This is a genomic window from Ligilactobacillus ruminis ATCC 27782, assembly GCF_000224985.1.
GTDB lineage: Bacteria > Bacillota > Bacilli > Lactobacillales > Lactobacillaceae > Ligilactobacillus > Ligilactobacillus ruminis.
In genome coordinates this window covers 1,035,098-1,092,768 of the sequence record NC_015975.1, presented here as the reverse complement: position 1 = coordinate 1,092,768, position 57,671 = coordinate 1,035,098, and the positions used below count along the sequence as shown (strand labels likewise).

At 41.6% G+C, this 57,671-nt stretch carries 56 protein-coding genes, 1 tRNA gene, 2 pseudogenes and 2 CRISPR repeat arrays (2 of these 61 running past the window's edge); of the genes and pseudogenes, 53 read left to right on the top strand and 6 right to left on the bottom strand.

Annotated features, from left to right (window positions below):
- From LRC_RS05495 to LRC_RS05480, 4 genes are all read left to right on the top strand, one after another.
- Positions 1–884 carry the 3' portion of a peptide ABC transporter substrate-binding protein gene (locus LRC_RS05495; protein WP_014073512.1) on the top strand. It extends 757 nt beyond the left edge of the window, so only the last 884 of its 1,641 coding nucleotides appear in the window; the start codon falls outside the window, past its left edge; it ends in the stop codon at positions 882–884.
- A 441-nt stretch (positions 885–1,325) separates the two neighbouring features.
- Positions 1,326–3,932 (top strand): ATP-dependent chaperone ClpB, encoded by a 2,607-nt coding sequence (gene clpB / locus LRC_RS05490; protein WP_014073510.1) that lies wholly within the window; start codon positions 1,326–1,328, stop codon positions 3,930–3,932.
- 115 nt (positions 3,933–4,047) lie between these two features.
- Positions 4,048–4,581: a helix-turn-helix domain-containing protein gene (locus LRC_RS05485; protein ID WP_014073509.1), complete on the top strand. Its 534-nt coding sequence runs from the start codon at positions 4,048–4,050 to the stop codon at positions 4,579–4,581.
- Positions 4,578–5,480: an IS3 family transposase gene (locus tag LRC_RS05480; protein WP_014073339.1), complete on the top strand. Its 903-nt coding sequence runs from the start codon at positions 4,578–4,580 to the stop codon at positions 5,478–5,480. The genes LRC_RS05485 and LRC_RS05480 overlap by 4 nt, the downstream gene beginning before the upstream one ends.
- Positions 5,481–5,536: 56 nt before the next feature.
- On the opposite strand, the gene LRC_RS05475 is transcribed toward LRC_RS05480, so the two are convergent.
- Complete coding sequence (locus LRC_RS05475) at positions 5,537–5,719, bottom strand: YjzD family protein (protein WP_014073507.1); 183 nt, start codon at positions 5,717–5,719, stop codon at positions 5,537–5,539.
- A gap of 163 nt (positions 5,720–5,882) precedes the next feature.
- Here LRC_RS05475 and LRC_RS05470 point away from each other — a divergent pair, with 163 nt between their 5' ends.
- Positions 5,883–9,245 carry a DNA polymerase III subunit alpha gene (locus LRC_RS05470; protein WP_014073506.1) on the top strand — a complete coding sequence of 1,121 codons (3,363 nt, stop codon included), beginning with the start codon at positions 5,883–5,885 and terminating at the stop codon, positions 9,243–9,245.
- Between the two features lie 66 nt (positions 9,246–9,311).
- On the opposite strand, the gene LRC_RS05465 is transcribed toward LRC_RS05470, so the two are convergent.
- A tRNA-Arg gene (locus LRC_RS05465) sits at positions 9,312–9,385 on the bottom strand.
- A 129-nt stretch (positions 9,386–9,514) separates the two neighbouring features.
- On the opposite strand from LRC_RS05465, the gene LRC_RS10590 reads away from it, so the two are divergent.
- The 18 genes and pseudogenes from LRC_RS10590 to cas2 (LRC_RS05390) all read left to right on the top strand — a co-directional run bounded on the left by LRC_RS10590 (position 9,515) and on the right by cas2 (LRC_RS05390) (position 23,954).
- Positions 9,515–9,664, top strand: coding sequence for a methyl-accepting chemotaxis protein (locus LRC_RS10590; protein WP_080876831.1), 150 nt, complete (start codon positions 9,515–9,517; stop codon positions 9,662–9,664).
- A gap of 472 nt (positions 9,665–10,136) precedes the next feature.
- A complete protein-coding gene (locus tag LRC_RS05460) occupies positions 10,137–10,961 on the top strand; it encodes a DNA/RNA non-specific endonuclease (RefSeq protein WP_014073505.1) in 825 nt (274 codons plus the stop codon).
- Positions 10,962–11,038: 77 nt separating this feature from the next.
- Complete coding sequence (locus LRC_RS12275; protein WP_225354871.1) at positions 11,039–11,272, top strand: hypothetical protein; 234 nt, start codon at positions 11,039–11,041, stop codon at positions 11,270–11,272.
- Positions 11,163–11,686: pseudogene (locus LRC_RS11955) on the top strand (nitroreductase family protein). The gene LRC_RS12275 and the pseudogene LRC_RS11955 overlap by 110 nt, the downstream one beginning before the upstream one ends.
- 80 nt (positions 11,687–11,766) lie before the next feature.
- Positions 11,767–11,964 carry a hypothetical protein gene (locus LRC_RS05450; RefSeq protein WP_258414218.1) on the top strand — a complete coding sequence of 66 codons (198 nt, stop codon included), beginning with the start codon at positions 11,767–11,769 and terminating at the stop codon, positions 11,962–11,964.
- A 134-nt stretch (positions 11,965–12,098) separates the two neighbouring features.
- The gene (locus LRC_RS05445) at positions 12,099–13,343 is read left to right on the top strand and encodes an RNA-guided endonuclease TnpB family protein (RefSeq protein ID WP_014073504.1); all 1,245 of its coding nucleotides are present in this window, start codon (positions 12,099–12,101) and stop codon (positions 13,341–13,343) included.
- Positions 13,344–13,465: 122 nt separating this feature from the next.
- Positions 13,466–13,846 carry an endo alpha-1,4 polygalactosaminidase gene (locus LRC_RS11950; protein WP_241531264.1) on the top strand — a complete coding sequence of 127 codons (381 nt, stop codon included), beginning with the start codon at positions 13,466–13,468 and terminating at the stop codon, positions 13,844–13,846.
- Positions 13,830–14,048 (top strand): hypothetical protein, encoded by a 219-nt coding sequence (locus LRC_RS11945; protein WP_014073503.1) that lies wholly within the window; start codon positions 13,830–13,832, stop codon positions 14,046–14,048. Before LRC_RS11950 ends, LRC_RS11945 begins: the two co-directional genes overlap by 17 nt.
- A gap of 149 nt (positions 14,049–14,197) precedes the next feature.
- Positions 14,198–14,749, top strand: coding sequence for an NUMOD4 domain-containing protein (locus tag LRC_RS05435; protein WP_014073502.1), 552 nt, complete (start codon positions 14,198–14,200; stop codon positions 14,747–14,749).
- A 51-nt stretch (positions 14,750–14,800) separates the two neighbouring features.
- The gene (locus LRC_RS05430; RefSeq protein ID WP_014073501.1) at positions 14,801–15,478 is read left to right on the top strand and encodes a DUF3862 domain-containing protein; all 678 of its coding nucleotides are present in this window, start codon (positions 14,801–14,803) and stop codon (positions 15,476–15,478) included.
- Between the two features lie 128 nt (positions 15,479–15,606).
- Positions 15,607–16,353, top strand: coding sequence for a CRISPR-associated endoribonuclease Cas6 (cas6, locus tag LRC_RS05425; protein ID WP_003693851.1), 747 nt, complete (start codon positions 15,607–15,609; stop codon positions 16,351–16,353).
- Positions 16,354–16,356: 3 nt separating this feature from the next.
- Entirely contained in the window at positions 16,357–18,108 is a 1,752-nt protein-coding gene (gene cas8a1, locus LRC_RS05420) for a type I-B CRISPR-associated protein Cas8b1/Cst1 (RefSeq protein WP_014073500.1), read from the top strand.
- Positions 18,109–18,126: 18 nt separating this feature from the next.
- Positions 18,127–19,017: a type I-B CRISPR-associated protein Cas7/Cst2/DevR gene (gene cas7i / locus LRC_RS05415; RefSeq protein WP_014073499.1), complete on the top strand. Its 891-nt coding sequence runs from the start codon at positions 18,127–18,129 to the stop codon at positions 19,015–19,017.
- Positions 19,004–19,774, top strand: a complete 771-nt coding sequence (gene cas5, locus LRC_RS05410) for a CRISPR-associated protein Cas5 (protein WP_003693854.1) — start codon at positions 19,004–19,006, stop codon at positions 19,772–19,774. Before cas7i ends, cas5 begins: the two co-directional genes overlap by 14 nt.
- 62 nt (positions 19,775–19,836) lie before the next feature.
- Complete coding sequence (locus tag LRC_RS05405; protein ID WP_014073498.1) at positions 19,837–22,149, top strand: CRISPR-associated helicase/endonuclease Cas3; 2,313 nt, start codon at positions 19,837–19,839, stop codon at positions 22,147–22,149.
- Between the two features lie 23 nt (positions 22,150–22,172).
- Positions 22,173–22,661, top strand: coding sequence for a CRISPR-associated protein Cas4 (gene cas4, locus LRC_RS05400; protein ID WP_014073497.1), 489 nt, complete (start codon positions 22,173–22,175; stop codon positions 22,659–22,661).
- 17 nt (positions 22,662–22,678) lie between these two features.
- Positions 22,679–23,668 (top strand): type I-B CRISPR-associated endonuclease Cas1b, encoded by a 990-nt coding sequence (gene cas1b, locus LRC_RS05395; protein ID WP_014073496.1) that lies wholly within the window; start codon positions 22,679–22,681, stop codon positions 23,666–23,668.
- The gene (gene cas2 / locus LRC_RS05390) at positions 23,634–23,954 is read left to right on the top strand and encodes a CRISPR-associated endonuclease Cas2 (RefSeq protein WP_258414215.1); all 321 of its coding nucleotides are present in this window, start codon (positions 23,634–23,636) and stop codon (positions 23,952–23,954) included. The genes cas1b and cas2 (LRC_RS05390) overlap by 35 nt, the downstream gene beginning before the upstream one ends.
- Before the next feature lie 181 nt (positions 23,955–24,135).
- A CRISPR array of direct repeats spans positions 24,136–26,544; the repeat unit is 30 nt; unit sequence GTTTTTATCTAACTGATGAGGAATGTAAAT.
- 60 nt (positions 26,545–26,604) lie between these two features.
- Here cas2 (LRC_RS05390) and LRC_RS05385 read toward each other — a convergent pair.
- Positions 26,605–27,201 carry an Abi family protein gene (locus tag LRC_RS05385; protein WP_241531266.1) on the bottom strand — a complete coding sequence of 199 codons (597 nt, stop codon included), beginning with the start codon at positions 27,199–27,201 and terminating at the stop codon, positions 26,605–26,607.
- A complete protein-coding gene (locus tag LRC_RS11940) occupies positions 27,147–27,467 on the bottom strand; it encodes an Abi family protein (RefSeq protein ID WP_014073495.1) in 321 nt (106 codons plus the stop codon). Before LRC_RS11940 ends, LRC_RS05385 begins: the two co-directional genes overlap by 55 nt.
- 593 nt (positions 27,468–28,060) lie before the next feature.
- Between LRC_RS11940 and LRC_RS05380 the strand changes: the two genes are divergently transcribed.
- The 4 genes from LRC_RS05380 to LRC_RS05360 all read left to right on the top strand — a co-directional run bounded on the left by LRC_RS05380 (position 28,061) and on the right by LRC_RS05360 (position 30,569).
- Positions 28,061–28,261, top strand: a complete 201-nt coding sequence (locus tag LRC_RS05380; RefSeq protein WP_014073494.1) for a hypothetical protein — start codon at positions 28,061–28,063, stop codon at positions 28,259–28,261.
- Between the two features lies 1 nt (position 28,262).
- On the top strand, positions 28,263–28,505 hold the full coding sequence (gene tnpB, locus LRC_RS05375; protein ID WP_014073493.1) for an IS66 family insertion sequence element accessory protein TnpB: 243 nt from the start codon (positions 28,263–28,265) through the stop codon (positions 28,503–28,505).
- 118 nt (positions 28,506–28,623) lie between these two features.
- Positions 28,624–30,183 (top strand): IS66 family transposase, encoded by a 1,560-nt coding sequence (gene tnpC, locus LRC_RS10580; protein ID WP_014073492.1) that lies wholly within the window; start codon positions 28,624–28,626, stop codon positions 30,181–30,183.
- Between the two features lie 107 nt (positions 30,184–30,290).
- The gene (locus LRC_RS05360) at positions 30,291–30,569 is read left to right on the top strand and encodes a serine/threonine protein kinase (RefSeq protein ID WP_014073491.1); all 279 of its coding nucleotides are present in this window, start codon (positions 30,291–30,293) and stop codon (positions 30,567–30,569) included.
- Between the two features lie 72 nt (positions 30,570–30,641).
- On the opposite strand, the gene LRC_RS05355 is transcribed toward LRC_RS05360, so the two are convergent.
- Positions 30,642–31,520 carry a patatin-like phospholipase family protein gene (locus LRC_RS05355; protein ID WP_014073490.1) on the bottom strand — a complete coding sequence of 293 codons (879 nt, stop codon included), beginning with the start codon at positions 31,518–31,520 and terminating at the stop codon, positions 30,642–30,644.
- 168 nt (positions 31,521–31,688) lie between these two features.
- On the opposite strand from LRC_RS05355, the gene LRC_RS05350 reads away from it, so the two are divergent.
- From LRC_RS05350 to LRC_RS12360, 23 genes and pseudogenes are all read left to right on the top strand, one after another.
- Positions 31,689–36,038 (top strand): PolC-type DNA polymerase III, encoded by a 4,350-nt coding sequence (locus LRC_RS05350; RefSeq protein ID WP_014073489.1) that lies wholly within the window; start codon positions 31,689–31,691, stop codon positions 36,036–36,038.
- 160 nt (positions 36,039–36,198) lie between these two features.
- On the top strand, positions 36,199–36,672 hold the full coding sequence (gene rimP / locus LRC_RS05345; protein WP_014073488.1) for a ribosome maturation factor RimP: 474 nt from the start codon (positions 36,199–36,201) through the stop codon (positions 36,670–36,672).
- A gap of 20 nt (positions 36,673–36,692) precedes the next feature.
- Positions 36,693–37,898, top strand: a complete 1,206-nt coding sequence (gene nusA / locus LRC_RS05340) for a transcription termination factor NusA (protein ID WP_014073487.1) — start codon at positions 36,693–36,695, stop codon at positions 37,896–37,898.
- A gap of 14 nt (positions 37,899–37,912) precedes the next feature.
- Positions 37,913–38,212, top strand: a complete 300-nt coding sequence (rnpM, locus tag LRC_RS05335; RefSeq protein WP_003698237.1) for an RNase P modulator RnpM — start codon at positions 37,913–37,915, stop codon at positions 38,210–38,212.
- The gene (locus LRC_RS05330; RefSeq protein ID WP_003693871.1) at positions 38,202–38,507 is read left to right on the top strand and encodes a L7Ae/L30e/S12e/Gadd45 family ribosomal protein; all 306 of its coding nucleotides are present in this window, start codon (positions 38,202–38,204) and stop codon (positions 38,505–38,507) included. Before rnpM ends, LRC_RS05330 begins: the two co-directional genes overlap by 11 nt.
- Before the next feature lie 63 nt (positions 38,508–38,570).
- Complete coding sequence (gene infB, locus LRC_RS05325) at positions 38,571–40,892, top strand: translation initiation factor IF-2 (protein ID WP_014073486.1); 2,322 nt, start codon at positions 38,571–38,573, stop codon at positions 40,890–40,892.
- 18 nt (positions 40,893–40,910) lie between these two features.
- Positions 40,911–41,267: a 30S ribosome-binding factor RbfA gene (gene rbfA / locus LRC_RS05320; RefSeq protein ID WP_014073485.1), complete on the top strand. Its 357-nt coding sequence runs from the start codon at positions 40,911–40,913 to the stop codon at positions 41,265–41,267.
- A gap of 58 nt (positions 41,268–41,325) precedes the next feature.
- Positions 41,326–42,243, top strand: coding sequence for a tRNA pseudouridine(55) synthase TruB (gene truB, locus LRC_RS05315; protein WP_014073484.1), 918 nt, complete (start codon positions 41,326–41,328; stop codon positions 42,241–42,243).
- Positions 42,244–42,255: 12 nt separating this feature from the next.
- The gene (gene ribF / locus LRC_RS05310; RefSeq protein WP_014073483.1) at positions 42,256–43,215 is read left to right on the top strand and encodes a riboflavin biosynthesis protein RibF; all 960 of its coding nucleotides are present in this window, start codon (positions 42,256–42,258) and stop codon (positions 43,213–43,215) included.
- Between the two features lies 1 nt (position 43,216).
- A complete protein-coding gene (locus LRC_RS05305; RefSeq protein ID WP_014073482.1) occupies positions 43,217–43,984 on the top strand; it encodes a TrmH family RNA methyltransferase in 768 nt (255 codons plus the stop codon).
- 570 nt (positions 43,985–44,554) lie between these two features.
- Positions 44,555–45,614: direct repeats of the CRISPR family, unit length 36 nt; unit sequence GATAATTACCTATCTCCGAGTGAAGGAGACGAAAAC.
- 342 nt (positions 45,615–45,956) lie between these two features.
- Positions 45,957–46,082 (top strand): hypothetical protein, encoded by a 126-nt coding sequence (locus LRC_RS11935; RefSeq protein WP_014073481.1) that lies wholly within the window; start codon positions 45,957–45,959, stop codon positions 46,080–46,082.
- Position 46,083: 1 nt separating this feature from the next.
- Positions 46,084–46,248: an IS66 family insertion sequence element accessory protein TnpB gene (gene tnpB / locus LRC_RS10570; protein ID WP_167317014.1), complete on the top strand. Its 165-nt coding sequence runs from the start codon at positions 46,084–46,086 to the stop codon at positions 46,246–46,248.
- Between the two features lie 126 nt (positions 46,249–46,374).
- The gene (cas6, locus tag LRC_RS05300; protein WP_014073480.1) at positions 46,375–47,142 is read left to right on the top strand and encodes a CRISPR system precrRNA processing endoribonuclease RAMP protein Cas6; all 768 of its coding nucleotides are present in this window, start codon (positions 46,375–46,377) and stop codon (positions 47,140–47,142) included.
- Complete coding sequence (cas10, locus tag LRC_RS05295) at positions 47,120–49,396, top strand: type III-A CRISPR-associated protein Cas10/Csm1 (protein ID WP_041819981.1); 2,277 nt, start codon at positions 47,120–47,122, stop codon at positions 49,394–49,396. Before cas6 (LRC_RS05300) ends, cas10 begins: the two co-directional genes overlap by 23 nt.
- Before the next feature lie 4 nt (positions 49,397–49,400).
- A complete protein-coding gene (csm2, locus tag LRC_RS05290; RefSeq protein WP_014073478.1) occupies positions 49,401–49,838 on the top strand; it encodes a type III-A CRISPR-associated protein Csm2 in 438 nt (145 codons plus the stop codon).
- 11 nt (positions 49,839–49,849) lie between these two features.
- Positions 49,850–50,518 carry a type III-A CRISPR-associated RAMP protein Csm3 gene (gene csm3, locus LRC_RS05285; RefSeq protein ID WP_014073477.1) on the top strand — a complete coding sequence of 223 codons (669 nt, stop codon included), beginning with the start codon at positions 49,850–49,852 and terminating at the stop codon, positions 50,516–50,518.
- A gap of 5 nt (positions 50,519–50,523) precedes the next feature.
- Complete coding sequence (gene csm4, locus LRC_RS05280) at positions 50,524–51,444, top strand: type III-A CRISPR-associated RAMP protein Csm4 (protein WP_014073476.1); 921 nt, start codon at positions 50,524–50,526, stop codon at positions 51,442–51,444.
- Complete coding sequence (gene csm5 / locus LRC_RS05275; protein WP_014073475.1) at positions 51,425–52,468, top strand: type III-A CRISPR-associated RAMP protein Csm5; 1,044 nt, start codon at positions 51,425–51,427, stop codon at positions 52,466–52,468. Before csm4 ends, csm5 begins: the two co-directional genes overlap by 20 nt.
- Positions 52,465–53,373: a type II CRISPR-associated endonuclease Cas1 gene (gene cas1, locus LRC_RS05270; protein WP_014073474.1), complete on the top strand. Its 909-nt coding sequence runs from the start codon at positions 52,465–52,467 to the stop codon at positions 53,371–53,373. The genes csm5 and cas1 overlap by 4 nt, the downstream gene beginning before the upstream one ends.
- A complete protein-coding gene (gene cas2 / locus LRC_RS05265) occupies positions 53,373–53,678 on the top strand; it encodes a CRISPR-associated endonuclease Cas2 (RefSeq protein ID WP_014073473.1) in 306 nt (101 codons plus the stop codon). Before cas1 ends, cas2 (LRC_RS05265) begins: the two co-directional genes overlap by 1 nt.
- Positions 53,679–53,859: 181 nt before the next feature.
- Entirely contained in the window at positions 53,860–54,132 is a 273-nt protein-coding gene (locus LRC_RS05260) for a glycine reductase (protein WP_225354862.1), read from the top strand.
- Positions 54,133–54,704: 572 nt separating this feature from the next.
- Positions 54,705–54,905 (top strand): hypothetical protein, encoded by a 201-nt coding sequence (locus tag LRC_RS05255; RefSeq protein ID WP_014073471.1) that lies wholly within the window; start codon positions 54,705–54,707, stop codon positions 54,903–54,905.
- Positions 54,906–55,310, top strand: a pseudogene (locus LRC_RS12360) (methyl-accepting chemotaxis protein); the annotation flags it as partial. It lies immediately after the preceding gene.
- Positions 55,311–55,553: 243 nt separating this feature from the next.
- Here LRC_RS12360 and LRC_RS05245 read toward each other — a convergent pair.
- On the bottom strand, positions 55,554–56,333 hold the full coding sequence (locus LRC_RS05245) for a YitT family protein (protein ID WP_014073468.1): 780 nt from the start codon (positions 56,331–56,333) through the stop codon (positions 55,554–55,556).
- A 136-nt stretch (positions 56,334–56,469) separates the two neighbouring features.
- On the opposite strand from LRC_RS05245, the gene LRC_RS05240 reads away from it, so the two are divergent.
- The 3 genes from LRC_RS05240 to LRC_RS05230 form a co-directional block, all read left to right on the top strand.
- On the top strand, positions 56,470–57,093 hold the full coding sequence (locus LRC_RS05240) for a Crp/Fnr family transcriptional regulator (RefSeq protein ID WP_014073467.1): 624 nt from the start codon (positions 56,470–56,472) through the stop codon (positions 57,091–57,093).
- 126 nt (positions 57,094–57,219) lie between these two features.
- Complete coding sequence (locus LRC_RS05235) at positions 57,220–57,627, top strand: helix-turn-helix domain-containing protein (RefSeq protein WP_014073466.1); 408 nt, start codon at positions 57,220–57,222, stop codon at positions 57,625–57,627.
- A gap of 7 nt (positions 57,628–57,634) precedes the next feature.
- On the top strand, positions 57,635–57,671 hold the 5' end (the start) of the coding sequence (locus LRC_RS05230; RefSeq protein ID WP_014073465.1) for a hypothetical protein. It continues 365 nt past the right edge of the window; only the first 37 of its 402 coding nucleotides appear in the window; it begins with the start codon at positions 57,635–57,637; its stop codon lies beyond the right edge, outside the window.

Sequence of the window (57,671 nt, the reverse complement as noted above, 5' to 3'; positions counted from 1 at the left end):
AGCTTTATTCGCAAGATAAGTTAGATATGACGCCGCTTTCGAACCAGCAAGTCAAAAGTTTGAAGAATAATCCGGAATTTAAGCAATATCCTTATTCATACGTTTCATATCTTTCATATAACTTTCAAGCCAAAGATCCAACGGTCAAAAAGGCGCTTAATAACAGGAACGTTCGTTTGGGACTCTCGCTTGCGCTTGATCGAAAAGTTTTGATCAATAAAGTTTTCGGCGATGGTTCCAGCCTTCCGACGGGGTTTGTTGCAAGAGATCTGGCGCATGATCCCAAAAACGGGGATGATTTTGCAAAAGAGCAGGCAGTTTCCGGCACCGTAAGCCACAATGAGGAAAAAGCCAGAAAATATTTTGAAAAAGGCATGAAAGAAATCGGTGCAAGCAAGCTGACGATGACGATTTTGGCCGCAAACGACAATGCCAATAGCGGTCCGTTGACTCAGTACCTGCAGTCTCAATATACGAAGGTGCTTCCGGGAATCAAAATCAATTTGGCCTCAATTCCTGGAAAAAGTGCTTTGGACAGAGCCCAAAGAGGCGATTATGATATTTACGTTTCTGGTTGGGGCGGAGACTTCAATGATCCGATTACGTTCTTGCAGATTCCTCTGACTGGTACTTCATACAATTATGGCAAGTATTCGAATCCGCAATATGATGCTTTGATTAAAAAAGCAGAGGGTGAAGATGCAAATAACGAAGAAAAGCGTTGGCAGGATCTGGTGTCAGCAGCCAGAATTTTCAATGCCGATCAGGGGGTGACGCCAATTTACCAACAGACGACGGCATATATGCAAAAAAAGAGCGTCAAAGGCATCATTCACAATACGGCCGGAACCCAGTGGAATTACAAGTACGCATATATCAAATAAGTTTTTCACGAGGCTTTGAAAAAACTATGCTTCAAATTGAAAAACCGGATGATTTGCAATTAATTGCAAATCTTATCCGGTTTTTTCGTATGCATTACAATTTTCTTTCTATGATGGAAATAAGCCAGAAAGTCTGATTTTATTTTCATGTATCAAAACGTCCCAAATAGGCCATTGTATGTAACCGAGGATTGCCATTTACGGGCAAATCTTAAAAAACGGCATTTTGCCCGTAAGCCATCTTGACGTATTGATTGAGCAGGCGATGCACAGTGCTGCATTTGACAAAAAATTCAGAGCGTTGATACTTCAGCATCTGCGCAATTTTTAAGGAAAGGTTAAAGTTTGACCTTTTTTGACCAATTTGAAACAAAAGTACCCCCATTTTGGATGAAACGTTGTAAAATTGATTTGTAAGAAAATTTGATCGGAGGGCTTTTTATGAGTGAAGAACCAAAATTTACTTCAGCGGTGCAAGACGCGCTTGCCGAGGCACAAAAAATTGCGGTTGCAAGGCATCATCAAGCAATCGAAATTCCGCATCTATTCAAATTTTTAGTTCAACCTGGCGAACTTGCAGCCGATATCTACAAAAAGGCTGGTATTGACATAGTTTCGTTTGAAAAGAAAATGGACGATGAACTTGACAGAATCGCTGTCGTCGAAGGAACGAATGCATATGGTCAAAGTCTTTCGCAGAATATGTACAAATTGATGCAGGATGCGGAGATGATTCGAGCCGAATTTTCGGATGAGTATGTTGCAATCGACACGTTGCTCCTTGCTTTGATGAAACAAAAGTATAATCCGTTGAGCGAATATCTGACCGCTCATGGTGCAGATGAGAAAAAACTGAAGAAAGTCGTTGAAGAAATGCGTGGTGGTGAAAAAGTGACGTCAAAAAATCAAGAAGAACAATACAAGGCGCTTGAAAAATACGGCGTTGACCTTGTCAAAAAGGTTCGTTCCGGCAAACAGGATCCGATTATCGGGCGCGATGAAGAAATTCGCGACGTGATCAGAATCTTGTCGCGCAAAACGAAGAATAATCCTGTTTTGATCGGTGAACCCGGTGTCGGCAAAACCGCCATTGTTGAAGGTCTTGCACAAAGGATCGTGAAAAAAGACGTTCCGGACAACCTGAAAGACAAGACGATTTTTTCGCTTGACATGGGCTCTTTGATTGCAGGGGCCAAGTACCGCGGCGAATTTGAAGAACGATTGAAGGCAGTCTTAAAAGAAGTAACCAAAAGCGAAGGTCGAATCATCTTGTTCATCGATGAGATTCACAACATCGTTGGTGCCGGAAAAACTGAAGGAAGCATGGATGCCGGCAACCTGCTGAAACCGATGCTTGCGCGAGGAGAACTGCATTTGATCGGAGCAACCACGCTTGACGAATACCGTGAGTACATGGAAAAAGACAAGGCTTTGGAAAGACGTTTCCAAAAAGTTCTGGTTAAAGAACCGGACGTTGAAGACACGATCACGATTTTGCGCGGGTTGAAGGAACGCTATGAGATTCACCATGGCGTAAGGATTCACGACAATGCCCTCGTGGCTGCGGCTACTCTTTCAAATCGTTACGTTACCGACCGTTTTCTTCCTGACAAGGCAATTGATCTGATCGATGAGGCATGCGCCGAAATCAGAGTCGAAATGAACTCGATGCCGACTGAACTTGATCAGGTCACGCGTCAGCTGATGAGACAAGAAGTCGAAGAAGCCGCTTTGAAAAAAGAAAACGATCCGGCTTCAAAGAAACGTTTGGCTGAACTTCAAGAAGATCTCGCTGAATCGCGCGAACGGGCAAACAAGCTCAAAATGCGCTGGGAAAGCGAAAAAGAAGACATTCAAAAAGTTTCTGACAAAAAGCAGGAAATCGACAAGGCCAAGCATGATCTGGAAGAAGCAGAAAACAAGTATGATCTGGAAGAAGCAGCTCGTTTGCAGCATGCGGTCATTCCAAAACTTGAAAGCGAACTGGAAGAACTTGAAAATACGAAACGTCCTGAAGATTGGCTCGTCGAAGAGTCCGTCATGGAAAATGAAATTGCGGAAGTCGTCAGCCGCATGACGGGCATCCCGGTTGCCAAACTTGTTCAGGGAGAAAGGCAAAAGCTTTTGCACTTGGCAGATACTTTGCATGAGCGAGTCATCGGACAAGATGAAGCCGTTGATGCCGTTGCCGATGCGGTGCTTCGTTCAAGAGCAGGACTTCAGGATCCTTCCAAACCGCTCGGCTCGTTCATGTTTCTTGGACCTACGGGCGTTGGCAAGACCGAACTTGCCAAAGCGCTCGCAGAAGATTTGTTTGACTCTGAAAAACACATGGTTCGAATCGACATGTCAGAATATATGGAAAAAGCTTCCGTGTCGCGTTTGGTCGGTGCTGCTCCCGGCTATGTCGGCTATGAGGAAGGCGGACAGTTGACGGAAGCCGTTCGGCGCAATCCTTACACGATCGTTTTGTTTGATGAAATTGAAAAGGCTCATCCGGACGTCTTCAATATTTTGCTGCAAGTTCTTGATGACGGACGCTTGACTGACGGTCAAGGTCGGACGGTTGATTTCAAAAATACGATTCTTATCATGACATCAAATCTTGGGTCCGGAATTTTGCTTGACAACGTTCAAGCAGACGGAAAAGTTTCCGATGAGACCAGACAGTCCGTAATGAAACTTGCACAGACGCATTTCAAGCCTGAATTTTTAAATCGAATCGATGACATCATCATGTTTGCGCCGCTCGGAAAAGAAGCTATTCAAAAGATCGTTCAAAAATTCGTTTCGCAGCTTTCAAAGCGGCTCGAAAGTCAGGAAATTACGCTCAGGATTACCGACAAAGCATGCGATTGGCTGGCTGATAAAGGATATGATCCGGCTTATGGCGCACGTCCTTTGCAACGCTTTATCACGAACAACGTCGAAACGCCGCTTGCAAGAGAAATTATTGCAGGGAAAGTCATGCCGCATTCAGAGGTTTTAATTGACTTGGATGAAAACGGAAAATTGAGTTTTTCCGCTTCTGAGACGGTTGCAGACTGATTCGGAAGTGACGCTAAACCAGCGGGGCTTTTTTTGATTCTAAAAAAGCCGAGGCAATTGTGAAGTGCCCTATAATTGTTAGACAAAGTAGTCTAATGATTGTGGGGTATTTTTTATGGCAAAGTACAGTCCGGAACTGAAAGCGGAAATTATTAGTAAATATAATCAGGGAATGGCAACGAGTATCCAATTAGCTCGAGGATACAACCTCAATTCAAGGGTTGTTCGAAGCTGGATTCAAACATATCGACTTCAAGGTAAAATTCGTCATAGTAGAAATAAGAGAATATTTGACACTGATTTTAAACTGGCTGTGATAGACTATTATCAAACACATGAGGTAACCATAGCTGAAGTTGCTGCCAGGTTTGATCTGCTTCCAGGTCAAGTATCCCATTGGAGGACACTATTTAAAACGGGTGGTATAGAAGCTTTGCGTCCTCATCAAAAGGGAAGGAAGCCAAAACAAATGAAATCACCAAAACACCCGGAAAAGAAACCAACATCATCAGAATTGAGCGAAAATGAGCGGCTGAAGGCTGAAATTATCAAGCTAAAGAAAGAATTGTATGATGCACGTCTGGACGCAGCCATATTAAAAAAAGCGGCGGCCCTGTTCTGGAACTCAAAGCACGACGGAAAACGATGATTCTTGACCAGATCAGGGCCGAACAGTTACAAATGCCTAAAGCTGAACGTTTCAGTCTTAATGACTTACTGTCTAAATTAGAGTTGAAACGGGCAACTTACTATGATGAACGTAAGCGCATCAGTAATAAGTTTGACAAGTATCATGAAGTTAAAAGGCAGATGATGATTATTGCGCAGAAGTATTCCATGAGAAATCGTTTCACTGCCGGTTATCGACGAATTCAAGTTGAATTGGAACGTCTGGGAATTCATCTGGCTGGTGATACCGTTCGGAGGCTAATGCGTGACCTGGACATTCAGGTAACCATCTACAACCGTCATCAAAATCGAAAGTATTCGTCCTATCGAGGTACCGTAGGTCATCTTGCTCCTAACCGATTACATCAGAACTTTTGCGCGACAAAACCCTATCAGGTGTGCCATACAGATGTCAGTCAGGTCCGTCTGGCTAATCAAACCTGGGCTTACCTTTCGGTGATGACTGATGAGGCCAGTAAGGAAGTTCTGGCATGTCAGGTCAGCCTTCACCCGAATTCAGATTTAATTACAAGGACTGTGGATGAATTAATCAGGAATCTTCCTGATCATGCCTGCCCCTTGATTCATTCGGATCAGGGATGGCAGTATCAGTTGCCTTACTATACTCAAAGATTGGCTAACCATCACTTTGTTCAAAGTATGTCTCGTAAGGGACATTGTCTGGATAACGCACCAGTGGAAAGCTTTTTCCACATACTGAAAACTGAGTTGCTGGATGGGCTACCATTATTTGAAGACATTACTGCATTTCAAATGATGGTTCAAGACTATATCCATTTCTTTAATTACGAACGGGTTTCTTTAAAAACAAAAGGCATGACTCCGGTAGAATACCGAAATCATGCCATGACAGCTTAATTGTTTAATTTTGTCTAACTTTTTTATTGCACTTCAAATTGCCCTCGGCTCTTTTATTACTTCTTTTCAGGACTCTTAACGAAAAGCGATAAGAGATTGATTGCAATCAGTCCTCCGATTGCGGGAATGACGGCACTCATTGCGGGATCGAACGCAGTCCCGCTCAAAGCGGAAAGCACGTATCCGATGACTTCACCATAAATAGCGCCCCAGACCAAAATAGTCAGTTGTTTTGCCATTTGAAAACACCTCTCATTCGTTACATATTGTAGCACAAACTTCTTTTCATTTCATAAATAATTTGAGGAATTTGTCGCAAAAAAATGGAAGTATCTTAGAAATTTTAGTATAATGTAAACAAATAGCGTACATGTGTTTTTGTTTTAGAAAGGATGACGCAAAATGTTTGCACCGCTTCAAGTAAAAAGCGCATATAGTCTGTTGCAAAGCCCGCTTAAGATCAGCGATTACGTCGAAGCCGCAAGCAAGATGGGATATGAGGCACTTTGCCTGACCGACGTCGACGTTCTTTATGGCGCGTTTGAATTTTTTGAAGCATGTCGTAAATACGGAATAAAAAAACCGGTAATCGGAATTGAGCTTAATATGCAAGGAGACGGTGAAGAAGAACCGATTTCTTTGCTTTTGCTTGCCAAAAATGCAGCAGGGTATCGAAATTTAGTGAAAATTTCATCAAACAAACTGTCTGAAAACAGCCTTGATCCGCATGACAACCCGCAAACGTGCGATGACATAAAAGATTGTCTTGACGGGGTGGCGGTGATTGTTTCGCCCGAGTCGATCAAGGTTGCAAGCTCGCCGAAGTTTCTTAAAAAGCTGCAGTCAAACGGTGCAAAACTGTATCTGGGCAAAGGACCTCAATTTTCGCGCGAACTTTTGCTTGATGCGTATCGGATCGCAGAAACTTTGAAGATTCCGCAAATCGCCTTGTCAAAAGTCGAATATCTGAAGCCGGATGATTATTTTGGACAAGTGGTTCTCCAGGCGATTGATGCGGATGAAAGAATCAATTTTGATCAGCGTATGTCCGGTTCTGAATATCTGAAGTCACCGAATGAATATCAAATCGATTATAAAAATGCAGGGATGGAAACCGAATTTGGCCAAACTGAGAAACTTCTTTCCGAAATCGACTTTTGGCTGACTCCATCTGAAATCTCGTTGCCGCATTACAAATTTCAAAAGGGCGTTGTAAAAGTTTCATCACATGATTATTTGAAACGGCTGTGCGCTGACGGAATCAAGCGCTGTTTCAGAGAGAATCCTGATAAGATCGACATTTATCAAAAGCGTCTTGATTACGAGCTTAAAGTGATTCATGAGATGGGATTCGAAGACTATTTCTTGATTGTCAGCGGGATTACGCAATATGCGCGCTCAGTCGGTATCATCGTTGGACCCGGACGCGGATCTGCCGCCGGATCGCTGGTATCTTATGTCTTGCGCATTACCGATGTGGATCCGATTAAGTATAATCTTTTATTTGAGCGTTTCTTAAATGAAGAACGTCACGAAATGCCTGATATCGACCTGGATATTCCTGACAATAAGCGTGATCGGATCATCAAGTATGTTTATGATACGTACGGAAGTCGACACATGGCACAAATTATTACGTTTGACACATTTGGTGCCAAGCAGGCCTTGCGCGACGTATGCCGCATATTCGGGCTGACTCAGGCCGAGACTGAGGCTTGGTCAAAGGCGATACCTTTCGGGGATAAAATGACGCTTGAGCGTGCTCGGAGGGAATCTCAGCGAATCAGAAATTTGATCGCGGACAGCAAAAGAAACGAGCGCCTGTTTGAAACTGCGCAAAAGCTTGAAGGGTTGCCCAGACATTTTTCGACGCATGCTGCCGGAATCGTTTTAAGCGATCAAAATCTTGACGAAGTCGTTCCGGTTCAAATCGGAAATGACGGTTATTTGATGACCCAGTTTTCAAAAAAACCGGTTGAAAAAGCAGGTTTGCTCAAAATCGACCTTTTAGGTTTGAAAAATTTGCGAATTTTGAATACGGCAAAGAATCTTGTCAACCAAAATGTAGCATCAAAGCTTGATCTTGAACAAATTCCGCTCGACGACAAAGAAACTTTGGAACTCTTTTATAATGCCAAAACGGAAGGAATTTTTCAATTTGATTCATATGGAATCAGACAGGCCATGCTTAAAATCAGACCTGAGAATTTTGAAGACATCGTTGCTTTGAATGCCTTGTATCGTCCAGGACCGATTCGAAACATTGACGAATTTACGGCAAGACGTCACGGACGAAAAAATGTTTCTTATCCGGCAAAGGTTTTGGAACCAATTTTAAATAGCACTTACGGAATTATCGTCTATCAGGAGCAAGCCATGCAGGTTTCGTCAAAAATGGGTGGTTTCACATTGGGCGAAGCCGATATTCTGCGTCAGGCAATCAGCAAGAAGGAACATGAAACGATTGAAAGAATGCGCGTCAAATTTGTCGCAGGTGCTCAAAAAAAGGGTTTCTCAAAAGAAGACGCATTGCGAGTTTACGATTACATTGAACGATTTGGAGAATACGGCTTCAATCGTTCGCACGCCGTTGCGTATTCGAAGATGGCTTTTCAGATGGCTTACCTTAAGGCACATTACCCGGCAGAATTTTATTGTGCGCTGCTTAGTACCGTAATCGGCAACGTTGAGAAGACTCAAAGCTTTTTGGTGGCTGCCAAGAAGCGCAAAATCAAGATCCTTGCGCCCGACATCAATAAAAGCAGTTATGATTTTCGCATTTCTGACGGTGGCATCATGTTTGGCTTTCTGTCCGTGAAGGGAATCAGATTCGATTTTATTCGACAGATTTTGGCTGAGCGCCATGCTGGCGGATACCGACCTTTTAAAAGTCTGGATGATTTCATGAACAGAATGGTTGATCGTGCTCTTGTCGATAAGCAAGATCATGACGGTGATGCAAAAGAACGCGAAAAAATCGCCAAAAGCTACAGACCGATCGTTGAAACGCTGATTTACGTCGGAGCGTTTGATTCTTTGGGAGCCGATCGAAGTCAACTTTTGAACAGGCTTGACGTTTTGGTGAAGTACGATCAGCTTTCGATGAGTGTTCCCTTGCTTGAATCGCTTTTCGTGCCTAGCAAGAAAAACGTCAAGAAACTGACTCTGGATGAGCGGTTGGAAAAAGAAAAGGAACATCTTGGCGTATACCTGTCAGCGCATCCGCTTGACAAATACAGTGCATTCGCACAAGGAATCGGAGCAAGTTCGCTTGCCAGCCTTGTTCCCGATCAGCAGGCAATCGTTCTTGTTAGAATTAAGGAAATTAAGAAGATCAAGACCAAAAAAGGCGACGAGATGGCGTTTGTTTCATGCATTGATCAGACGGGCGAGATGGAGGCAACTTTTTTCCCTAAACAGTTTCTCAGATATCATAAAGGATTGAAAGGAAATGCCGAGTTGTTGTTTTACGGCAGAGTTCAGGAACGAAACGGTCTTTCTTTCGTGGTTGATCGCGTCGAGCCGATTGAATATATTGCACTGCATTTTCCAAACACGATCACGATCGAAACGAAACGCCAGTTGTTTGCCATTATGAAACGATATTTGGGACCGATACCGGTCATCGTCGAAGATGAAGCAAAACAGACGAAGAAGATGTTGGACAGAAGATTTTGGCTCAAAAAAGATCAAAAGATGCTGGAAGAAATCGGTGAACTGCTGAACCGAGAAAACATCCGGCATGTCAAAGGAAACCCGGGATGATCCCCGGATTTTTTGGTTGGATAACAAAAAACCGAGCCCTAAAAGCTCGGTTAAGTAAGTTATGAATGATTCGGGTGAGATTCGAACTCACGACCGTCCGCTTAGAAGGCGGATGCTCTATCCAGCTGAGCTACCGAACCATCGCAACATCATTTATTATACGACATGGAAAAGGAGAATGTCAAATAAAATTTATGAAAAGATTGTAAAAACGTTTTCGTTACTAAAGGAACACGTGAAATCAATTGTGAACGTTTAACAAGAAATATGTGACTATCAAAGTGTCCAAAGATTATTCCGGCGAAATTTCGCACCGGACGAACCGGCTTGCTTTGAACGCTTCAATTGAAGCAGCCGGCACCGATGAAGACGGCAAAGGTTTCCTGGTCGTTGCTTCAGAGGTTCCCAGTCCGGTCTAACAAAGTTAAAAATAAACGCATGAAATTGAAGAGATCATTTTCTGAATCAAAAATCAATCGAATCTGACGGTTGAAAAAGAACAAGAATCGTTCAGCGGAACCAAAAGCAGATGAAACTCATCGAAAGTGCCATCAAGTCGACATCAGAAGTCTGAAAGAGCAATCAAGGGCTGGCCGACAGCATGGCACAGGTCAAGGATGCAAGCGTCAAGATTGAAGAGATTCAGGGGCAGGTAATGACAAGTCTTGAAGGCATTTCGTCCTCAACGGAAGAAAATGCTGCCGGGACGTAGGAAGTTTCTGCAAATTCCGAAGAGGTCATGGCAACGATGAACTGGCTCAACGGAATTATTTCAGAACTGAAGAAAAATACCGGCCATTTCAAGATTTGATCAAATTTTTTCAACACTCTGCATTTTGTAGGGTGTTTTTGTTATAATGGAAACATCTTGTGGAATGCAGAGGAAAAACAATGGTCAAAAGAAGAAAACAAAACAAAAGCTTTGCGACCCTGATCATTGCCATCGGGGTGGTCCTGCTGAGCTGGACTGCCTTCGGCAAAAAAATCGGCTTGGACGAGTGGCTGAATTCAGGAGGTCAATCTCAAACAAGCCGCGTCCAAAACGACGAAAGCACACCGGAAAGACAGCTTGCGGAAAGCGTTTTGAGCGATTCGATCAGACAAAGACTCGGACAGAAAATCGAGTGGAACGGACATGGAGCCTTCATCATCAATGATAACAAGACCGATTTGAATGCCAATGTTTCAAGTGCTCCGTATGCGGTCAACAGAAAAGAAACCGGGGCGATGATTGGGGATGCCTGGCTGAACAAGACGACCAGACAATACAAAAATCGCAGCGAAACCGGCCAAGGCAGGACCGACTGGCGCCCCCAAGGCTTCAAACAAAAACTTGATTTGAGCGGTCGCTACTCTCATGCTTACGACAGAGGTCACTTGCTGGCTTATGCTTTGGTCGGGGGACTGAGAGGGTTTGACGCATCTGAATCCAATCCAGACAATATCGCAACGCAAACGGCCTGGGCAAATGAGGCCCAAAGCGCAAATTCGACCGGTCAAAACTACTATGAAGGACTTGTCCGAAAAGCGCTTGATCAAAATGAACGGGTTCGCTATCGCGTTACCGATTTGTTTGAAGAAGGCAATCTGGTTCCTTCCGGGGCGCATATTGAGGCCAAAAGCAGATCGGGATCGCTTGAATTCAACGTGTTCGTGCCAAACGTTCAAAAGGGCATCGAAATCAATTACCAAACCGGAGATGTCAGCGTCAAATAATTTTTGAAAGCAGCTCGCGTCATAGCGAGTTGCTTTTTTTGCAATCTGCTCAATAAAAAAATAAAGGAGGGAAATATATGGACTTTAAAGAGGCGATGAAAAAACGACACGTCGTGCGCAGATATCGGGATGAAGAGCTTGACTTAGAAAACGTTCTCAGCCTTAAAAAAGCGCGTCGAAGAAGACAACGAGAAATATCAGGTGCACGTCAAACTGGAAACGGAGGATTCTTCAGCACTGAATCTCATGGGAAAACTGGCTTCCAAAAATGCTGCCAACTATTTTATCATGTCAGGAAAAGAAAGCGCTGATCTGAACGAGAGATTGGGATATGTCGGAGCAGACCTGATGCTTTATGCCCAAACGCTTGGACTCAACACCTGGTGGATTGGCGGAACGTTCAGCAAAAAAACGTCGAAGGAAAAGTTCCCAATCAAAAAGTCATCGGAATCATTGTTGTCGGGTATGGGGAAACCGCTGGGGAACGGCACAAGCAAAAGGATGTCGAAGCAGTCAGTTCATACGAGGGTGAGACACCGGACTGGTTCGTTGCCGGTGTAAATGCAGCGCTGCTTGCACCCACTGCATTTGGCAAACAAAATTTTCTGATCAGCGGAAAAGGTCAAAAAGTCGCTTTGAAATGCGACACCTGCGGAGAAGATCTCGGACTTGTGAAGTATCACTTTGAGCTCGGTGCGGGAAAAGAGAACTTTGAGTGGGAATAGTCTTTACAAGTTAACATAAAATAAATGGAATATTATTAAAACATAACGGAGAAGCTATAAAAGCAAAGCACATAAAATGCTTGGCAGTGCTCTTTTCAGCAGTAACCGTACTCCTCGTAGCATGCCGCAAAGATTCTTTTGATTACGGCGTGTTTATCGGTGATGACATGAATCAGCAGAAAAAATACGAGCGTTATGACAACATAGTGGTTGATCCGAGCAGCTTCAAAAGCAAGCAGGTTGAAACTTTGAAAGCAGACGGCAAAAATGTTTATTGATGGTTAGGTCGTAATACCCGTGACTTTAGTCATGGGATATAAGACCACTGTGAACGCCATGAGGTGTTCTTTTTTAACTTTTTTAATCATTGTGATATAATATAAATATGATTAAAAGAAAGGAGGCGAATACAATGCAACAAACACTGACTGCTAAGATTCGACTGTATCCGACAAACGAACAAATAGTTTCGTTTAAGGCAATAACCAAGGAATATCAACGTCTATGCAATATTGTCAGTCAATGGTATTTTGACGGACATTTTAATGCAAACCAAAAGGTCTTTCAGAAAGATATGTATCGCTATCTGCGAAATGAATCACCAAATCTTAATTCACAAATGGTACAGTCGACTTATCGAACGGTTAAGGCACGATATGATACGGTGAGAACTCAATTGTATCAATGTCCTTATCGTTATGATACTGAAGTGATTGATGAAAAAACTGGCAGACATATTTGGAAATCCGTTCCCCGAACCTTAGATTGGTTATGGAAGCCAATTCACTTCAAACGTCCACAGGCAGACTATGTACACGGTTCTAACTATTCTTTTGTCAAGAATCGTACCATGATTTCGCTTAATGTTTTAGGAAAGCGAATTAAGGTACCCTTCAAAGCTGATTATCTAGCATATTTGTTTTCTGCTAATGCAAAATTGGGAACGGCTAAACTAGTACAGCTTAAAAAGCATTGGTTCTTACATGTTCCTGTTACAATTGAAGTCAGTGAATGGAAACAACTTCGCAATCAGCATATTGTGGGTATTGACCGTGGTTTACGACAAATTATGACCATCTATGATGAAAAAGGAAAAACTAAGTTTTTTAACGGCAAGCAAGTTGCCCATCGTCGAAAGAAATATGCCTACCTGCGTAAACGCCTGCAGTCTGCCAATACCAAATCAGCAAAACGTCATCTGAAACGATTGGCTGGACGAGAGAACCGTTGGATGGAAGATGTTAATCATCGACTGTCTAAGACACTCGTACAACACTACGGAGCAAATACTCTGTTCGTTTTAGAAGACTTGACCAACGTATCATTTGATGAGAAAAACCAAGGCGCTCGTGACCGTAATCGTGATTTGCATTCATGGTCGTTCTACGATTTGCAAGTTAAGCTGACATATAAGTCACAGGCTAATCAATCACAAGTATTGATTGTATCAGCCAAATACACCAGTCAAAGATGCCCTAAATGCGGTCAAATTTGCAAAGAAAACCGCAATCATGCACTACATCGCTATGATTGTGCATACTGCGGTTTTAAAACTAATGATGACCGTGTTGGCGCAATGAATCTGTACGAACTGGGCAAGCAATATCTTACTGGAAACGAGCATCCTAAGTTTGAATTAAATAACGTTACCGACTGACATGTTGGTAATCTAGGGTGCTGTCAACCACCCAAACGTAGCCACTTCGTGAAGAAGCACATTCGTGCGCTACTACTTCTAAGTCATTAGACTTGTGAGCTACAAGCCACCGATTTTAATCGGTGGTAGTTGACGCATACCTCAACATCGGTTCGCTTGAAAATGCTCAGCCCTATTATAAAAGTTATGAAGACGTCATGCTTGATAGATATGACGGCTGGCCGGATGAACATTGGGCAGACGTCACCAAGGAAAAATGGCAGCGTCTGGTGGTTCAGGATCGGGCTCAAGTGTATAAGGAACGAGGATTAGATGGCCTGTTCATTGATAACACCGATGTTTATTATCGATATCATACGCCTGAAGTCTATCAGAGCCTGAAGTCGATGCTTGCATCACTCAAACGACAGGAGTTCAAGCTGATCGTCAACGGAGGAGACGTCTTTGTTTCTGAAACGTTAAAAGACGGCAGTGCTAAAAAGCTTTATGATGGCGTCAATTAAGAAGACGTATTCACGACATATGATTTCAACAAGAAAAAATACGGATTATTACGAAAGATACCTTAAGCAGGCCAAAAAAGCAGGACTTGACGTCTACATCGTCGAATATCGACCCGGCAGGGAACTTTCAGAAAAAATCGACGCATATTGCGAGCGACACGGGTATAAATGGTACAATGCCGACAGAATCAAATTGAATTAAAAGAGAAGACCGAAATCATTTTTAATGGTTTCGGTATTTTTTCTGCAAAAAAATGCTAATTGCCGCAAATTTGCGGTAATTAGCGCTTAAAAAAAGCGTATGATAAGACTCAAGATGATATTTCATGAACGAAAGTGGGCAAAAAACACATGGTCTGGAAAGAAATCAAAGGTTACGAAGGACGCTACATGGTGTCCGATACCGGCAAAATCATGAGCATGCCAAGAACGATCAAAACGTCAAGAGGCTACAGAACGATTTCCAAAAAAAGAATTCTCAAGTGCAGCAAGCTGAGAAACGGCACCAAGATAATCCGTCTGGTTGACAAAGACGGCAACAAGAAGAACTATACCGTAGCTCAAGTCGTTGCCAGGACGTTTATCGAAAATGATGATCCTAAGCGAACCTTCGTGCGCCACATCGACGGAAAAGAAGGCAACAACAATGTCAAAAACCTTAAATGGGACTATCCGGGACGTGCCGCATCCACTGACTACGGATTCAAAAGAAGAAAAAAATTCAAGAATCGAAACACCGGCCCGATTCAAGCATTCAAAAACAACGTCTTCTGCGGCGAATTTCAAACGGCTACGGAAGCGGCACGACATTTCGGTTTCAAGAATACCGTCGGAATCTGTCTTTGTTTGAAGGGAAAACAGAAGACGGCAGGGGGGATGGAGTGGAGAAGAAAAGAAGAATAAAAATTAAATCGTGTAAAGCTGTTAAAGATATATTTATTTGAGGAATTAACTATGAAAAAGAAGATTACAGATGAAAACGGAAAAGTATATGTGGAAAAGAAACCATTTTACAAAAAAGGATGCTTTTGGATTCTGGCAGTCATTGCAATAATTATTATCGGTGCCGTTGCCGGTGGCGGAGATGACAGCAGCAGTGACAAATCTGCACGAAGCAGTAATGCTGAAACATCGCATAAAAAAGATGACAGAATTATTTCGAAAAATGCGGAACTGAGAAAGAAGTTCGACGCAATCGTCGTTGGCGATCTGATGAGCAACGGAGATGGCGGGACATCTTTGACCGACGTTGAAAAACCATTGGGCAAGCCCGTTTCCACATCAACAACCAATCTTCAAAACGTCAAAGTTAAAGATGAAACGTGGACTAAAGACGGCGTGACGGTCACGGTTCAGTTTAATGATGACAAGACGGTTTCAAAAGACATAACCGGTTTCAAATTTACGCGTTCTCCCAAGCTTGACTTGAAGGCATTCGATTCAATCGCAGACGGGGCCAACTATGACGATGTCGTCAAGCGATATGGGGAACCTGACAATCTAAATGAAATGAAAATCGGCGGTGAAACAACGCTCAATGCAACGTGGGTCACAGGAACCAAGGGTGGCACGGCAACGTTGACGTTTGAAAACGGAGGGATGACGAGCAAGACGCAGGTTGATTTGAAGTAGGGGCTATTTTTTCAAGATAAATTCATGAATTTGTGCAGAAATAATATTAATATATGGATAACATGATTAAATAATTATAAAACGTTCATCTTGATTAATATATAATTCATGACGACGGAGGTGTCATAATGAGATATCGTTTACCTATTTTGTTAATGTTAAAAGATCAGAGTAAGGAACCGTTATTGGATATTTCTTACCAGGCAAAAATGCTGTCATTGGTAAAGAGGGGATTGTCAGGAACAAATCCTGAATTGTTTCATAAGATGTATGATGAAAATGTTCAAAAAAAGTTTGCTATGAGCGTATATTTTCCATATTCCAAAATAGAGAATAAAAAGATAATACTTAGTTCAGATGGGCCAAATGCAGTGTTATATTTTTCAACTGCGGACAATAAATTGGCATTAGAATTTTATAATGCATTTATTTGGCTAAATCATCAAGGAGTATTTTCTTTCGATAAAAATCTTAACTGCAAGATAGGAAAATTGTCTATCGTAAACGAGCCTGTGATTTTGACAGAAAAAGTTCTAATTAAAACAATGTCACCTTTAGTTGTTAGGGATGATAACGGAAGGTTTTTATCATGCATAACTGATGATGATGTTAATGATTATAATAGTGCTTTGAAACATATTACTTCCATGAAATTGTCAGGTAGTAATTTGTGTAATTTGGTTGATGGGCTAGTTATTTCACCAATTAGAACAAAGAAAACTGTTATTAAACCTTTCGACATATTTATTGAGGCAACAACTGGCATTTTTGAAATTAACGGCAATCCTACATTGATAGATAGGATGATTAAAGAAGGCATTGGTGAAAAATGCGGTAGCTTTGCTGGATTGTGCAAAGTAATGGAGAAGGTGTAATCAATGGGTGAAAAAATTAAATTTTCCAAGGGCAGTTGGTTGGAAAATGCAGGTATAGTCGGCATCATTCGGATACTAGGGATTGATACTGACGATGATAATGGGAAAAATGAATTAGTCATTGATTCTAGCGATTTGATAAATTTTTCAGAAAAATATTTTAAATATTTTGTTACAAAATATGGTAGGTGTACTAAATACCACGATATCATATCTTTTCGAGGTCAGATTGACGATTGGATTAGTGGTAATTTAGAAAAATTTGATGAAAAAGATAAGAAGAAACTTGAAAATCTCCTTAACAAAATAAAGCAATTCGTAGATTCTAAAAGTTATGAGAAAGTCAAAGAGTTGATAAACTCAAAGTTCGATGTTGAGAACGCTCTTAAAAAATGTAGGAACTATTATAGGGAATATAATAAATTATGTAAGGTAGAAGATAACGATAATAAAAAATCAACATCAATTTTAGAAATGATGTTAAAAGAGATAGGAAATATCATTGATTATTTTGATAGAGATGATAGTCATAAATATTTTCCTGCTAAAATTATTTGTTATAAAATTATATCTATGGGATGGAACAATGTCGCATTTTTAAACAAAAATAGCAAAGAGAAAGATTTTATTAAAGAGTATAATGATTACTTTATCAATCCCGTGGTTGAATATTTTAATTCAAATCATGATAAAGATAAATATTTGTGTTCTACTTGCGGAAGAAGAATTAAGAAAGGAAAAAGATGCTCATATAGTTATAGCTTTATTAACGGGATGGGGTATGATGTAGAGAAGAAAAAAAGCAATTCTTGGAACTACGTTAATGATTTGTTGATTTGTCCAATATGTAATTTTATGTACTCCGCAATTCCTGCAGGCTTTAATTATAATTATTTTGATGGAAAAGGCATATTTATAAATTATACAAGAAATTTAAATGAGCTTGTAAAGAGAAATGATGCTATTTTAACTAAGATGATTTCAGATAGCGGTGAAGCTAATAGGAATGCCAAGTCACCTTATGCAGCATTTGTAAATTCTTTTAATTTCAAGAGTATCGAAAGTTCCAAGTATAATTTGGCTAATATTCAAGTAATTAATTTTGATAATTCAAAAGGATGTAAGTATATATTTACAACAGTTCCTAAATTAGCTTCTGCAGTGTTGTACGATTGCATAAATAAGAGTTTTGGGACTGATGATAATCTGATTTCGGTTTTGGAAAATGCTTGGATAAAAGACTATCGCGGCATTGATCGTTATAAAATACTTGACGATGTTGTTAAAAGAATTATTAACTCTGCGAATATGGATAGCCTCATATATACAATAGAATTGTTAAAGGCAACCGATTCAAATGATTTAAACTATAATGATTTTTGTATCTCTGCAATATTGAATATAAATTATTTATATTATAAAGAATTAAACAAAGAAGGAGGTCTGGGTTGTATGACTATTGATGAAAAAGATCTTAAAAAGTTTAGAAGGGAAGGAATTATTATTAGGGATGCATATCGAAGCAAGTATAATGAAAATAAGGCAAAGGGATTAGCATACAGACTTTTACAAAATTTGAAGGCTAATAACCAGCAAGAATTTCTCAATAATATTTTGAATTCATATTTATATTTAGACAGAATTATTCCTAGTGAGTTTATATCAAAACAAGGTCAAGATATTGAATTCAACCAGTTAGGATATGCTTTTGTTGCAGGCTTGATTTCAGATTCAAAAGATAATGTTGAAAAATAATTCATGGAGGGGTTAGTTATGAAAAATAGTGGACTTACAGTAACAATCGTTATGCAGGCAAATAGTGCTAATTACGGTGAAAGTATTGGAAATGTTTCTTCTTTAAAGAAGTTAACACGTCAAGGCGGAAATCAGTACACCTATATTTCTAGACAGGCATTAAGATATAATATAGTCGAACAATTTGGGGAAACGTTTGCCACTCTTGGTGCGGAGGGATCTGGAGATAAAAAAGTAATTCAGTTTTCCAAAGATGCAACCATTGATAAGTTTCCTGAAATAGATTTTTTTGGTTATATGAAGACGCAAAAAAATGCAAATGCTCTTACTCGTTCAGCTAAGGTTAGACTGTCGAATGCAATCAGTCAAGAACCATATTTTGGAGATATTGATTTCTTAACTAATAAGGGACTTGCCGACAGGATGAAGAATAATGGGGTGGATGTTAATAATAGTATTGCCCAGTCGGAAATCCATGAAGCATATTATGCTTATACAATGACAATTGATTTAGATCAAATAGGGGTTGATGATAACTATAACATAAATCTTAGTAATGCTGAGAAGAGTAGGAGAGTAAAAAAACTTCTTGATGTTGTTCAGTATCTTTATAGAGATATACGCGGAAGACGTGAAGATCTCAAACCGTTGTTTATTATTGGAGGAGTGTATGATTTAAAAAATCCTTTGTTTGAGAATGATGTGAGAATAAAGAAAAACAAGGTTGTTGTTGAATCTATAAATTCCGTATTGGAAAATAAAGAAATCAGGGACAATACTTTTGTGGGAATGGTTCCTGGAATTTTTGAAAATGATAATGAGGTTAGAGAAAAACTGGACGCAACAAATATTAATAGCGTTATTGAAAGTTTACAGAAGAAAGTATCTGATTATTATGAAGGCAATTAGACTTGAAATTTATCAACAAACAGCTAATTATCGCATTCCAAACAGTTGTTTTTTTAGAGAAAGCTATCCATTACCGCCGTATTCAACAGTTATAGGTATGATTCATAATTTGTGTGGATATACGGAGTATCATCCTATGTATGTGAGTGTTCAGGGATCTTTTGCTTCAACTACAAGTGATCTTTTTACAAGATATGAATTTGGTAATAGTAAATTTGATGAAAAAAGGCATCAGTTTAACGTTGGTGGATATGGTGTTTGTCGAGGGATAGGAAATACTCAGTTATTAGTTGATGTCAACCTTTTAATTCATATAATTCCTCAGAATCAAGAAGAAATTGGTAAAATATATGAATCTTTGAGTAATCCAAAAGAGTACCCTTCTCTAGGAAGAAGAGAGGATTTGGCACTTTTTAAAGATGTAGAAATTGTTGAAGTTAGAAAAATGAGTGATGATGATGCTCTTCCGGAAAGAGTGGATTGTATGTCTGCTTATATTCCATTGGTATTGGACAACTCTATTATGGGAATCGATGGCGAAATTAAACAATCTAAAATGGTTGCACTGAGATATAAAGATTTAGTTAAAGGAACAGAGTATAACATAAATAAAGATTATACACTTCATGAAATGCAACGTGGTAGATTTGAACGTATGTGGAATAAAGTTAAGGTGACATATGTTTCTGACTATAAAGTAAAATGGGGTAACGTTTTTATTGATGCTGATAATAATTGCCCGATTTTTCCAGCATAGTATTTAAATTTAGATATTGACAGATAGCGACACATTGTGTCGCTATTTTTGGAGGTGTTTCTATGGAATATTTAGCAAAATCAAGCGGTGAAACGATAGTAGATCATACAAAGGAATTATTGAAGAGACTTGCCATTTTAAAAAAGTTATACCCGAATGCCTTAAAAAACGATGGATGGAGATTGTTGGAAATTGCATGTAAATACCACGATCTCGGTAAGATGAACCGTAAATTTCAAAGTAAACTTTTAGAAGGAAAAAGCAAAATAGAAGGAGAAATACCTCATGCATTGCTAAGTATAAGTATGTTGCCATTTGATGAATTAGAAGAGGAATTTGATGATGAACAAATAAGAGCATTAACATATTCAATAGCATTGCATCATGCAAGAGATTTTTCTGAAATTACTGAATCGAATTATGATAATGAAATTGAGTTGGTTAGAAAGGAGGAGGATAAATTTCCTTTTTATTTATTAGGTTTGAAAAGGGATAGTGAATTTGAAAAAAAGGCCGTAGGAAGGTTTTATGAAAGAATTATTGTTCAAAATGAGTATTTCGATTTAGATGCCCGATTATCATCTTCAGATCCAGAGTATGATTACTTTGTTATTTTGAAAGGATTTTTGAATCGTATAGATTATGCGGCGTCAGGCGGCTATGATATTGAATCTCCTGGCCGAATAAATTTTGCCGATAGAATCAAAAAGTATCACAAGGATAAAAATGATGATTTTGAATGGAACGAATTGCAAAAATGGACTGTTGAACATAATGATGATAGCATCGTTTTTGTTGCTCAAACAGGCATGGGAAAAACAGAAGCTGCATTACGATGGGCAGGTAATAACAAAACTTTTTTTGTTCTGCCTCTTAGATCAGCGATTAATGCTATTTTTGATAGGGTTAGAACACAAGCATTTGGCAGTAAAGATGAATCTAATGAATACTTATCTATTCTATATTCGGATATGTCCAACAAGGTAATTGATAATTTTAGAGAAAAAAATAATGTTAATATAACTAACTACAAAGAATATGTGGAAAGATCAAGACAACTTTCACAACAACTTACAATAAGTACAATAGATCAAATATTTAGTTTTGTATATCATTATCAAGGGTTTGAAGCAAAAGTAGCTACACTATCATACAGTAAAGTTATAGTTGATGAAATTCAAATGTACTCTCCAAATTTATTGGCATATATAATATATGGCTTAAAAATTATACAAAAATATGGTGGGAAATTTTGTATAATGACGGCAACTCTCGCTCCGTTTATAGTTGATCTTATGAAAGAAAAGGGACTTAAATATAAATTACCAGAAAAAGAAAAACCGTTCTTAGATAAAAAATTGAATCGTAGACATAAAGTTAAAATTTTCCATTATGAATTGGATATTGATAAGGTTATGGAGATTTACAGAAAATTTGATGGAAATATATTGATAGTGTGCAATACGGTTAATAAGGCAATGCAAGTGTATGATGCATTATTTGAGCATATAGGTAATGATGTTCATATGATTCATAGTAGGTTTATTGCACGAGATAGAAAAAAGAAAGAAATAGAAATACAAAAATTTTCAAATGATCATTTAAAGGGTATTTGGATAGGAACTCAAGTAATTGAAGCTTCGTTGGATATTGATTTTGACGTTTTATTTACTGAATTATCCGAATTAAACGGATTGTTTCAGAGAATGGGGAGATGCTACAGAAGAAGAAATTATGTTGGTGATGAATATAATGTATACGTATATGATGGTGGGGAAAAAAATCCTAGCGGGATACATGGTGGTGGCAGAACTGTAGTGCATTACGGGATGTATAAGCTTAGTAAGAATGCGATAAATAACATTGATGGATATTTAAGCGAAGAAGAAAAGATAGATTTAATAAACAATGTATATACTACAAAAAAGATTAAAGAATCTGATGTAGCCAACGACTATATAGAAGAGGTCAAAAATACGATATCGTATCTAGAATCAGGGGCTGATGATGCGATTGACAGAAGAAGTGTGATGAAAAAATTTAGAGACATTGATTCAATTCAGTGTATGCCATATTCTGTGTACGAAAGCAATCGGATGTCTATTAAAGATAAAATATCTTTTTTAAATGATTATTATAAGGGAAAGAATAAATCAAAAGATTACTTAGATAAGAAAATTGAATATTCAAATTATCTAGACCAACTTACCGTTGCAGTTCCAACATATATAGTATATGAAGTTGAAAACATTTATAAGGTGATTGAAGTCGGAAAAAGAAATATAATTATTCTTTCTAAGGGATTTAACTATAGCTTTGATAAGGGATTGTCATTATCTAAAAATATTGATGATGAAGATAGCAACGTTTGGTGACATTAGTAAAGAGGCAATATATTATGGAAATAACTGGTAACATGATAAATTATTACTATGTTTGTAACAGAAAACTTTGGCTATTTACACACAATTTAGGTTTTGAAAATGAATCATCAAGAGTTCAGATTGGAAAATTAATAGACGAAGATAGCTATTCTAAAAATGAAAAGCACGTTATGATTGATTATGTTGTCAACATTGATATGATAAAAGATTGGAACATATTACATGAAATAAAAAAGAGCAACTCTATCGAAGAAGCAGCGGAATGGCAATTGAAATATTATATCTATTATCTTAGAAAAAAGGGAATAGATATAAGAAAGGGAATAATAGATTACCCTTCGATTAAAAAAAGAATTGAGATTATATACACTGATGAAGATGAAAATAAAATTGAAGAATTATTGCAACGAATAAGGAATATTGTAAATTTGAAACACGCTCCAAAAATAATTGATGATAAAATATGTAGATCATGTGCATATTATGAATATTGCTATATTTAATTAATGGAGGTGATTCGATGCAAAGTTATTATTTGTTTTCTAGTGGCACATTATTTAGAAAAGACAATTCAATTAGAATTCAGCGTGATGATGGCGAATATAAAGATTTGAAAATTGAAGTTACTAGGGACATATATCTATTTGGAGAGATCACATTAAATAGTAAGTGCCTGAATTATTTATCCCGAAATAGAATACCGGTGCATCTTTTTAACTTTTACGGTTTTTATACGGGTTCTTTTTATCCTAGAGAAACAAATGTGTCTGGAACTTTGTTGGTCAACCAGGTTATGGCTTTTGAGGATAAATATACTAGGCTTAGATTAGCAAAGAAATTTGTGGAGGGTGCTTCATATAATATTTTAAGGAATTTGAAGTATTATTCGCGTAGGGGCAAGGATTTGGAGGAACAAATTAGTAGAATAACTATGTTGGAAAAGGATATTGCTAAATCCGATACTATAAAGGAACTTATGGGGTTAGAGGGAAATATACATCGTGAATACTATAGCGCTTGGCAGACTATATTTGATAATAAGGTGAATTTCTCTTCTAGAGTCAGAAGGCCTCCGGATAATATGGTTAATACTTTAATTTCTTTCTTGAATATGATGGTTTACAGTACGTGTCTGAGCGAAATATATGTTACTCAGCTCAATCCTACTGTTAGTTATTTGCATAGTCCTGACGAAAGGAGATTTTCTTTGTGTTTAGATATTTCTGAAGTTTTTAAACCATTGATAGTAGATAGACTGATATTTTCGTTGATAAATAAAAAACAGGTTTCAGAGAAAGATTTTGAAAAGGGATCTAATGGTTGTTATATGAAAAAGAGTGCACTCAAAAAGGTAACTAAAGCGTACGATGATTATCTTAATAAAACTTTACGGCATCGGAGCTTGGGAAGAAACGTATCATATAGGCATCTGATACGCTTAGAGTGCTATAAAGTTATTAAAGATTTGATGGATGATGTTGAATATTCTCCTTTTAAAATTTGGTGGTGATAAGTTGTATGTAATTTTAGTTTATGATATAAGTGTTGAAAATAATGGGTCCAGGCGTATGAGAAGAGTTTTTAAAATATGTAAAAAATATCTTACTCATATCCAGAACTCTGTTTTTGAGGGAGAACTAACAGTTGCAAAATTAAATAAATTAAAATCAGAATTGTCTAAATGGATAGATAAAGATTTAGATTCAATAATTATTTTTAAAAGCAGAAGTAACAAATGGTTGATCAAAGAGTTTTGGGGTATGGACACATCCGCAGATACTTCAAATTTCTTCTAATATATCTGTCTATGTGTAATAAATAAATTATTACGGTGTTTCGACAGATTCTATAATTACTGATACGAAAGCATCTACTGATGTTCGAGCATATTATATATCAAATAAGCTTCAAATTTTTATTGCATTGACAGAAATACGCTTAAGATATATAGTGGTGTTAGTATTTTCAAACTATGGAGTTTTTATCTAACTGATGAGGAATGTAAATGTATCTGACGGGAACTTTTTTGTTTAAAATCTATTGACGTTTTTATCTAACTGATGAGGAATGTAAATACTGGCTAATACGAGAGCCAATGCAAAAATGAATATGTTTTTATCTAACTGATGAGGAATGTAAATTTTACCTTTTGAGTAAACCGCTCTGAAATGGGTGCTGTTTTTATCTAACTGATGAGGAATGTAAATCTTCTTTTTTATGCTATAATTACAAATGTAAAAATGTTTTTATCTAACTGATGAGGAATGTAAATGTGCTTCCGCGGGTGCAGCCATCAGCAGCAGACCCGCGTTTTTATCTAACTGATGAGGAATGTAAATTGGTATTATCGTGGGAGCGGAGTAAACATTGATTAGTTTTTATCTAACTGATGAGGAATGTAAATCTTTTTAATCGTGTTTAGACAGTCGGCTTCACAACTTGGTTTTTATCTAACTGATGAGGAATGTAAATCTTTTTAATCGTGTTTAGACAGTCGGCTTCACAACTTGGTTTTTATCTAACTGATGAGGAATGTAAATACTGAAAGAACTGCTGAATGATCTTCCTGACCTAGGTTTTTATCTAACTGATGAGGAATGTAAATGTTACTAACTCTCTTGTTTTCAACGGGCAAACGATGTTTTTATCTAACTGATGAGGAATGTAAATCACGGTTTGCAATAGCAAACTGAAAATAAAGAGAAAGTTTTTATCTAACTGATGAGGAATGTAAATTACAGAATTCAGGTAAGTATTCGGTGGAGAAACCAGTTTTTATCTAACTGATGAGGAATGTAAATTCAATAGTGACAATCGGGCGTGAAATCGTATTTCCGTTTTTATCTAACTGATGAGGAATGTAAATTTAACTAACTCAAAGTTTTTGCGCATTATATCCACCTGTTTTTATCTAACTGATGAGGAATGTAAATACCATTGATGAACTTAACCAGTTTCAGAAAACATGGTTTTTATCTAACTGATGAGGAATGTAAATGATGACACGATTAAAGAAGCTCAAAAAGAGTTTATGTTTTTATCTAACTGATGAGGAATGTAAATTTATAATATCCATAATCATATTGATTAAGAGTTTCATAGTTTTTATCTAACTGATGAGGAATGTAAATAAAGACAGCTCTTATGTTTGTACAGTCGCTTAACTCCGTTTTTATCTAACTGATGAGGAATGTAAATCGCCGCCGGCAACGGCAACTATTGCGACTGGTCAACGTTTTTATCTAACTGATGAGGAATGTAAATTGCTAAAAAATATCCTTTGTGGTTAGCAGCATATCGTTTTTATCTAACTGATGAGGAATGTAAATGTTGCCGTCAACGCTGGTATTCCCATATCCTAACGGTTTTTATCTAACTGATGAGGAATGTAAATTTAGTTGTGACGAGACCGTCTTTGTTGTACTCAAGGTTTTTATCTAACTGATGAGGAATGTAAATTACTCAAGCTGAGTCAACTCTTGCGTGTAGTAGCTGTTTTTATCTAACTGATGAGGAATGTAAATTAACTTTTGGCCGAGTTTTGTTTTGGTGAAGAAGAGTTTTTATCTAACTGATGAGGAATGTAAATTATTATATCGGGTATGCTAAAGTTAAATACGGTGCGTGTTTTTATCTAACTGATGAGGAATGTAAATTCTTTGCGCAGCTCATCGACCGTATCCTGATACCAGAGTTTTTATCTAACTGATGAGGAATGTAAATAAAGACGCAAGCAAAGAAAAAGGCGAGTTACTGGGGTTTTTATCTAACTGATGAGGAATGTAAATTTTGATTGCATAAAAGCAAATGTATCAACAATGACATGTTTTTATCTAACTGATGAGGAATGTAAATTATTACATTATATATTATAACTCTTACAAGCTAAAGTTTTTATCTAACTGATGAGGAATGTAAATTGTCCATACGGTCGATTTCTGCTTTAGGATCATCGGTTTTTATCTAACTGATGAGGAATGTAAATTCGTTTTTAACGTGGTAAACGACCTTCAGGACGTTCGTTTTTATCTAACTGATGAGGAATGTAAATTGCGCCAGCTTGAGGTCGTGGCTGATGCCTTTGTTGACGTTTTTATCTAACTGATGAGGAATGTAAATTGACTAAAGCCTCGGAAATAGCTCAAGCGGCAAAGGGTTTTTATCTAACTGATGAGGAATGTAAATGTAAAGGGCGCTTTGTCACGTTCGATTTTTCAAGTTGTTTTTATCTAACTGATGAGGAATGTAAAGTCGTATTTATCCATCAAAACGAAATTCTTTTGGCACTCAAGTTTTTATCTAACTGATGAGGAATGTAAATGACTTTGTAGCGGTTGAATCACTGTCGCGCGACAAGTTTTTATCTAACTGATGAGGAAATTCTTACAATGGTGACGATAAAAAAATAAAACAACGGAATCATATAATTTTAAATCGTTTTTAGCCTCATCCCCCAAACGCCCCCTCAAATCCTTCCCAACTGACGAACCCATAGGATTCAAGCGTCGTCTTGTCGCTTGAAAGGGCTAAGATTGCCTGTTTCAACGCATCCTTTTCCTCTTTTTCAACGTTGATTGTTTTTGCCAAATGCAGTATGACAACACAGCCCAGTGCGAACCTGTTCGTTGTCGTTTCTGTATCTTTCATGCGAAAAAGATATTTGGAATATGATTGGGGCGTTACGGGCCTTGTTTCGATTTTGATATCAATCAGGTTGCCGTTGTGACAGCAGCAGTTGCGGTAAAGCGCGATGCAGTCCATCCAACTGATGAGCTCGTTTACGCTGCAGTCATATATGGATGCGATTTCTTTGCGGTTGCGCTTGCTCATGAGCTTGTAGATGTGGATCAGTTCGCCGAGCGAAATGTGTTGCGAAAGCTCGAGAAGAGACTGGTTTTCTGGCTTGTCGCTTTTTGAAAGGTGAGTGATGGTGTTGATGAGCTGTTTTTGTTCCTGCTCAATGATTTTTCTGTCGACGGCATCGTATTTCAGGTATTTGTTAGGACCGTCAGTCTGGCACCAGGAAAAATGTCCTGGTAGCAAAGCGGACCGTATTTTTCGACAAGATGCGACGTAATTTTTGTGTTCAAGTCGATTTCAAGTTCTTGAATGATCGAAAAAACGGCCTGACGCAATTTTTTGTCAAGCCGGATTCGATCATGGACGTCTTGAAACGTGCAGCCGAATCGGCAAAGCGGTGTGGCATAGCTGATGAAACGATATGTACCAAGATGATCGATGATTGTTTGCTGCTTTTTGGTTGGTCCAAAATCATTGATGTTGAGCTTTTTGATTAGATCTGATTGCACCACGGATGCTCGCTCCTTTGCATAAAAAAAACCTGCGCTCGGCCGCAGCCTTCGAAGCAGGGGGATTGAAACTTATTTTTTCAACTACATGATAACACTTGAAGCGTGTTTTCGCAATTACGAAACTTATTAATTGCCAAATATGTTCATTTTTGTTACGATAGTGATGAAGAAAGAGCTTATAAGAATGGAGTGGCATATATGGGAAAATTGACGAGCAGGGTAGAGAAGCTGTATCGGATTTTCAGCAAAGCTGCCGGGCTGTTTGCCGGGATGCGTGCGGTACTGTATTTTGTCGGAAGAAGAAAAAGAAAGTAGTTTTTGGAAGCGGTCAGGCAATCTGATCGCTTTTTTGGCAAGCAATAATCTGCCTTTCATCGTGCATACAGATCCTTAAAAGAAAACAAGGGTGAAAACTCCGCACTTTAAAAGTGATACCATGGAAACTATCAGAAAATGGGGATTTTGGGCTTTCATGTCAAACCCTCGTTACATAATGAGGGTGGACTGTAAGCGGTCGTTAAAATAGCGTTCTTCATAAACCTCCGATATCTTGGTATGCTTTAGACATCAAGTATATCGGAGGTTTAATTATGAAATTGGATGACGTCGTGGAAGTCAACCTTGTTGACCTAAGCCCTAAAGAAACATATCGACCGGTCAGGGAAATGGCTGCGAAAATTATTACGGAAGATGTTGAAATCCGAATCTACAACGGAGCTTCGAGAGAGATTCTCAAAAATTTGAACAACTATCTTTGGTATCGTGATCAAAATGTTTTCAAATATAAATAATATGAAAATCTATCTCGTTTGCGGTAAGACCGATCTTCGCAATGGGATAGACGGATTGGCTGCTCTTGTTACCGAGGCGTTCAGTTTGGACGCCTATGATAATGCGATTTTTCTGTTTTGCGGTACACGTTCCGATCGTTTCAAGGCTCTTTACTGGGACAAAACAGGATTCGTGCTGTATTACAAGCGCATCGAAACGGACGCTTTCAGTGGCCGAGAAATCAGAGCGAGGTCAAAAAGATAAACGCGCATCAATTGCGCAGACTCTTGGCCGGATTTTCCGTAGAGGAAAAGAAAACCATTCTTCCTTGTGAAAAAGGGCTGCTTTGTTAAATATTGATACTCCTGCCTTACATTTTTATATGGATTTGGCAGGAGTTTTCATGTATAATTCAATTCATGCATACGGAACGGAGGTGAACGAGATGGACGAAAAAGATAAGCGTATCAAAGAGCTGGAACAACAAGTCGCTGAACTGAATGAACGAATTGCTTTTCTGACAAGCAAACTTTTTGGAAAAAAAACTGAAAAAACGCGCCGTCTTCAAGAAGATGACAGACAATTAGACCTGTTTGATCTGGAAGAAGAACAAAGCGAAAAGACTGAAGATTCCAAAGAGGCTTCGGTAAAATCGTATACCAAAAAGATTCGCAAAAAAAACCGGAAGATTGATACTTCAAAAATTCCGGTCGAAATTGTGAATCATGTGATGCCTGATGAAAAATGTTCCTGCCCTAAGTGTTGTGCCCGTCTCGTTCAGGTCGCGAATCCTAAGATTCGTGAAGAGGTGAAGTTCATACCGGCAAAACTCAGGCTTCTCGAACATCATCAGGCAGTATACAAGTGCCCTGAATGTTCTTCGGACGATCATTCGAAAATTTCAAAAGCTCCGATGCCCCGTTCGCTCATCAGTCACAGTAAGACAGGATCTCCTTCGATCATTGCGCATATTGCCGCGATGAAGTACGTCTACAAAGTTCCTTGCTATCGCCAGGAGGCAATGTGGAAGCTTAGGGGATTGCCGTTGACTCGTCAACAAATGTCAAAATGGATGATCGACGTCTTCAACAATCAGCTTTCGCCGCTGTATGATCTTTTATTGAAAGAGCTGAAAAGGCAGCGATTTCTTCATGTGGATGAAACACCTTATAATACTTTGGCTTCAGAAAAAGCAAACACTTATTATTGGGTTGTCACAAGTGGAAAATTTGAAGAAAAAAATATTGCCGCATTTACTCACAGTGACGGAAGATCATCCGATACTGCCAAGAAATTGTTGAGCGATTTTAATGGTTATGTCCAAACTGACGGCTATGCCGGATATAATTTTCTCGACAGGACCAGACACCTGGGGTGCCTGGCTCATGTTCGTCGCTATTTTGTCGATTCTTTGAAAAACAGCAGCTACAAAGCCTCAAAATCTTTTAGCGGAGAAATAGTCAAAGACATCGATGAAGTCTTTGAATTGGAAAGAAAACTCTCAACCAAATTCAATGATGACGAACGCTTGAACTATCGAAGAAGAAAACTCCTTCCTGTAGTCAAGCGGGTATTTTCCAAGATAGCTTCAGTTACCGCATCTGCCAAGTCAGCATTGGGAAGAGCCAAAAACTACGCCCTGGGTCAAGAAAAGAATATTCTGAACATCTTTGAAAAAGGATATTTTGAATTGTCCAACAACAGCGCAGAACGTGCTGTCAAAGAGAGCGTGATGGGGAGAAAAAACTGGCTGTTTTCATCAACTTTTGAAGGCGCAAGGGCTAATGCCGTTGCGTTGTCGCTGATATATACGGCCAAACTTAATCAGTTGGATCCTGAAAAATACTTGAGAAAAGTATTAACGGAGATTACCAACATTGAGGTATTTGATCCTGAAAGGTTCCGCCAACTTCTCCCATGGAACATCGATCTTACCTCATAAATAAGAAAATAAAAACGATGCATACGCAATAACCTGAGATAATAATACTATCTCGGGCTATTTGTGTACACACCGCTGTTTTAACGACCGCTTACGGTGGACTTTTGATGACTGAGTTATTTTCTGAACCGGAACAACTGAAAAAAATCGCCGAACCGTTATCCAACCGTTCGGATATCTATTCTTTGGGAATGACGCTTTATGTTTTGGCAAATGATAAAAAATTTCCGGATCAGCGCGATGTTTTGCCGGAGATTGAAGAAATCAGTGTTGAACTGAATGCGATATTGAGGAAAGCGTGCAGCTATTATCCTGGCAATCGCTATCAGAGCGCAGCAGAACTCAGAAAAGAACTCTTGAAATTGATGATAACGAAATATTGTTGAAAGGTCGCAGCAGGCGGCCTTTTTTTATGACAAAAAAGCGCCGATTTTGGTCGGCGCCTGGTGCTGTATGAATTATTCTGCTGATTTTTGATCCTGTTCAAGATATTTGATCATTTCGTCAAATGATTCTTTGGCATCCGCATACCCGCTTTCGTACAAGTCCTTGAGTTTTTTGACGTTATGCTCAAGCCGACCGACCTTGACGGGTTCTTTTGGAGCAATGCAGAAGATTTGTTTTGATTCCTCCATTTTCTGCAATTCTTCTGCCTGCTTGTTGTAGGCTTCAGGCCTGCCGTTGACCTGCTTGACGAAATCGGGGTATTGATTGAAGTTCATTTCCATTGCTTTTTCCATTGCCTTGCTACCAGGCTTTTTGCGGTATTCGCGGTTGCGGGTTCTGACTACGATGATTTTGTTGAAGCCCAATTCTTGTGCAAGATCGACCGGAACGGAGTCTGAGATTCCGCCGTCAAGACAAAGGCCTTGAGATGTTTCATGGGGCTTTGAAATGATTGGCATTGAAGATGAGGCTTCAAGGGCATCCGTCAGCTCTTTTCCGACCGGCGGCTTGTGAAATTCGACGCGCTTGCCGTCTTCTAGTCTGGTGGCTACGATTACGAAGTCCGTATCGGACAGATTGTAGGCATTTTCATCGTAGTTGTGCCATGAAATTCCATGATCTGTAAACAGATAGTCAAGATTGATGATGCTTTTGCCTTTTAAAAGATGTCTGACAGAAATATAGTCGCGATCGTTGCGGTATTCGGTATTGATTTCAAATGTTCTTCCGTATTGTTTGGAAACATAGTTTGCTCCGGCAAGAGATCCCGCTGAAACGCCGATGACGCAGTTAAATTGAATGTCGCGATCCAAAAAATAGTCAAGGACGCCGGACGTATAGCATCCGCGCATGGCTCCGCCTTCTAAGACAAGTGCCGCATTATAATACATGGATTCTCATTCCTTCATAATAGTAACAAAATTAGTTTATACAAATTCAGTATAACATCATCAGGAAGATTTTTCTCGTTACAACTCAGCGATAAGCAACAAAGTGCAAAAAGTGATCTACTGTGCTAAAATCGTATAAGTGAGTTTTCAATGAAAGGAAGGGTATGAGTGGGACTCGATAAAAAAGCCATGTTTGAAAAACTGCTTGAACAAATCAAGTGGCAAGACGACAGGGAAGTTTTTTCCGATGCGCTGATTGAAAAAGTCGAAGTGCATACGAAGTCGAAGCGTTGGGACTTTTATTTGGAAACAAACGACATCTTGCCGTTTCAAACATTTGCAAAACTTAATCAGCTTGTCGAGACGTCTTTCAGGCCGATTTGCAAGACGAGACTGCATTTTACGACGAGAAATCCTGTAATGAATGACGAAAAATTGGTTTCGTATTGGGCATATGCCGTTGAAACGAGCGGAAAAGCAAACGGTTTTATCCAAAATCTCTTGCGAAATTCTCCGGAACTTGATCACGGAGAGGTTAAACTGTTGGCTGAAAATACGGTCTTGCGCGATTTTTTGAAGCGCAACGTTTTGGAAAGAATTGAAGCGTCTTATCAGGATGCCGGTTTTCCAAGATTCACGATCAAACCCTATGTTGATGAAAAAGCGATTGAAGAAAAGCGGGAGGCCATGCAGCAAAAGCATGCCGAAAACGATGCGGAGCTGGCCAGAAAAGCTTATGAGCAGATCAAGATTTCGAATGAGCAAAAGGCCAAGCAGCCAAAAAACGTGAAGAAGCAAGAAGAACTTCCGCCTGTTGAAGGGCCGGTGATGGTCGGCAAGAAGATTTCGGAAGAAACAGAGATCAGACCGATGAAGACGATCGTAGAAGAAGAGCGCATTGTGGTCGTCCAAGGCTACGTCTTTGATTCCGAGGTGCGCGAACTGCGCTCCGGCAGAAAAATTCTGACGTTTAAGATTACCGATTATACTTCTTCGTTTGCCGTCAAAAAGTTTTCGAACAATGCCAAAGATGAAGCGATGTTTGATGCCGTCAAAGTCGGCCAATGGGTCAAAGTCAAAGGAAACGTCCAAGAAGACAGCTACATGAGAGATCTTGTCATCAATGCCTATGACATCAATGAAGTCAAGCATGAAGGACGAAAGGATACGGCTCCTGAAGATGAAAAGCGCGTTGAGCTTCATCTGCACTCCAACATGAGCATGATGGATGCGACGAATTCGATTTCTGACTTTGTCGCACAAGCTGCCAAGTGGGGACAAAAAGCGATTGCGATTACCGATCACAGCACGCTGCAGGCCTTTCCGGAAGCACATTCAGCAGGGCAAAAAAACGGTGTCAAGATTTTGTACGGCGTTGAGGCAAACGTTGTTGAAGACAGTCAGCCGATTGCGTACAACGAAGCGCATGAAGAATTGAAGCATGCGACTTACGTCGTGTTCGATACGGAAACGACGGGTCTGTCGGCTCAATACAACAAGGTCATCGAATTGGCCGCGGTCAAGATGAAAGACGGCGAAAAAATCGAAGAATTTGAAGAATTTATCGATCCGGGCCATCCGCTTTCGCAAACGACGATCAATCTGACGCACATTACGGATGCGATGGTTCGCGGTTCAAAAACGGAAGAAGAAGTTTTCAAACTCTTCCGTGAATTTTGCAAGGGATGCATCATCGTCGGACACAATGCCACGTTTGACGTCGACTTCATGAATACCGGCTATCTTCGCCATGGCATGCCTGAGATTAAGGAACCGTGGGTCGATACGCTGCCTTTGGCAAGAATTTTGTATTCGGACATGAAACGCTTTACGCTTGATACGTTGGCCAAGCGGCTCAAAGTTGATTTGGAACATCACCACCGGGCTATTTATGATGCCGAAGCGACCGGCTATATTTTTTACAAGATGCTTGCTGACGCGCGCGAACAGTTCGACATTTTGTATCATGACGATTTTAACAAGCACATGGTTCAGCCGGATACGTACAAACAGCAGCACCCGTTTCATGCAATCGTTTTGGCTAAAACGCAGGACGGGCTGAAAAATCTTTTCAAGCTGGCATCAGATTCGATGGTCAATCACTTTTACCGCGTTGCCAGGGTTCCTCGCTCAGTGCTTGAAAAATACCGTGAAGGACTTTTGGTCGGTTCCGGCTGTGCCGACGGCGAAGTTTTCACATCCATGATGCAAAAAGGCTATGAAACGGCCAAAGCCAAGGCCAAAAATTATGATTATCTGGAGATTCAGCCAAAGTCACTGTATGCACCGCTTTTGGAGCGCGAACTTGTCAAGGATGAAGAAGAGCTTGAAGACATCATCAAAAATATGGTGAAATTGGCTGAAGAACTCGACAAGCCGATCGTTGCAAGCGGAGACGTGCATTTCATGAACAAAGAAGATGCGATTTACCGCAAGATTCTGATTCATTCCCAAGGCGGCGCAAACCCGCTCAATCGCTTGAAAAATCTTCCTGATGCACACTTCAGAACGACGGATGAGATGCTTGACGAGTTTGCCTTTCTCGGACCTGAACTGGCTAAAAAGGTCGTTGTCGATGATCCGAACAAGGTCGCGGCAATGTGTGACGAAATCACGCCCGTCAAGGATAAGCTGTACACGCCGAAAATGCCAGGGGCAGAAGACGATATTCGCAATCTGACGATGAACAAGGCACATGAGCTTTATGGCGATCCGTTGCCTGAAATCGTTCAGGCCAGACTTGACAAAGAATTGAAGTCCGTTATCGGCAACGGCTTTTCTGTAATTTATCTGATTGCGCAAAAGCTCGTTTTCAAGTCCAACAAAGACGGATACTTGGTCGGTTCTCGTGGGTCCGTCGGTTCAAGCCTGGTGGCAACGATGACCGGAATCACCGAGGTCAATCCTCTTCCGCCGCATTATCGTTGTCCTGAGTGCAAATACTCGGAATTTTTCACAAAAGGCGAATACGGCAGCGGCTACGATCTTCCTGATAAAAAGTGCCCCAAGTGCCAGACACAGCTCGTCAAGGACGGACAGGAAATTCCGTTCGAAACGTTCCTTGGATTCAAAGGCAACAAGGTCCCTGATATCGACTTAAACTTTTCCGGCGACTATCAGCCGGTTGCACACAACTACACGAAGGTTTTGTTCGGAGAAAACAACGTGTTCCGTGCCGGAACGATCGGTACCGTTGCCGACAAGACGGCGTACGGTTATGTCAAAGCGTACGAACGCGACAATGAACTGACGCTGAGGTCTGCCGAAGTCGATCGCCTGGCCAAGGGAGCAACGGGCGTCAAACGCACGACCGGACAGCACCCGGCCGGAATTCTGGTTGTTCCCGACTACATGGATATTTATGATTTCACGCCGATTCAGTATCCGGCAGACGACGTCAATGCGGCCTGGCGCACGACTCACTTTGATTTCCACTCGATTCACGACAATATTTTGAAGCTCGACTGTCTTGGTCACGATGATCCGACGATGATTCGCATGCTGCAGGATCTTTCGGGAATTGAACCAAAGACGATCCCGACTGATGACCCCGGTGTGATGGCGCTGTTTTCCGGAACGGAGATTCTGGGCGTCACGGAAGAACAGATTCAATCGAAAACGGGAACGCTCGGCATTCCGGAATTCGGAACGAGGTTCGTTCGTGGAATGCTTGAAGAAACGAAGCCAAAGACGTTTGCCGAACTGCTCAAGATTTCCGGTTTGTCTCATGGGACTGACGTTTGGCTCGGAAACGCCGAAGAACTGATTCAAAACAAGACTGTGACGATGCCTGAAGTTATCGGATGTCGTGACGATATCATGATGGATCTGATTCACATGGGCGTTGAAAGCGATCTGGCCTTCAAAATCATGGAACACGTGCGTAAGGGACGCGGCATTCCGGATGAGTGGCAAGAAGAGATGCACAAGGCAAACGTTCCCGAATGGTACATCGGCGCCTGCCTGAAAATCAAGTACATGTTCCCTAAGGCACATGCTGCTGCTTACGTTTTGATGGCGCTGCGCATTGCATATTTCAAAGTCTACTACCCGCTGATCTACTATTCTGCATATTTTTCCGTGCGTGCCGATGATTTTGATCTGGTCGCAATGGCCAACGGCAAGGAATCCGTCAAGGCTCGCATGAAAGAAATCAATGAAAAGGGCAATGATGCTTCAGCTAAGGAAAAGAACCTGTTGACCGTGCTTGAGCTTGCAAACGAAATGCTTGAACGCGGCTTTGAGTTCAAGATGGTCGACATCAAGCGTTCGGATGCTTCGGACTGGCTGATTGAAGGAAATACGCTCTTGGCGCCGTTTTCGGCAATTCCGGGTCTTGGGTTGAACGTTGCAAAACAAATCGTTGCGGCAAGAGAAGAGCGCGAGTTCATTTCCAAACAGGATTTAAAAGAGCGCGGAAAGGTTTCGCAGTCATTGGTTGATTTCATGACGGAAAACCACGTTTTGGACGGATTGTCTGATGAAAATCAGCTGTCGCTTTTCGACATGCTTGGCTAAATGCACTGCATTTACATTCATTTTCATACGAAACTTGAAAATGTCGTTCCAGTATGCTACAATAACATTGTTTTTGATACTCGTTAGGGAGTGAGCAGAGATGCTCGCTCTTTTTATTGGAGCGGGTTCTATTGGATGAAAAGATGCGAGGAGGAAAATTTTGAGCAGCGTTGTTGAAACAGTGACGGAATTAGTCACGCCTATATTGGATGAACGTCACTTTGAATTAGTTGATGCGGAATTCGTGAAAGAAGGCAAAAGCTGGTATTTGCGAATTTATATCGATAAGCCTGGTGGAATCAATATTGAGGAGTGTGCGCTTGTCAGCGATTTGCTCGGCGAAAAGCTTGACGACTGCGACCCGGATCCGATCCCTCAGGCATACTTTTTGGAAGTTTCCTCACCTGGTGCTGAGCGTCCTTTGAAAAAAGAACGCGATTATGAGCGCGCGTTGAATTCTTATATTCATGTTTCGCTGTATCAGTCGTTGGAGGGCAATAAGGTTTATGAAGGCACAATGGTTGACTTGAAGCCGGATGAACTGACGCTGGAATACATGGACAAGACTCGTCAAAAGACGATTGTGATTCCGCGCAAGCAGATTGCACAGGCGCGTTTGGCAATCAAATTTTAATAATAAGGAGCACAGAAAAAATGAGTAAGGAATTGCTTAATGCATTGGATGCACTTGAAACTGAAAAGGGCATCAAAAAAGAAGTCATCATCGATGCTTTGGAACAGGCACTTGTTTCCGCCTACAAGAAAAACTACGGTCAGGCACAAAACGTCAAAGTGACGTTTGATGCAAAACGCGGCGACATCAAGGTTTTTGCCGTTAAGGAAGTCGTCAACGAAGTTTTGGATTCATGCCTCGAAGTCAGCCTGTCTGATGCTCTTGAAATCAACAGAGCCTATGAAATCGGCGACACGATTGATTTTGAAGTTACTCCGCGTGATTTTGGACGAATTGCGGCTCAAACTGCTAAGCAGGTCATCATGCAGCGCGTGCGTGAAGAAGAGCGTCAAATGATTTATAATCAATATAGCCGTTATGAAAATGAAATCATGACCGGTGAAGTTGAACGTCGCGACAGCCGTTACGTTTATGTCAACCTCGGCAACGTTGAAGCCGTTCTTTCGAAGCGCGATCAGGTGCCTGGTGAAGTTTACAATTCACATGATCGCATCAAAGTTTACGTGTACAAGGTTGTTGATCCAAACGAAAATCAAAATGCCGAACAAAATGAAGAAGAAGGCAAAAAGAAGCGTCGCAACCGAGGACCTCAGGTTTACGTAAGTCGTTCTCATCCTGATTTGTTGAAGCGCATGTTTGAAAATGAAGTTCCGGAAATTTTTGACGGAACCGTTGAAATCAAGTCGATTGCGCGTGAAGCAGGCGATCGTGCCAAAATTGCCGTTTACTCCGATCAAGAAGGAATCGATCCGATCGGAACTTGCGTTGGCCCACGCGGAGAACGCGTCAAGGCAATCGTTGAAGAATTAAACGGAGAGAAGATGGACATCGTCGAATGGAGCGAAGATCCGTCCGAATATATCAAAGCTGCCTTGAAACCGGCCGAAATTCTTGAAGTTCGCTTCGACAGAGAAGACGATCATGCATGCACGGTCGTCGTCCCTGACACGCAATTATCGCTTGCAATCGGCAAGCGTGGCCAAAATGCCCGCCTTGCAGCTCATTTGACGGGCTACAAGATTGACATCAAGTCCGAATCAAACATGGAAGAGCTTGATCGTCAGTCTGAAGAAGAACCTGAGGAAAATTTTGAATTGCCTGAAACAGAAGATGTTGAAACAGAAGATGTCATCAGCATTGAAGACATTGAGGCAGATAACGAATAAAGGAGGTTTTTTAAATGGCACAGCGTAAAATACCGATGCGAAAAGACATCGTTACCGGAGAAATGAAGCCAAAAAAAGAACTCGTTCGTGTTGTCAAGAATAAAGAAAATGAAGTTTCAATCGATCCGACCGGAAAGAAGGCCGGACGCGGGGCATATATTCATTTAGACGTCAAAACAGCCGAGAAAGCAAAAAAGGACCGCACCTTCGACAAGGCATTCGGGCTCAAAATTGACGATGCCTTTTACGATGAGCTGGTTGCTTACGTTGATCACCAAGCAGCCCGCGCGGAATTGTTTGGAAATGGAAAATAGACAAAAAGTTTTGCAATCATTGGGCCTTGCTCGTCGGGCAAAAAAACTGACGACGGGCATTGACCTTGTTATTGACCAAGTTCGACTTGGAAAGGCGTACCTTGTTTTTTGCGCAAATGATGCAGGACAGAGTACGAAAAAGAAAATTACTGATAAATGCAATAGTTACAACGTCACGTGCTCGCTTGAATTCACAAGGGATGAACTCAGTGCGGCAATAGGATCGAAACGCTCGATAATTGCAGTGACGGACGCAGGCTTTGCTAAGAAATTCAAGCAACTGCTGTCTCTTTGATTCGTGTATTTCTCGAATCAAGAGTCTTGACAGGCCTGATTTTACGAGAATGGAGCGATGTCGATGAGTAAAAAAAGAATTTATGAATTAGCAAAAGAACTCAATGTTTCCAGCAAGGAAGTCATTGCGGCAGCCAAAAAGAAGGGAATTGAAGTTGGCAATCACATGTCGACGATTGGAGAAAACGAAGAGCGGCAGGTAAGGGCTGCTTTTGCTCCAAAGAAAGCCCCTGTTGAGAAAAAGGCGGCTGCCTTTAAGGCTGAAAAACCGGTCAAAGAGCATAAAAGGGAAAGTGAAAAGGTCGGAAAGAAGCCTTCTGACAAGCGATCGACCGAAAAAAAGCAGGCTGTTCGCCCTGATCAAGGAAAGACCAACCGTGATCAAAAGTCAGTGAATAGAATCAACGAAAGGCATTCTGGTAACCACATGGATAAAAATAAAAACAACAACAATCGCAGGAGCAACCAAAGAGAAGGACAAAGCAACGATCGTTTCGGCGGAAACGACAACAAAAAGGGCAAGTTCAACAAGAAGAACAACAATCGCAAAAACAACAAGCGCAATAATCGCAATCAACGCGACAATAATAAGAAGAACGCCGTTCCGCAACGCAAGAACAAGCCGTTGCCGGAAACTTTGGTTTATACGGTCGGCATGAACGTTGCCGATATCGCAAAGAAGATCCACCGCGAACCGGCAGAAATCATCAAGAAGCTCTTTATGATGGGCGTGATGGTCAACCAAAACCAATCGCTTGACAAAGATACGATTGAAATTCTTGCAGCCGATTATGGCATCAAGGCTGAAGAAAAAGTTGAAGTTGACGTAGCCGACATCGACAAGTTCTTTGAAGAAGAAGCAAACAATAAGAAACACTCCGCACCGCGTCCACCGGTCGTAACGATTATGGGACACGTTGATCACGGCAAAACGACGCTTCTTGACAAATTGCGTCATACGAACGTCACTGCCGGTGAAGCAGGCGGAATTACGCAGCATATCGGTGCTTATCAGGTAAGACACAATGACAAGATCATTACGTTCCTTGATACGCCGGGACATGCCGCCTTCACGAGCATGCGTGCTCGTGGTGCCGACATCACCGACATCACTGTCTTGGTCGTTGCCGCAGACGATGGCGTCATGCCGCAAACGATTGAAGCCATCAACCACTCGAAGGCTGCCGGGGTTCCGATTATCGTGGCCGTAAACAAGATCGACAAGCCTGGTGCAAATCCTAACCACGTGATGGAGCAATTGACCGAATACGGATTGATTCCTGAAGATTGGGGCGGCGATACGATCTTTGTCGATATTTCTGCTAAATTCGGCAAGAATCTTGACGAATTGCTCGACATGATTTTACTTGAGGCAGAAATGCTTGAACTTAAGGCAAATCCTAAGCAGCATGGTGCAGGGTCCGTTATCGAAGCTCGCCTTGACAAGGGCAAGGGATCCGTTGCAACGCTTTTGGTTCAGCAAGGAACTCTTCATGTCGGTGATCCGATCGTTGTCGGAAATACTTTTGGTCGCGTTCGGACGATGACTGATGCCAGAGGTCGTGCCATCAAGAAGGCTACTCCGGCAACGCCAGTCGAAATTACCGGTTTGAACGAAGTGCCGCAGTCAGGTGATCGTTTCGTGACGTTTGATGACGAAAAGACGGCGCGTGCAGCAGGTGAAGAACGTGCCAAGCGTGCTCTGATGAAAGAACGCAGCCAAACGACGCACGTTACGCTCGACAACTTGTTCGATACGCTTAAAGAAGGCGATATGAAAGAAGTTGACGTGATCATCAAAGCCGACGTTCAAGGTTCCGTTGAAGCAATTGCACAAAGCTTCAAGAAGATTGACGTGGAAGGCGTTCGCGTCAACATCATCCACCAGGCCGTTGGTGCCATCAACGAATCAGACGTGACCTTGGCCGAAGCTTCCAATGCGATCATCATCGGATTCAATGTTCGTCCTACGCCTCAAGCCAAGGTGCAGGCAGATCAAGACAAGGTCGACATTCGTTTGCACAACGTCATCTACAAGGCAATCGATGAAGTTACGACTGCCATGAAAGGGATGCTTGAACCCGTCTTTGAAGAAAAAGTCACCGGCTACGTTGAAATCCGTCAGACCTACAAAGTTTCAAAACTTGGCACGATTGGCGGCGGCTATGTCACGGACGGCTACATTCAAAGAGATTCCGGCGTTCGAATTATTCGTGACGGAATCGTGATTTATGAAGGAAAGCTTGCATCTCTCAAGCGTTTCAAAGATGACGTCAAGCAGGTCAAATCCGGATTTGAATGCGGCTTGATGGTTGAAAAGTATAATGACATCAAAGAAGGCGATCAGCTCGAAGCCTTCATTATGGAAGAAGTTCCGCAAGACTAACGGGAGGAATTGCTATATATGGTACAACATTACCGTGTCGGACGTTTGTCACAAGAGATTCAGCGCGAAGTCAACGACATTTTGATGAAACGCGTCCGCGATCCGCGCGTTGAAGGCGTGACGATTACCGGCGTCGAAGTTACGGGCGATCTGCAGAATGCGACAATTTATTACAGCACGCTTTCAAACCTTGCTTCTGATGCCGAAAAGACTCAAAAAGGTCTCGATAAGGCAACAGGGTTGATCAGACGAGAACTTGGGCAGCGCTTGAGCATCTATGTCACGCCTGAAATCAAATTCGTTCGTGATGAATCCGTGCGTTACGGGGATCATATCGACGAACTTTTGAACAAGCTTCATCAGCAGGATCGTTAAGATGAAAATTGCGGGGATGGGAATTTTTCCCATCCCTGTTTTTGAGAGGTGAACACTTATGGATGGAATTTTACCCCTGAACAAAGATCGCGGCATGACCAGCAATGATGCCGTGTTTAAATGCAGACGCCTGTTTCGGACCAGAAAAGTCGGACACAGCGGGACGCTCGATCCAAACGTTGACGGCGTGCTGCCAATCTGCATCGGACATGCGACAAAAGTCGTCAGCTATCTGATGGAATCAGGCAAAGTTTATACCGGTGAGGTCACGCTTGGATTTTCAACGGAAACGGAAGATCTTGACGGGGAAATCGTTGAAGAGTATTTTTTGACGAAGCCTTTTTCAGATGAATTGATCAAGGAAAAGATGCAGCAGCTTTGCGGAGACATCATTCAGATTCCTCCGATGTATTCTGCCGTCAAGGTCAACGGCAGACGTTTGTACGATTACGCCAGAAAAGGCGAAAAAGTCGAACGTCCCAAGAGAAAGATTCACGTTGGAAGTTTTGAATTGGTCGGAAGCTCTGCATTTGACAAAGAAAAAGGCGTCCAAAAATTGCGTTTCAAAGTCGCCTGCGGAAAAGGAACCTATGTCAGAACGCTTGCCACGGATCTCGGCAAAAAACTTGGCGTTCCGGCCGTCATGAGCGATCTGACGCGACTTGAAAGCGGCAGTTTCAAGCTTGACGAAGCCTATACGCTGGCACAGCTTGAAGAACTCAAGCAAAACGGCAGGCTGGAAGAGGCCTTGCGCCCGGTCGACCATGCTTTGAAAATGCCTAAAAGAGAACTGACGAGTGCGCAGTGGAAAATCGTCAAGAACGGCGGCTTTTTGTTGCCTGAAAATTTCAGTGACTTAAGCGCAACGGATGGCCTTCAGGTCGCTTTGACGTATCAAAACAAGTGTCGCTGCGTCTATCGATATAATGAAGAAAAGAGACGCTATCAGGCAGAACAGATGATTGATCTGACATAGAGGTGCATCATGATGCAAGTTGTTAAATTGCAAGAACCGTATGACAATAATTTGATTCCGGACGGACCGATCGTTCTTTGCCTGGGCTTTTTTGACGGCGTTCATCGCGGACATCAGGCAGTAATCCGTGAAGGAAAGAGGCGCGCGGAAAAGCTTGGGGCAAAACTTGCGATCATGACGCTTGACCGTTATCCGGGAATCGTGTTCAATAACGAGGAAAACAAGGATTTTGCGTATCTGTCGAGCGAACGAAAAAAGCTTGAACTTTTCGAACGCTTCGGAGTCGACCTTTGTTACGTCGTTTCGTTTGATGAGAAGCTCTATACGCTCAGCCAGCAGGATTTTGTCGAAAAATACATCGTTTCGCTCCACGCAGTCTGCGCGGTTGCAGGAAGCGACTATACGTACGGAAAAATGCCGTATGAAAACGGCGGCGACATGTCGCATCTGGAAGGCTATGCCAATGGACGCTTTGAGGTGGTCAAGGTTTCGCATATTCTTGATGACGGAGAAAAAATCAGTTCGACAAGAATCAGAAAAGCGCTCCGGAAAGGAAACGTCAAAATGGCAGCAGATCTTTTGGGTTATTCGTACGAAACAAGCGGTCAGGTAGTGCACGGCTTTGAGCGCGGGCGAAAGCTGGGTTTTCCGACGCTGAATCTTGAAACAAAAGAGCCGGTCATGATACCTTCTGAAGGAGTGTATGCGGTTTTCGTCAGATTTGAAGGCGAAGAAAAACGCTACATGGGGATGGCATCAATTGGTCGCAACGAAACTTTTGGCAGTCACTTTGAAAAAACGATCGAAATCAACCTGCTCGATTTTTCGGACATGGTTTACGGAAAAAACGTTTTTGTCGAGTGGATCGAGCTTTTGCGCGGAATGAAGAAGTTCAGCGGCGCAAAGGAATTGATCGAACAGTTGAATCATGACAAGGAACGGACAAGAAAAATTCTGGAAAAGAGGAATTAGCATGGATATTATCACATCATCATCCAATCAGCGCGTCAAGGACTGGAAAAAACTTTCGCAAAAAAAGGCGCGAATCAAGCAGGAAAAGTATATGCTTGACGGATGGCATCTGGTCAAAGAAGCGATTCTTTTTGATCAGCCGATTTCGGAAATCCTGGTGACGCAAGATTTTAAGCACAGAAATGAGCTTGAAGTTCCAGACAACGTTGAGGTTATCGAAATTTCCGACAACGTGGCAAAGCATCTGAGCGAAACGCCGAGTCCGCAAGGTATCTTTGCCGTTGTGAATCTTCCTGAAAATGCAGAGGAGAAACCTGAAAAAGCAACCGGTGCGTGGCTGTTTCTGGACGGAGTGCAAGACCCCGGAAACATCGGAACGATGGTCAGGACTGCCGATGCCTGCGGCTTTTCCGGCGTAGTCTTTGGGGAAGGGTGTGCCGACATGTTTCAGCCGAAAGTCGTTCGGGCCATGCAGGGCAGCCAGTTTCATTTGAAGCTTTGTTCCGGAAACCTGATTGAATGGGCTAAAGAATTCAAGCAGCGCAAACTGCCGGTCTTTGGCAGCGAGCTGAACGATCAGGCCCGTTCCTATGATCAGGTCGGACGTCACAGCGACTTTGCGCTTGTCATGGGAAACGAAGGCAACGGAATGAGTGAGAAACTGTTGAAAGAAACTTCCCTTAACCTTTATATCCCGATCAAAGGACATGCCGAATCGCTCAACGTTGCAGTCGCAGCCGGCATACTGATGTTCGGGCTGATGGAATAGACAATGGAATGAAAATCAGGGAGACTGGGGTAAAAAAACTGTCTCGAACAAAAATCTCGGATGATTTGCAATTAACTGCAAATTTCATCCGGGACTTTGTGTATTCGGGATAATTCTTCGTAGAAGACTGGAATTTACGATCAAATCTTAAGAAATCGGCAATTTGCCCGTAATCCCTCCTTGGAGCCCTGATTGAGAAGGAGATTCGCAGTTCTGTATTTTATAGAAAAGCGGGTTTTCATGTCTTAAAATTGAAAGAATGCCGGACAAAATCAGTCGAATTACGACGCCTTTGTTCGGCATTTCATTTAATTCAGGAGTGAAGAAGGAGTTTTTTCCAGCCTCTTTTGATTATTGTCAAGGCAACATGCAAGGGGCGAACTGACTGAAAATTCGAGACTGGGTTGCATATTCATAAAAAATAGGATAAAATATAGATGTTCGATGCATTGGTACGATGTACTGCCGTCAAATTGGGCGGTGCTGTTCCATTTAGGTACGTCTCGCCCGGGTTCCGGGCGGCTTGGACAGGATGAAAATGCCGTTGTTATGGTGTTTTTGGATGCGTCGGATAATTACCTATCTCCGAGTGAAGGAGACGAAAACGATAATTACGAAAGTTTATCTCACAAAACACTTGCACGATAATTACCTATCTCCGAGTGAAGGAGACGAAAACCAAGTTCATCATCAAAATACAACTCTTCTTCTGCTACAAAGATAATTACCTATCTCCGAGTGAAGGAGACGAAAACTTGTCACTTATTCCGGTGACATATTTATTATAATCTGGTATGATAATTACCTATCTCCGAGTGAAGGAGACGAAAACCACAAGGAACTTGCACAACTCTTTGCATTATGCTATGAGATAATTACCTATCTCCGAGTGAAGGAGACGAAAACCCTTTTTTGTCCCTATTATTTGCAGCCTTAATTAAAGATAATTACCTATCTCCGAGTGAAGGAGACGAAAACAAATAATTTAAAAAGTTGTTGCATTTATAGCTTGGATAATTACCTATCTCCGAGTGAAGGAGACGAAAACACATCTTCTTCCAACATAAATTCAAAAGGTGAAATGGATAATTACCTATCTCCGAGTGAAGGAGACGAAAACAAACTCAATAATACGATTCATAATAAAACTCACTTTCATGATAATTACCTATCTCCGAGTGAAGGAGACGAAAACTTAAGTGCTTTTTCAATCTTTTGCCTGTTTCGTTCGGATAATTACCTATCTCCGAGTGAAGGAGACGAAAACCTAGCTTGAATTTCCAAGCCATTTTCTGTTGTTTTAATTTGATAATTACCTATCTCCGAGTGAAGGAGACGAAAACATATCGTTGTTAAAATCTTCCGTGTTTTCCTTGTGATAATTACCTATCTCCGAGTGAAGGAGACGAAAACGTTAAGCTCTTCCATTGAATAAATCCTATCTTCATAAGATAATTACCTATCTCCGAGTGAAGGAGACGAAAACTTTATTGAAATATTTAAGTGTTGGTAAGTTCATATCTGATAATTACCTATCTCCGAGTGAAGGAGACGAAAACTTCGCCGTATAACCATTGTTCTTAGTTTCACCGTTGATAATTACCTATCTCCGAGTGAAAAAAAGTGATACAATGTAAAAAATACGGGATAATTCTGTTATTTAAAGCAAGCTTTTGTATAGCAGAGTTTTTCGTGCTACAACCAAGATGAAAAGATGAGACGCAGTCAATATGTTCGTCAATGCTAAACGCACTTGAATCCGACAGGTGCGTTTTCCGTATATAAAAAGAGGATACTGATATTCGCCCCATCGTAAGCGGTCTTTAAATAAGCGTTCCTCATAAACCTCCGATATCTTGGCATGCTTTAAACATCAAGTATAATCGGAGGTTTAAATATGAAATTGGATGACGTAGTGGAAGTCAACCTTGTTGACCGAAGCCCTTGAGAAACATACCGTCCAGTTAGGGAAATGGCTGCGAAAATTATTACGGAAGATGTTGAAATTCGAATTTACAATGGAGCTTTAAGAGAGATTCTCAAAAATTTGAACAACTATCTTTGGTATCGTGATCAAAATGTTTTCAAATATAAATAATATGAAAATCTATCTCGTTTGCGGTAAGACCGATCTTCGCAATGGGATAGACGAATCAGCTGCTCTTGTTACCGAGGCGTTCAGTTTGGACGCCTATGATAATGCGATTTTTCTGTTTTACGGAATACGTTCCGATCGTTTCAAGGTAAGCGGTTGGGGCACTTGAGAAGAATATGATGCAAGTGGTTGTAATCATTTATATTTGGATATAAAATGAAAACATGAAGGTTGGGAGTTCCCAACCTTTCGTTGTTATACGATTAAAACATAACTAAAAAGAGTGGGGATAACAATGAAGAAATTACTCTTGAAGTGCAGACGCGAATGCGACATTGATGATTGCAGGGAATCGGTATATCTTCATGGATGGCTTATGAATCATCTTGATGATGACTTCGCTTCGGAGTTGCATCAGGCGGGAATGAATCCGCTGTCAATTCAGGTTGTTCATGATGAAGAGTCAGTGTCATTCATCATTAACCTGCTTACAGGGAAAGCATGCAATGAGGTTGAACCTCTGATCATGAGTGATTCACGCAACATGATACGCATTAACAGCGGCAATCAGCATGAATTTGAAATCATTGAAAAGGCTGTATTTGAACGGAGCGAGTCTGATCTTTCGAAAATTTTCTATGGAAACGACTGCAGTAAGGTTCTCAAGTTGAAGATCATGACGCCGACGGCCTTCAAGACCAACGGGAAATACGTGTTCCTGCCTGACGTACGGCTTGTCTTTCAGAACCTGATGAAGAAGTACGGCTGTGCTTTTGAGAAGGGTGAGGACATTGATTTTGAACTGCTTGATGAAATCTGCAGCAAGGTTGAGGTTGCCGCATTCAGCCTCAAGTCACGGCGCTTCTACCTTCATAAGGCATATGTGAACGGCTTTCAGGGGTACCTGACGTTGGTCTGCCATGGAAGCCAGACATTGACTAATTACATTGCGATGCTGCTGAAGTTTGCGGAATATTCCGGCATTGGCGTCAAGACCAGCATGGGCATGGGAGCGGTCAGGATTTTGGAAGGAGTTGATAATGTTGGAAAAAAGAATGAATGACATGTTTTACGGAGCGTTTCTTCATGACATCGGCAAGGCTCTCCAGCGTGCGGAAGGAAGGATGGTAAAACATCAAAAGATTGGCGCTGATTTTCTGGAAAAATACACGGACAACCGTGAGATAACGCATTCACTGCGTTATCATCACAAAAATTATATGAGCAGTTCTCTTCCCGCAAACTCCTTGTCGCATATTACATATATTGCCGACAACATTGCCAGCGGCACGGACAGAAGAAAGGAAATGGAGGACGGCAAGTGGGGATTTTATGCAAAGGTCCCGCTGCAAGACATTTTCAACCGGTATGGGAAGCATGCCTCCAAAAGATACATTGCACCAGGCGAATTACAGCCTGACAATGTTGATAAGGTGTTTCCAAGTGAATTCAGGCATGATTATACTTCTGGCGAGTACGGGCGAGGCGTTTCCTATTTTAGTACTGGTTTGAGAGCCGTTGAATTTACCGAAGAGTACATTCCCAGTGTAATCAATCTTGTTGAGGCGACAATGAGCTTCATGCCTTCATCGACATGCATGGAGGAAGTTTCCGACATTTCCCTATACGACCACATGAAGCTGACTGCAGCTTATGCATGTGCCATTCTCCAGTATGCTGACGAGAAGGGAATCGATGACTACAAGACCGAATTTGTGGACAGGGGACGGTCCTTCTACAAAAAACAGGCCTTCATGATGGTCGGCTTTGACTTTACCGGCGTACAGGATTTCATCTACAGGATAACAAGCAAGGGAGCGCACAAGCAGCTGCGTAGCCGTGCATTTTACATGGAGATGATGTCAAGATGGTTTGTTGACAGTCTCGTCAGGAATCTTGGCCTGACTGAGGCAAGTGTCATCTATGCTGATACTGAGCATGGATACATAATTACGGGCAACACTTCGAAAAACAGGGATGTGGTCCGGAGAACACAGAGGGAGTTCAACGAGTTTCTCATGGAAAACTTCGGAAACATGCTGTATGTTTCGACGGGGTCGGCGTTGTTTTCGGCCAGTCAGGTGATGGAGGAGAACAGTTCCGATGAGTACACCAGGATTTTCCGGGAGATTGACGAGCTTTTGGAAAGAAATTCCAGAGAACGCTATCAGGCTGATGACATTTTGAAACTCAACCGGCTTGGAAAGAAGACAGGCCGTGAGTGTGCCGTCTGTCACAGTGTCAGGGAACTGATTGATGGTGAGAATAAGTGTTCGCTGTGTTTCAAGCTGGAGAATTTTTCGCGGGACATTCAAAAACAGCAGTTCTTTGTTGTCAACGATGATGAGAGCGGCCTGCCGCTTTGTAACGGCAGGTATCTGGACACCGCTTCAGAGGATCAGATCCGCAGCGGTGAAGTTCAGGGAAGCATTTATGCCAAGAACCGTCTTGACACCGGCCACATGCAGGAAACACACATCTGGGTCGGCGACTACAGCTGGACAAACGACTACAACAGCTATGCCGAGCGTAATTGGACGAAGGAGAACAATGGCGGGACGGCAGTCGGCATCAAGCGTCTGGGGGCCCTGATGATTGACGTCGATGATCTTTATGCCGGCTTCCTGGCAGGATTCAAGGATCAGGGAGAGGGTAGGTACACGACGATGAGCCGTTACGCAACGCTTTCCAGAAGAATTCAGGCGTTCTTTAAATTGTATCTGAACAGTTTCGCCGAAGACAAAAGAATCAGCATCATCTATTCCGAAGGCGATGACGTCTTTGCAATCGGTGCATGGGATGACATTCTGGAATTTGTTCAGGACATTCATGAGTGTTTCAGAAAGTGGACCGATGGCAAGATGACATTCTCGGCCGGAGTGGCGCTTGTTTCAGCCAAGACACCGGTCAACATCATCGCCAGGAGGACAAGGAACCTGCTGAAAAGGGCAAAGCTTTGCGGCAGGGACAGGATTGCCCTGTTCAGTGAGGACAATGTCTTTGCGTTCGATGAGTACGTCAATGACATAACATTTGGAAAACTCAACGTCATCAGGAACTTCTTTGAAAATGAGGACGAATACGGAAAGGCCTTTGCATACAAGCTGCTTGATCTGATCAGAAGCCGCGATGAGGTTGACAGGATTTCATTCGCCCGCATTGTGTATTACCTTACCAGACTTGAAAACGCGGCTGATGACAAGGAAAACTTCCGTGACTTCAGGAAATCGATGATTGACTGGTTCAATGACGGTAGGGAAATTAGGAAGGCCGAGATGGCCTTGATGCTTTACATTTATGAAATCAGGGAGGATTGACAGGATGAATGAAGAAATTGAAACGTCCAGAGTGAATTTTAATAAAAAGGGATATGTGAAGTCCGCAGAGAACGTAATCAGGTTCTTGAAGGATGAGAACTTCCATGTTGTTACGAACAGAAAGAACGGTAAGGGTGACTACCTTACCATGTCTGCAATCAGAAACATTCTGAGCGAAACAAGCGCAATTTACGATACGGTAAGGTCACAGGGTGTGGAAACTGCCAGAATAAAGCTTTCATATCTCAAAGTCAAGCTGGTCTATCAAAGCGGACGCAATGCGGCAGTTAAGCGTTTTGTGAAAGTGTCAAATCTTCTTGGGGCACTGGACGAGGTAAATGAATATTACGAAAAGCCTGAGGAAAAGGACTGGATTATTCTGTTCTGCCGGTACATGGAAGCACTGGTTGCTTACTTCAAATACTATGGTGGCAAAGACTAGGGGGCATTGAAATGACAAAGTTAAGTAAAATAAGATTCAGTGGTACAATCGAACTTGAAAGCGGACTTCACATTGGTGGCGGTGACGCCTTTGCGGCAATCGGTGCAGCGGATTCCACAATCGTCAGGGATGCGGTTACGAACATGCCGGTAATTCCCGGTTCAAGTCTGAAGGGAAAGATGAGAACGCTTCTTGCCCGTGCATATAATGAACAGGTTGCAGTAACACCAAATGATGACGATGAACGTATCACCAGGCTTTTCGGTGCAAGTTCCGGCTACGGCAAAGACGGCAGGTGTCCTTTGCCTGCAAGGCTCATCTTCAGGGACAGTATTCTGACGAACGGCGGGGAGCTTCTTGAGCGCGGTGCCGATTCGTATACGGAAGTGAAATTCGAAAATACGATAAACCGCGTTACCGCCGTTGCAAATCCGCGTCAGATTGAGCGTGCGATCAGGATGAGCCGCTTTGACTTTGAACTTATTTATGACGTTGTTGAAGAAGATGAGGTGGAAGAGGACCTTGACACCATTCTTGACGGTTTCAGGCTTCTGGAACTGGACTATCTCGGCGGAAACGGCAGCCGAGGGTACGGCAAGATCAAGTTTGACGGACTCAGGGCGGAAACGGTGTTCGGAGATTACGACGTGACCAGGTTGAATGAAAAACTGGAGGCATAGAATGTATGACATTTAAAATATACAGAATGAGCTTTCAGCGCGCTCACTTCGGAAAGGGGTATCTTGATACGAGTGACATGCTGTTTGATGCCAGCCGTCTGTACAGTGCTCTTTGTCTTGAGGCAATTAAAAATGACTGTCTGAATGAATTCACTGAACTGGCTGAATCCGATGGATTCTTCCTCAGTGATGCCTTTCCTCATGTCGGAGAACCGTATTTTCCAAAGCCGGTGTGTTATCCGAAGAAAAGGATGGTCAGACTTGAAGGCCTGAAGGAAGACAACGAGAAAAACAAGCTGACGGACAGGATAGTTGCAGTTCCGATGTCTGAGATGTCTGCATTCATCAGGGGTGAGGCAGATTATTCCGTTCTCTTCGAAGACCAGGAGGGTTTCTGCAGGAGCAGCATCGTTGTCAGAAAGGGTGAAGATCCTTATGAAGTGGGAGTAACGACATTCAGTCAGGATGTCTATGTCCTTGCAACGCAGAGCGAACTTCTTGATGAACTGATGACCAGCCTTCAGTACAGCGGACTTGGCGGCAAGCGTTCAAGCGGATACGGAAGGTTCGACCTTGCAATCGAGGAACTTCCTGAAGGACTCGAGGAAATGCTTAATACCGACGGCAATGAACAGATGCTTCTGACAACTGCACTTCCGCAGGACGCCGAATTGCATCAGGCAATGACCGGTGCAAGATATGACCTGAAGAAGAGCAGTGGCTTTGCGTACAGCGAGACTGCAGGTCAGCTAGTGAGAAAGCAGGATTTGTACAAATTCAGAGCAGGCAGTGTCTTTGTCAATAAGTTCAAGGGGCAGATTGCAGATGTCCGTCCGGACGGATATCCGCATCCCGTCTACAATTTTGCGAAGGGCTTGTTTTTAGATCTCAAGGGGGTAAGGGAAAATGAAGGATTATCATACTAAGTTTGATTTTACTCTGCTTGTTCTAGGACCTGTACATATCGGATCAGGGGAAAAGTATACAAAAAAGGAATATGTATATGAGAACAATAAATATTATTTTCCGGACATGGGCAGACTTTATCTGAGAATAAAGGACGAACCTGGACTTAACAGTGCCTTCACTGCCTTCATGACTGAAATCAACGACGGAAGTAGAACGACCACATTAGGAGAGTTTCTTTCGGCCAACAGCATTTTGGACCGGGATTTCGGCGGATATTCTATCTCTGAATCAGGATACGAATTTGAAAAGTCATCCGGAAGAAGCTGGAACAGCCGGAATCGGGAACCTGGTGCCGGGCGCAACCTGAATGAAATCTCTGCATTTGTCAAGGATTCATACGGCAGGCCATATATTCCCGGAAGTTCACTGAAGGGCGCAATCAGGACGATACTCATTAATGAAAAGTTTAAAACGGATGATGTTCCTTGGAAGGATGGGGATAATATTTTCAATGAAATAAGGATTTCTGACAGTAAGCCAATAAGCGTTGACAATCTGACTCTGGTTCAAAAGTGGGACTATAATGCTAAAAAGAATTGCTCAAATTCGCTTCCGATTTGGAGAGAATCTTTGAAACCGTTGACACGAATTGAATTCACGATTACAACTTCAAGTGAACGTGCAAGGAAACTGATAGAAAATTTGAGCCATTATGCTAAAAGTTTCTATCAACGATATAAAAATAAATTTCTGAGTGCGTACCCCGACAGAGTTATTCAGAAAAACATCGATTGTCCGATTTATCTTGGTGCAGGAAGCGGACTATGGACAAAAGTTGATTATCACCATGTAAGAATTGATAAAATTCAAGAAAAGTCGTATAAAAAAATGAAGATGAAAGGTAATGGGGTTTTAAAGCTTGCACGATATAAGAAGGTGAAAATTAAAACGAAAGATGGCAAATCTATTCATTTAACTAATGATGTTTTCTATGAAATGGGAAAATGCGGTTTCAGCATAAAAGAAGTTGATGTTGGGTGAAAAATATAATTTATGTTAAAACGCAGTATTTTGTTTCTACCAGCAATCAAGGTCTTAAATTTTCAAACGTTATTGACAAAAGCAAGCAGTATATGGCTTATGATGATGTCGGTGTTCTGATTTTCGACAACGTCAACAGCTACCTTTCGAGCAAGCTGATTCAAAAATGCGTGGAACACGGAATAGCCCTGCTTTTCTGTGATGCAAGGCATTCGCCTCTTCTTCTGATGGATAATGTGTACAACCAGAAGAACCGCTTTGAACTCCTCAGTGCGCAGCTGTCTCTTGCAAGCAAGACGAAGAACAGAATCTGGTCGAAGATTGTCATGGCCAAGATCAGGAACCAGGCGAAATGCGTGGAGCAGACGGGTCACAGCAGAAATGATGTCGGACTCATTCAGTCCATTTCATCAAACATCACTGAAGGTGACAAGCATAATGTTGAGGCTTATGCCGCCCGTGAGTACTTTCCGATGATGTTCGGGAAGAATTTCAAGCGCGGAAGGTTTGACGACATAATCAATGCGGGTCTTAACTATGGCTATGCCGTTTTGAGAGCGCTGATCAGAAGGGAGATCGTGATGCACGGGTTGGAACCTTCATTTGGCATCCATCACGCTTCCGTCGAGAATCCGTTCAATCTGTCCGATGATCTGATAGAACCGTACAGGGCATTTGTCGACCTGATTGTTCATGACGTCATCATTCCCAGGAATCACGAGCAGCTTGATTCCAGTGACTGCGAGGACATTGTCAGGGTGTTGTTTGAAAAATGCGTCATGGACAACAAGGTATACTATCTTGGTGATGCCATTAAGGTGACGGTTAATTCATATGTGAACTGCATCAACAACAGTACATCCAGCAGTCTTAAGCTGCCGGGATTCATTGAGGGTGGTAAGTGATGATGCTGCTTTTATGCTTTGATCTTCCACGGGATACGAAGGAAGAGAGAAAACAGGCTGCAGAATACCGGAAAAGGCTGGTGGAATTGGGTTTTTCGATGAAACAGTTCAGCCTGTATGAGCGGGAGGTTCAGTCTCAGAATACGCGCGACCGGCTGATTGAAATACTGAGGAACGAAATACCTGCTGCCGGTGCGATAACACTTTACCTGCTGCCGGATGAGGTTAATGACAAGCAGATTACAATTCTTGGCAAGAATGCCCCTAAGCTGACGGTTGGTGTACCGCACTTGATAGTTCTGTAGATGGTGAAATAGTGAATGTTCCTGGTCCCCGGCATTTTTTGGTGCAGATTTCCCATGTGCCAGGCAGGTAATGCTGCTGAAGAGATAAGATTTGAGTATATTAAGAAGAGCTTATTTAAAAAACCTGATGTATAAGTAAATTGGCAGTTACCATCAGCGTATTAAACAGGGGTGTGATTGAATGGAAGAAAGAAACAGAAACAAAAGATTCCGTATAGAGTCAGTTTATTACGAGTCTTCAATGTTAGAACCTAGAGATGATTATAGTCAGGAACAATATGAAGAAATTGCGGATTTAGTCGGCAAGTGGAGTAGCTTTGATTTGGACAAAACGGATGCATACATCTATTTTGATGATTTGGAAAAAGAATTGGTTCCTTCAGTCCTTACGCCAGCGGACAGGAAAAGGTTTATCGATTATTTGAAAAAAGAAATTGAAGTAGTTAATGAATGATTGATGAAGTGATGGCAGGTCTGATTCATCATCCAATTAGTGAGATTCTCTCATACCTGGTGAAGTGACATTGTGTTGGAAGAAGCGGAAAAATTATAAAACGAAAGTGAATGCGATCTAAGTGAATTCACCGAAAACACTTTACAATATCTGAAAGTATGCCTAGGGGGTGTGAGGTTCGCGGGTTAGCTGCGTAATAGAAACCCATTCGGACAGTCTTTTGACTGTCCGTTTTTTTGCTGATTTGCGGTGTTTTTTATGAAATTGTTCTGCAACAGGATTCTTTGTGGTAAATTGTTGCAATAAGTGTTTTTTGTCATGATGTGCGTAAAGGCTGCTGCACAGCGGAGGCAGAATTTTATCTGACAGATTGCGCATATTGTCTGGAAGAGGTGACATGATTGAAATATGTTACAGTTATGCTGATCATTCTTGTGATGCTGCCGTGCAACGGCCACTGGATCAGGGGTTTCAATTAAAAATTCGTCAAGAGCGTTGCAAGCCACATAATCAGCATAAATGACCTTGATGCAGACGCAGACTTAATAAAGAACGTAGACATTCAGGAAGTCTTGAAGCGAAACAGTTATCAAGAACAGGACGGAGACGATGACGCATATGATAAGTTCCAACGCCTTGTCGGCATTGAAAGCGTCAAGAAGAAGTTCGACGAGTTCAGCTCACTGGACGAACTCAATCACCACCGTGAGAAAATGGGACAGCAGATTGGCGGATTCTCGCTGCACTCGCTGTTTATCAACGTCATCAACTAGATTTCCCGTCAGACGAATCTGCTCGCATTGAACGCCTCCATTGAGGCAGTCAGCGCCTGAGAAGCCGGCAAGGGATTCTCCGTTGTTGCGGCTGAAATCAGAAAACTTGCCGAACAGAGTGCCGCTTCAACGAAGGAAATCGAAGACATCATCGACAACATCAAGAAGCAGTCCAAGCTGATTCAGGAAGCCATCAAGTCGACGATGGAAGTCTTTAAGCGCAACAAGGGGCTGGCCTAAAAGGTTTCCGATGTTGCCGAAGTTTCGGACAGGATTGAGGAAGTTTCCGCAAACTTCGAGTAAGTCCTGGTAACGATTGACGAATTCACACATCATGTTTCAAATCTGCGTGACATTCCGAGCCATCTTAAGTCAGAAACTGACAAGCTCAAGGTTGAAGGATAGGAAAATATATTGAAGAAACGAAGCTAGGATGAAACTGACGATTTTCAGCTTTCAAAAAACAATCCGACTCCAGAATTTGGAATTATCCAGATTCGGAGTCGGATTTTCATATTCTTCAAAATAAAGTGTGAATTGTGTTTGCCCTGTAGATATTAGGAGCCTGTGATTGAATCTGAAAAAACAATCGCAAGCTCTTGATTTTCGGTTGAAGGTTTCCCAGACTCTTTTGTTAATTATGGAACTTCAGCGCGAAATCGTATAGCCTTTGCCGCTGACAGAATGAACGTCGCTGACGAAAACGAAAGCGGTCGGATCCTCTGAGACAGCAATTTGCTTGACTTTTGCAATTTTATTGTACTGCGTTACGACCATGATGACTTTCATCTTTTCGCTCAGATAGCCTGATTCGGCATGCAGAAGCGTTAAGCCTGCATCGACTTCCTCGTAGATGCGTTTCTTGATTTTGATATGCTCTTTTGACATGATCATGATTTCGCATTGTGATTGACCATATGAGAGAACCTTGTTGACGGCAAAAGCACAGATGAAGATCACGATCAGGCCATAAGCGTTTTGCATGAAGTCTTTTTGAAGCGCTTGGGCAAGCAAAACCAGGCAATCGCAGATATTCATGACGACTGCAACGGAAATCTTGAAGTACTTGTTGAAAATTACGCCCAAAATGTCAAAGCCGCCGTTTGAACCGTCTCCTTTCAAGACGAGACCGCTCCCGATTCCGACCAGCAATCCTGCGATAATTGCGCTGACCAGCGGATCGCTTTTTAAAGGAAGCAGAAAATTGATGTGTTGGCAGATATCGAGTCCGATGGGGAAAGCAATGCTGACCAGCAATGTTTTCAGGATGAATTTTCGACCAACGAATATATATCCCAGGATAAACAAAATGGCATTGCAAAAAAGAACAATCATCGACACTGATAAAGGAATCGATTTGCTCAAAAGGACGCTCAAGCCTGTCACGCCGCCAACGGCAAAATTTTGCGGCAAAACGATCATGCCCATTGCAATGTCGGTCAGGGCAACGCAAACAAAATTTTGGCCAAAGATAAGATTTTTTTCTTCATTTCAATCACCAATTGATATTATAATTGAAATAACCATTTTTTCTGTAGTTTAGGCTACATAAAGGAGCATTTTGTTGAAAGTTGTAATTGATCAAAAATATTTTTGCTTATTTGAATCAATCGGAAAAAGAATTCGCTTTTCACCGGGGGAGTTTGTTTTTTGCGAAAGCGATGAAGCAAATGAAATCTATCTTATCGTCAAGGGAAGGGTTCAGGTCTATCTTGGGACGTCTTCAGGAAAGCAAACGACGATTGAAGTTTTGAAAGAAGGCAGAATCTTTGGCGATGCGTCTTTTTTGGAACATTCCGTCCGCAAGGCAAACATCGTTGCGATTACGGATGTTGAGCTTATTTGTTGTCGGATCACGGACTTGATTCCGATTCTTCAGGAAAATTCAGAGCTTGCGCTTCTGATGATGAGACATTTGACTTCGACTTGCAATTATCTGACGAACACGATCAATCGATTGGTTAATTATGACAGCATTCAAAAAGTTGCCGATTTTCTTTTGACCGAAACGAATCCGAACGAACCGGTAATTCCTTATACGCATAGCGACCTTGCCGGATGTCTTAATCTGAATCGGGTAACGGTGTCAAGAATCATGGAGAAATTTAAAGCAGAAAGGATGGTTGAATACGGTCGCGGAACGATCAGGGTTTTGAAGCGCCAAAAGCTGGAAGAATTGCTTAAATAACGATGAAATCTGCATTTTTAAGCGACGTAAAAGAAGTTTTACGTCAAAAAACAACGGTTGTCAAGAAACTTTGATGGACTTAAGAAAACGACAGTGGCAAAATTTGGCACTAAAGGAGGGAAATTTTTGAATATCGGAAAACGGTTGAAGGATGCCCGCATCGAATCAGGATATACTCAAGAACAGGTTTCCGAACAGATTGACGTTTCAAGGCAGACAATCTCAAGCTGGGAAAACGGCAGAACGTTTCCTGATATCGTGAGCGTAGTAAGTTTGAACGACATCTATGATGTCAGCTTGGATGTTTTGATTAAAGGGGATGAAAAAATGCTTGAACATTTGGAAGAAAGCACGAATATCGTGAAGAGCAACAAGAAGCTGTTGTCTGCGATTATCGCAAATATTTTGACGGCTATTGCAACGATCGGACTAAGTGTTATTGTTCCGTCAAATGAATATGTTTTGGCGGGAGTCTTTTGCGTGATGATAATTGCCGCATCATTTTTGATGCATCAGAATGTCAAGAGAATTTAGGAGCAGAATGTATGAAAGCAAACGTTTTATAATGATTGGGGCGG

Excerpts from the sequence above, each read along its gene's own strand:
- clpB (WP_014073510.1), top strand. The coding sequence starts at position 1,326 with ATGAGTGAAGAACCAAAATTTACTTCAGCGGTGCAAGACGCGCTTGCC.
- LRC_RS05485 (WP_014073509.1), top strand. The coding sequence starts at position 4,048 with ATGGCAAAGTACAGTCCGGAACTGAAAGCGGAAATTATTAGTAAATAT.
- LRC_RS05480 (WP_014073339.1), top strand. The coding sequence starts at position 4,578 with ATGATTCTTGACCAGATCAGGGCCGAACAGTTACAAATGCCTAAAGCT.
- LRC_RS05475 (WP_014073507.1), bottom strand. The coding sequence starts at position 5,719 with ATGGCAAAACAACTGACTATTTTGGTCTGGGGCGCTATTTATGGTGAA.
- LRC_RS05470 (WP_014073506.1), top strand. The coding sequence starts at position 5,883 with ATGTTTGCACCGCTTCAAGTAAAAAGCGCATATAGTCTGTTGCAAAGC.
- LRC_RS05460 (WP_014073505.1), top strand. The coding sequence starts at position 10,137 with ATGGTCAAAAGAAGAAAACAAAACAAAAGCTTTGCGACCCTGATCATT.
- LRC_RS12275 (WP_225354871.1), top strand. The coding sequence starts at position 11,039 with ATGGACTTTAAAGAGGCGATGAAAAAACGACACGTCGTGCGCAGATAT.
- LRC_RS05445 (WP_014073504.1), top strand. The coding sequence starts at position 12,099 with ATGCAACAAACACTGACTGCTAAGATTCGACTGTATCCGACAAACGAA.
- LRC_RS11945 (WP_014073503.1), top strand. The coding sequence starts at position 13,830 with ATGATGGCGTCAATTAAGAAGACGTATTCACGACATATGATTTCAACA.
- LRC_RS05435 (WP_014073502.1), top strand. The coding sequence starts at position 14,198 with ATGGTCTGGAAAGAAATCAAAGGTTACGAAGGACGCTACATGGTGTCC.
- LRC_RS05430 (WP_014073501.1), top strand. The coding sequence starts at position 14,801 with ATGAAAAAGAAGATTACAGATGAAAACGGAAAAGTATATGTGGAAAAG.
- cas6 (WP_003693851.1), top strand. The coding sequence starts at position 15,607 with ATGAGATATCGTTTACCTATTTTGTTAATGTTAAAAGATCAGAGTAAG.
- cas8a1 (WP_014073500.1), top strand. The coding sequence starts at position 16,357 with ATGGGTGAAAAAATTAAATTTTCCAAGGGCAGTTGGTTGGAAAATGCA.
- cas7i (WP_014073499.1), top strand. The coding sequence starts at position 18,127 with ATGAAAAATAGTGGACTTACAGTAACAATCGTTATGCAGGCAAATAGT.
- cas5 (WP_003693854.1), top strand. The coding sequence starts at position 19,004 with ATGAAGGCAATTAGACTTGAAATTTATCAACAAACAGCTAATTATCGC.
- LRC_RS05405 (WP_014073498.1), top strand. The coding sequence starts at position 19,837 with ATGGAATATTTAGCAAAATCAAGCGGTGAAACGATAGTAGATCATACA.
- cas4 (WP_014073497.1), top strand. The coding sequence starts at position 22,173 with ATGGAAATAACTGGTAACATGATAAATTATTACTATGTTTGTAACAGA.
- cas1b (WP_014073496.1), top strand. The coding sequence starts at position 22,679 with ATGCAAAGTTATTATTTGTTTTCTAGTGGCACATTATTTAGAAAAGAC.
- cas2 (WP_258414215.1), top strand. The coding sequence starts at position 23,634 with ATGTTGAATATTCTCCTTTTAAAATTTGGTGGTGATAAGTTGTATGTA.
- LRC_RS05380 (WP_014073494.1), top strand. The coding sequence starts at position 28,061 with ATGAAATTGGATGACGTCGTGGAAGTCAACCTTGTTGACCTAAGCCCT.
- tnpB (WP_014073493.1), top strand. The coding sequence starts at position 28,263 with ATGAAAATCTATCTCGTTTGCGGTAAGACCGATCTTCGCAATGGGATA.
- tnpC (WP_014073492.1), top strand. The coding sequence starts at position 28,624 with ATGGATTTGGCAGGAGTTTTCATGTATAATTCAATTCATGCATACGGA.
- LRC_RS05360 (WP_014073491.1), top strand. The coding sequence starts at position 30,291 with ATGACTGAGTTATTTTCTGAACCGGAACAACTGAAAAAAATCGCCGAA.
- LRC_RS05355 (WP_014073490.1), bottom strand. The coding sequence starts at position 31,520 with ATGTATTATAATGCGGCACTTGTCTTAGAAGGCGGAGCCATGCGCGGA.
- nusA (WP_014073487.1), top strand. The coding sequence starts at position 36,693 with ATGAGTAAGGAATTGCTTAATGCATTGGATGCACTTGAAACTGAAAAG.
- rnpM (WP_003698237.1), top strand. The coding sequence starts at position 37,913 with ATGGCACAGCGTAAAATACCGATGCGAAAAGACATCGTTACCGGAGAA.
- LRC_RS05330 (WP_003693871.1), top strand. The coding sequence starts at position 38,202 with ATGGAAAATAGACAAAAAGTTTTGCAATCATTGGGCCTTGCTCGTCGG.
- infB (WP_014073486.1), top strand. The coding sequence starts at position 38,571 with ATGAGTAAAAAAAGAATTTATGAATTAGCAAAAGAACTCAATGTTTCC.
- rbfA (WP_014073485.1), top strand. The coding sequence starts at position 40,911 with ATGGTACAACATTACCGTGTCGGACGTTTGTCACAAGAGATTCAGCGC.
- truB (WP_014073484.1), top strand. The coding sequence starts at position 41,326 with ATGGATGGAATTTTACCCCTGAACAAAGATCGCGGCATGACCAGCAAT.
- ribF (WP_014073483.1), top strand. The coding sequence starts at position 42,256 with ATGCAAGTTGTTAAATTGCAAGAACCGTATGACAATAATTTGATTCCG.
- LRC_RS05305 (WP_014073482.1), top strand. The coding sequence starts at position 43,217 with ATGGATATTATCACATCATCATCCAATCAGCGCGTCAAGGACTGGAAA.
- LRC_RS11935 (WP_014073481.1), top strand. The coding sequence starts at position 45,957 with ATGGCTGCGAAAATTATTACGGAAGATGTTGAAATTCGAATTTACAAT.
- tnpB (WP_167317014.1), top strand. The coding sequence starts at position 46,084 with ATGAAAATCTATCTCGTTTGCGGTAAGACCGATCTTCGCAATGGGATA.
- cas6 (WP_014073480.1), top strand. The coding sequence starts at position 46,375 with ATGAAGAAATTACTCTTGAAGTGCAGACGCGAATGCGACATTGATGAT.
- cas10 (WP_041819981.1), top strand. The coding sequence starts at position 47,120 with ATGTTGGAAAAAAGAATGAATGACATGTTTTACGGAGCGTTTCTTCAT.
- csm2 (WP_014073478.1), top strand. The coding sequence starts at position 49,401 with ATGAATGAAGAAATTGAAACGTCCAGAGTGAATTTTAATAAAAAGGGA.
- csm3 (WP_014073477.1), top strand. The coding sequence starts at position 49,850 with ATGACAAAGTTAAGTAAAATAAGATTCAGTGGTACAATCGAACTTGAA.
- csm4 (WP_014073476.1), top strand. The coding sequence starts at position 50,524 with ATGACATTTAAAATATACAGAATGAGCTTTCAGCGCGCTCACTTCGGA.
- csm5 (WP_014073475.1), top strand. The coding sequence starts at position 51,425 with ATGAAGGATTATCATACTAAGTTTGATTTTACTCTGCTTGTTCTAGGA.
- cas2 (WP_014073473.1), top strand. The coding sequence starts at position 53,373 with ATGATGCTGCTTTTATGCTTTGATCTTCCACGGGATACGAAGGAAGAG.
- LRC_RS05260 (WP_225354862.1), top strand. The coding sequence starts at position 53,860 with ATGGAAGAAAGAAACAGAAACAAAAGATTCCGTATAGAGTCAGTTTAT.
- LRC_RS05245 (WP_014073468.1), bottom strand. The coding sequence starts at position 56,333 with ATGGGCATGATCGTTTTGCCGCAAAATTTTGCCGTTGGCGGCGTGACA.